Source organism: uncultured Nostoc sp., from assembly GCF_964245445.1.
Classification (GTDB): domain Bacteria; phylum Cyanobacteriota; class Cyanobacteriia; order Cyanobacteriales; family Nostocaceae; genus Nostoc.
The window spans coordinates 1-57,671 of record NZ_CAXTNE010000007.1; the positions used below are offsets into that span (position 1 = coordinate 1).

46 protein-coding genes and 4 pseudogenes (1 of these 50 running past the window's edge) are annotated in these 57,671 nt (G+C 41.6%); 27 read left to right on the plus strand and 23 right to left on the minus strand.

Annotated features, from left to right (window positions below; all coding sequences use genetic code 11):
• Positions 1-186: 186 nt before the first annotated feature.
• The 6 genes and pseudogenes from treZ to ACFE90_RS02225 all read left to right on the plus strand — a co-directional run bounded on the left by treZ (position 187) and on the right by ACFE90_RS02225 (position 8,211).
• Positions 187-2,034 (plus strand): malto-oligosyltrehalose trehalohydrolase, encoded by a 1,848-nt coding sequence (gene treZ / locus ACFE90_RS02200; RefSeq protein WP_375497401.1) that lies wholly within the window; start codon positions 187-189, stop codon positions 2,032-2,034.
• A gap of 509 nt (positions 2,035-2,543) precedes the next feature.
• Positions 2,544-5,342, plus strand: coding sequence for a malto-oligosyltrehalose synthase (gene treY / locus ACFE90_RS02205; protein ID WP_375497323.1), 2,799 nt, complete (start codon positions 2,544-2,546; stop codon positions 5,340-5,342).
• A gap of 97 nt (positions 5,343-5,439) precedes the next feature.
• A complete protein-coding gene (locus tag ACFE90_RS02210; RefSeq protein ID WP_375497325.1) occupies positions 5,440-6,957 on the plus strand; it encodes a trehalase family glycosidase in 1,518 nt (505 codons plus the stop codon).
• Positions 6,958-7,035: 78 nt separating this feature from the next.
• Entirely contained in the window at positions 7,036-7,320 is a 285-nt protein-coding gene (locus tag ACFE90_RS02215; protein ID WP_375497327.1) for a BrnT family toxin, read from the plus strand.
• Positions 7,295-7,546, plus strand: coding sequence for a BrnA antitoxin family protein (locus tag ACFE90_RS02220; RefSeq protein ID WP_375497329.1), 252 nt, complete (start codon positions 7,295-7,297; stop codon positions 7,544-7,546). The genes ACFE90_RS02215 and ACFE90_RS02220 overlap by 26 nt, the downstream gene beginning before the upstream one ends.
• 44 nt (positions 7,547-7,590) lie before the next feature.
• Positions 7,591-8,211: pseudogene (locus tag ACFE90_RS02225) on the plus strand (Uma2 family endonuclease).
• A 244-nt stretch (positions 8,212-8,455) separates the two neighbouring features.
• Here ACFE90_RS02225 and ACFE90_RS02230 read toward each other — a convergent pair.
• The 3 genes from ACFE90_RS02230 to ACFE90_RS02240 all read right to left on the minus strand — a co-directional run bounded on the left by ACFE90_RS02230 (position 8,456) and on the right by ACFE90_RS02240 (position 11,267).
• Entirely contained in the window at positions 8,456-10,084 is a 1,629-nt protein-coding gene (locus tag ACFE90_RS02230; protein WP_375497331.1) for a Na/Pi cotransporter family protein, read from the minus strand.
• Between the two features lie 203 nt (positions 10,085-10,287).
• Positions 10,288-10,569: a hypothetical protein gene (locus ACFE90_RS02235; protein ID WP_375497333.1), complete on the minus strand. Its 282-nt coding sequence runs from the start codon at positions 10,567-10,569 to the stop codon at positions 10,288-10,290.
• 545 nt (positions 10,570-11,114) lie between these two features.
• A complete protein-coding gene (locus ACFE90_RS02240; RefSeq protein ID WP_375497335.1) occupies positions 11,115-11,267 on the minus strand; it encodes a hypothetical protein in 153 nt (50 codons plus the stop codon).
• 436 nt (positions 11,268-11,703) lie between these two features.
• Here ACFE90_RS02240 and ACFE90_RS02245 point away from each other — a divergent pair, with 436 nt between their 5' ends.
• The 5 genes from ACFE90_RS02245 (at position 11,704) to ACFE90_RS02265 (ending at position 16,513) form a co-directional block, all read left to right on the plus strand.
• Positions 11,704-13,140: a nicotinate phosphoribosyltransferase gene (locus ACFE90_RS02245; RefSeq protein ID WP_375497337.1), complete on the plus strand. Its 1,437-nt coding sequence runs from the start codon at positions 11,704-11,706 to the stop codon at positions 13,138-13,140.
• Positions 13,141-13,144: 4 nt separating this feature from the next.
• Complete coding sequence (locus ACFE90_RS02250) at positions 13,145-13,744, plus strand: nicotinate-nucleotide adenylyltransferase (RefSeq protein ID WP_375497403.1); 600 nt, start codon at positions 13,145-13,147, stop codon at positions 13,742-13,744.
• Entirely contained in the window at positions 13,705-14,451 is a 747-nt protein-coding gene (locus ACFE90_RS02255; protein WP_292730417.1) for an NUDIX domain-containing protein, read from the plus strand. Before ACFE90_RS02250 ends, ACFE90_RS02255 begins: the two co-directional genes overlap by 40 nt.
• Positions 14,452-14,528: 77 nt before the next feature.
• On the plus strand, positions 14,529-16,247 hold the full coding sequence (locus tag ACFE90_RS02260; protein WP_375497405.1) for an NAD+ synthase: 1,719 nt from the start codon (positions 14,529-14,531) through the stop codon (positions 16,245-16,247).
• Between the two features lie 74 nt (positions 16,248-16,321).
• On the plus strand, positions 16,322-16,513 hold the full coding sequence (locus ACFE90_RS02265; RefSeq protein ID WP_375497339.1) for a transferase hexapeptide repeat containing protein: 192 nt from the start codon (positions 16,322-16,324) through the stop codon (positions 16,511-16,513).
• Between the two features lie 374 nt (positions 16,514-16,887).
• Here ACFE90_RS02265 and ACFE90_RS02270 read toward each other — a convergent pair whose 3' ends face one another.
• From ACFE90_RS02270 to psbQ, 5 genes and pseudogenes are all read right to left on the minus strand, one after another.
• Positions 16,888-17,067, minus strand: a complete 180-nt coding sequence (locus ACFE90_RS02270; protein ID WP_375497341.1) for a hypothetical protein — start codon at positions 17,065-17,067, stop codon at positions 16,888-16,890.
• 462 nt (positions 17,068-17,529) lie between these two features.
• Complete coding sequence (gene hemJ, locus ACFE90_RS02275; protein ID WP_375497343.1) at positions 17,530-18,111, minus strand: protoporphyrinogen oxidase HemJ; 582 nt, start codon at positions 18,109-18,111, stop codon at positions 17,530-17,532.
• A 188-nt stretch (positions 18,112-18,299) separates the two neighbouring features.
• Positions 18,300-19,151, minus strand: coding sequence for an alpha/beta fold hydrolase (locus tag ACFE90_RS02280; protein WP_375497345.1), 852 nt, complete (start codon positions 19,149-19,151; stop codon positions 18,300-18,302).
• A gap of 105 nt (positions 19,152-19,256) precedes the next feature.
• Positions 19,257-20,372 carry an NAD(P)/FAD-dependent oxidoreductase gene (locus tag ACFE90_RS02285; RefSeq protein WP_375497347.1) on the minus strand — a complete coding sequence of 372 codons (1,116 nt, stop codon included), beginning with the start codon at positions 20,370-20,372 and terminating at the stop codon, positions 19,257-19,259.
• A 140-nt stretch (positions 20,373-20,512) separates the two neighbouring features.
• Positions 20,513-20,986 (minus strand): annotated as a pseudogene (gene psbQ, locus ACFE90_RS02290) (photosystem II protein PsbQ); the annotation flags it as partial.
• Positions 20,987-21,318: 332 nt separating this feature from the next.
• On the opposite strand from psbQ, the gene ACFE90_RS02295 reads away from it, so the two are divergent.
• Positions 21,319-21,756: a hypothetical protein gene (locus tag ACFE90_RS02295; RefSeq protein ID WP_375497349.1), complete on the plus strand. Its 438-nt coding sequence runs from the start codon at positions 21,319-21,321 to the stop codon at positions 21,754-21,756.
• Between the two features lie 38 nt (positions 21,757-21,794).
• Here ACFE90_RS02295 and ACFE90_RS02300 read toward each other — a convergent pair whose 3' ends face one another.
• The 6 genes from ACFE90_RS02300 to ACFE90_RS02325 all read right to left on the minus strand — a co-directional run bounded on the left by ACFE90_RS02300 (position 21,795) and on the right by ACFE90_RS02325 (position 28,299).
• Entirely contained in the window at positions 21,795-22,271 is a 477-nt protein-coding gene (locus ACFE90_RS02300) for a catalase (protein WP_375497351.1), read from the minus strand.
• Between the two features lie 313 nt (positions 22,272-22,584).
• Entirely contained in the window at positions 22,585-23,961 is a 1,377-nt protein-coding gene (locus ACFE90_RS02305; RefSeq protein WP_375497353.1) for an alkaline phosphatase family protein, read from the minus strand.
• A 14-nt stretch (positions 23,962-23,975) separates the two neighbouring features.
• Positions 23,976-25,202, minus strand: a complete 1,227-nt coding sequence (gene eboE, locus ACFE90_RS02310) for a metabolite traffic protein EboE (protein ID WP_375497355.1) — start codon at positions 25,200-25,202, stop codon at positions 23,976-23,978.
• A 147-nt stretch (positions 25,203-25,349) separates the two neighbouring features.
• Positions 25,350-26,282 carry a UbiA-like protein EboC gene (eboC, locus tag ACFE90_RS02315; protein ID WP_375497357.1) on the minus strand — a complete coding sequence of 311 codons (933 nt, stop codon included), beginning with the start codon at positions 26,280-26,282 and terminating at the stop codon, positions 25,350-25,352.
• Positions 26,283-26,383: 101 nt separating this feature from the next.
• Positions 26,384-27,292, minus strand: a complete 909-nt coding sequence (locus tag ACFE90_RS02320; protein WP_375497359.1) for a TatD family hydrolase — start codon at positions 27,290-27,292, stop codon at positions 26,384-26,386.
• Between the two features lie 125 nt (positions 27,293-27,417).
• The gene (locus ACFE90_RS02325) at positions 27,418-28,299 is read right to left on the minus strand and encodes an EboA family metabolite traffic protein (RefSeq protein WP_375497361.1); all 882 of its coding nucleotides are present in this window, start codon (positions 28,297-28,299) and stop codon (positions 27,418-27,420) included.
• Positions 28,300-28,770: 471 nt separating this feature from the next.
• Between ACFE90_RS02325 and ACFE90_RS02330 the strand changes: the two genes are divergently transcribed.
• Both ACFE90_RS02330 and ACFE90_RS02335 read left to right on the plus strand, forming a co-directional pair.
• Positions 28,771-29,973 (plus strand): 3-dehydroquinate synthase, encoded by a 1,203-nt coding sequence (locus tag ACFE90_RS02330; RefSeq protein WP_375497363.1) that lies wholly within the window; start codon positions 28,771-28,773, stop codon positions 29,971-29,973.
• Positions 29,974-30,004: 31 nt separating this feature from the next.
• Positions 30,005-30,154 (plus strand): annotated as a pseudogene (locus ACFE90_RS02335) (type II toxin-antitoxin system Phd/YefM family antitoxin); the annotation flags it as partial.
• A 121-nt stretch (positions 30,155-30,275) separates the two neighbouring features.
• On the opposite strand, the gene ACFE90_RS02340 reads toward ACFE90_RS02335, so the two are convergent.
• A complete protein-coding gene (locus tag ACFE90_RS02340; RefSeq protein ID WP_375497365.1) occupies positions 30,276-30,974 on the minus strand; it encodes a YdcF family protein in 699 nt (232 codons plus the stop codon).
• Positions 30,975-31,284: 310 nt separating this feature from the next.
• On the opposite strand from ACFE90_RS02340, the gene ctpB reads away from it, so the two are divergent.
• Together ctpB and ACFE90_RS02350 are read left to right on the plus strand one after the other, a co-directional pair.
• Positions 31,285-32,625 (plus strand): carboxyl-terminal processing protease CtpB, encoded by a 1,341-nt coding sequence (ctpB, locus tag ACFE90_RS02345; protein ID WP_375497367.1) that lies wholly within the window; start codon positions 31,285-31,287, stop codon positions 32,623-32,625.
• 142 nt (positions 32,626-32,767) lie between these two features.
• Entirely contained in the window at positions 32,768-33,736 is a 969-nt protein-coding gene (locus tag ACFE90_RS02350; protein WP_375497369.1) for a glycosyltransferase, read from the plus strand.
• A 395-nt stretch (positions 33,737-34,131) separates the two neighbouring features.
• Here ACFE90_RS02350 and ACFE90_RS02355 read toward each other — a convergent pair whose 3' ends face one another.
• The 3 genes from ACFE90_RS02355 to ACFE90_RS02365 form a co-directional block, all read right to left on the minus strand.
• The gene (locus tag ACFE90_RS02355; RefSeq protein ID WP_375497371.1) at positions 34,132-36,765 is read right to left on the minus strand and encodes an EAL domain-containing protein; all 2,634 of its coding nucleotides are present in this window, start codon (positions 36,763-36,765) and stop codon (positions 34,132-34,134) included.
• 516 nt (positions 36,766-37,281) lie between these two features.
• Positions 37,282-39,030: a ShlB/FhaC/HecB family hemolysin secretion/activation protein gene (locus ACFE90_RS02360; protein WP_375497373.1), complete on the minus strand. Its 1,749-nt coding sequence runs from the start codon at positions 39,028-39,030 to the stop codon at positions 37,282-37,284.
• 358 nt (positions 39,031-39,388) lie between these two features.
• The gene (locus tag ACFE90_RS02365) at positions 39,389-41,164 is read right to left on the minus strand and encodes an SWIM zinc finger domain-containing protein (RefSeq protein ID WP_375497375.1); all 1,776 of its coding nucleotides are present in this window, start codon (positions 41,162-41,164) and stop codon (positions 39,389-39,391) included.
• A 559-nt stretch (positions 41,165-41,723) separates the two neighbouring features.
• Here ACFE90_RS02365 and lpdA point away from each other — a divergent pair.
• The 4 genes from lpdA to ACFE90_RS02385 all read left to right on the plus strand — a co-directional run bounded on the left by lpdA (position 41,724) and on the right by ACFE90_RS02385 (position 45,776).
• A complete protein-coding gene (gene lpdA, locus ACFE90_RS02370) occupies positions 41,724-43,148 on the plus strand; it encodes a dihydrolipoyl dehydrogenase (protein WP_375497377.1) in 1,425 nt (474 codons plus the stop codon).
• Between the two features lie 97 nt (positions 43,149-43,245).
• Positions 43,246-44,136, plus strand: a complete 891-nt coding sequence (gene trpC, locus ACFE90_RS02375; protein ID WP_375497379.1) for an indole-3-glycerol phosphate synthase TrpC — start codon at positions 43,246-43,248, stop codon at positions 44,134-44,136.
• 246 nt (positions 44,137-44,382) lie between these two features.
• Positions 44,383-44,634, plus strand: a complete 252-nt coding sequence (locus tag ACFE90_RS02380) for a DUF5340 domain-containing protein (protein ID WP_190914598.1) — start codon at positions 44,383-44,385, stop codon at positions 44,632-44,634.
• Between the two features lie 473 nt (positions 44,635-45,107).
• A complete protein-coding gene (locus ACFE90_RS02385) occupies positions 45,108-45,776 on the plus strand; it encodes a carbonic anhydrase (RefSeq protein WP_375497381.1) in 669 nt (222 codons plus the stop codon).
• Positions 45,777-45,955: 179 nt separating this feature from the next.
• Here ACFE90_RS02385 and ACFE90_RS02390 read toward each other — a convergent pair whose 3' ends face one another.
• Positions 45,956-46,114, minus strand: a complete 159-nt coding sequence (locus ACFE90_RS02390; protein ID WP_099065790.1) for a YqaE/Pmp3 family membrane protein — start codon at positions 46,112-46,114, stop codon at positions 45,956-45,958.
• Between the two features lie 141 nt (positions 46,115-46,255).
• Positions 46,256-46,603 (minus strand): translation initiation factor, encoded by a 348-nt coding sequence (locus ACFE90_RS02395; RefSeq protein WP_109009060.1) that lies wholly within the window; start codon positions 46,601-46,603, stop codon positions 46,256-46,258.
• Between the two features lie 294 nt (positions 46,604-46,897).
• On the opposite strand from ACFE90_RS02395, the gene trpB reads away from it, so the two are divergent.
• The 5 genes from trpB to ACFE90_RS02420 all read left to right on the plus strand — a co-directional run bounded on the left by trpB (position 46,898) and on the right by ACFE90_RS02420 (position 51,707).
• Complete coding sequence (trpB, locus tag ACFE90_RS02400; protein WP_375497383.1) at positions 46,898-48,133, plus strand: tryptophan synthase subunit beta; 1,236 nt, start codon at positions 46,898-46,900, stop codon at positions 48,131-48,133.
• A 21-nt stretch (positions 48,134-48,154) separates the two neighbouring features.
• Complete coding sequence (locus tag ACFE90_RS02405) at positions 48,155-48,367, plus strand: hypothetical protein (RefSeq protein ID WP_375497385.1); 213 nt, start codon at positions 48,155-48,157, stop codon at positions 48,365-48,367.
• Positions 48,368-49,082: 715 nt separating this feature from the next.
• Entirely contained in the window at positions 49,083-50,093 is a 1,011-nt protein-coding gene (locus ACFE90_RS02410; RefSeq protein WP_375497387.1) for a CAP domain-containing protein, read from the plus strand.
• Positions 50,094-50,439: 346 nt separating this feature from the next.
• Positions 50,440-50,988: a CAP domain-containing protein gene (locus tag ACFE90_RS02415; RefSeq protein WP_375497389.1), complete on the plus strand. Its 549-nt coding sequence runs from the start codon at positions 50,440-50,442 to the stop codon at positions 50,986-50,988.
• 89 nt (positions 50,989-51,077) lie between these two features.
• On the plus strand, positions 51,078-51,707 hold the full coding sequence (locus tag ACFE90_RS02420) for a ribonuclease D (RefSeq protein ID WP_375497391.1): 630 nt from the start codon (positions 51,078-51,080) through the stop codon (positions 51,705-51,707).
• A gap of 443 nt (positions 51,708-52,150) precedes the next feature.
• On the opposite strand, the pseudogene ACFE90_RS02425 reads toward ACFE90_RS02420, so the two are convergent.
• Positions 52,151-52,597, minus strand: a pseudogene (locus ACFE90_RS02425) (rhodanese-like domain-containing protein); the annotation flags it as partial.
• A gap of 836 nt (positions 52,598-53,433) precedes the next feature.
• Between ACFE90_RS02425 and ACFE90_RS02430 the strand changes: the two are divergent.
• Positions 53,434-54,153 (plus strand): response regulator transcription factor, encoded by a 720-nt coding sequence (locus ACFE90_RS02430; protein ID WP_375497407.1) that lies wholly within the window; start codon positions 53,434-53,436, stop codon positions 54,151-54,153.
• Between the two features lie 467 nt (positions 54,154-54,620).
• Here the strand turns inward: ACFE90_RS02430 and ACFE90_RS02435 are convergent, their stop codons facing one another.
• Positions 54,621-55,217, minus strand: coding sequence for a hypothetical protein (locus ACFE90_RS02435; RefSeq protein ID WP_334742928.1), 597 nt, complete (start codon positions 55,215-55,217; stop codon positions 54,621-54,623).
• A gap of 202 nt (positions 55,218-55,419) precedes the next feature.
• Positions 55,420-56,772: an OB-fold nucleic acid binding domain-containing protein gene (locus tag ACFE90_RS02440; protein WP_375497393.1), complete on the minus strand. Its 1,353-nt coding sequence runs from the start codon at positions 56,770-56,772 to the stop codon at positions 55,420-55,422.
• Positions 56,773-57,241: 469 nt separating this feature from the next.
• Here ACFE90_RS02440 and ACFE90_RS02445 point away from each other — a divergent pair, with 469 nt between their 5' ends.
• Positions 57,242-57,671, plus strand: the start of a protein-coding gene (locus ACFE90_RS02445; RefSeq protein ID WP_375497395.1) for an SGNH/GDSL hydrolase family protein. 542 nt of this gene lie beyond the right edge of the window; only the first 430 of its 972 coding nucleotides appear in the window; its start codon is at positions 57,242-57,244; the stop codon falls past the right edge of the window.

Here is a 57,671-nt window from a genome sequence, read left to right on the forward strand (position 1 = left end):
GAATTTATTCTGGTCAAAAATCCGCCTACAGGTGCTAGCTAAAAGCCCGGTAGACCAACCATTATGCTATCTGGCGTGTTTGTAAACATTGTGCAATCAATGACATTTGCGATCGCCTATAGCGGGCGGGTACGCCATCGCGCCACGATTTGGCACAACAAACTGGAACTGATGGGAGGATACTGCGTGAAAATTGGTGCTAACTACTTGGGTGACGGAGAGTGTGAATTTACAGTTTGGTCTCCGCTATTAGAGAGCGTCACTGTACAAATTTTGACGCCAGAACAGCAGTTAATTCCGCTCAAGCCTCAGTCTGAGGGATACTGGCAAACGAAAGTCAACGATGTATATCCAGGCACGCTTTATCGGTATGTCTTAAATGGGCAAGACGCTTTTGCCGATCCCGCATCGCAGTACCAACCAGAAGGAGTACATGGGCCGTCTCAAATTGTCGATCAACAGTTTGAGTGGACTGATGAAGGGTGGACTGGGGTTCCTGTGGAATCGATGATTTTCTACGAACTTCACGTTGGGACATTCACGCCTGAAGGAAGTTTCACCGCTATTATTCCCCGCTTACCGGATTTGAAAGAACTGGGAATTAACGCCATTGAAATCATGCCCATCGCCCAGTTTCCGGGAGATACCCATATTGAAGCAACTCTTGCATATCGCAACTGGGGTTATGATGGCGTTTATCCTTTTGCTGTGCAAAATTCCTACGGTAGCCCAGCCGAACTTAAGCAACTGGTAAATGCTTGTCACCAAAATGAGATTGCTGTTGTATTGGATGTGGTGTATAACCACTTTGGGCCAGAAGGCAACTATATGAGTCAGTTCGCGCCCTACTTTACTAAAACCTATAAAACGCCGTGGGGCGATGCGATGAATTTCGACGATGCCTATAGTCAGGGCGTGCGAAACTATTTCATTCAAAATGCGCTGTATTGGTTGGGCGAGTTCCATATTGATGCATTGCGGCTGGATGCCACTCAAGCAATTTACGATTTGGGAGCCAAGCATTTTTTGTGGGAACTGGCGGAAGCAGTTCATCATTTTTCCCAACAAGGGCAAAAATGGAAACGCCATCTAATTGCTGAAAGTGACCTGAATAATCCACAAATGATTCGTCCGGCAGAATTGGGTGGGTACGGACTTGATGCCCAGTGGAGTGATGATTTTCACCATGCATTACACGCACTTTTAACAGGCGATCGCCAAGGATATTATCAAGACTTTGGGCAAACTGCTCAGTTAGCAAAAGCTTATGAAGATACTTTTATCTACGATTGGAAATACGCACCACACCGCAAGCGATTTCATGGCGTATCTTGCCGCGATCGCCCCCTATCACAGTTTTCAGTGTGCATTCAGAATCACGATCAAATCGGCAACCAAATGAAAGGAGAACGCCTCAGCCAGCGAGTCTCTTTTGAGGGATTAAAGTTAGCTGCTGGGGCTGTGCTGCTGTCGCCCTACTTACCCCTGTTGTTCATGGGAGAAGAATACGGCGAAACAGCACCCTTTATTTACTTTGTCAGTCACTCCGATCCTGATTTAATTCAAATGGTTAGAGCCGGACGCAAACAAGAATTTGAAGCATTTCACTATGCAGATGATCCCCCAGATCCAGAATCGGCAGAAACTTTCCTAAAGTCTAAACTCAACTGGGAACTACGCAATGACGGTAAGCACAAAGTTCTGTGGGATTGGTATCGTCAGTTAATTAATTTCCGCAAGACGCATCCAGCACTTTTGAATCAAGAGCGTAACTCCATCAAAGCGACTAATGATCAAGAAAAGGAGTTGGTAATCGTGCGTCGTTGGTGCGAATCAAGTGAACTAATATTTGTGATGAATTTCAATTCGTCTTCAGTGAAAGTGACTCTGCCGTTTGAGCAAAATGCTAATAAATTGTTGGACTCTGCTGATACCTCATGGTCTGGGCATGGTTCTGAAGCTCCTGAACATCTGTCTGTGGGCCAAGAAGTGAAATTGCAACCTACTAGTTTAGTACTGTATGAAAAAGCATGAGAGGGAGAGTTAGAACTTAAAGTTTCAGCTTCATAACCTCAACGTTCGAGCAATAATGCTTAACTTTCAAGCAATAAGGCTTAACGTTCGAGCAATAAGGCTTAACGTTCGAGCAATAAGGCTTAATGTTCGAGTAAAAAGGCTTAATGTTCGAGTAAAAAGGCTTAAGGTTCGAGCAAAAAGGTTCAACATTCAAGCTAAGAGGTTGTTTGAAAAATGGTTGACTGTGATGTTAGGCACTTATTGATCCCCCCTAACCCCCCTTAAAATTTACCCCACCCTAACCCTCCCCGTATGTATTGGGGAGGGAACTAGATTTCCTGTTTCCCCCCTTGATAAGGGGGGATTAAGGGGAGTAATACCCTTTTGCTACCGTGAAGAGGACTTTTCAAACATCCTCTAAAAGGTTCAGCGTTTACCCTCAAAACCTCATCCCCCTCACTCCCCACTTTGTAGAGACGCGATTAATCGCGTTTCTACTAATTTCCCACTCCCCATTCAAAAAAAATATGCGAATTCCTACCGCCACTTATCGAATCCAATTTACACCTCAGTTTGGCTTTGACAACGCCAAAGCGATCGCAGCTTATCTAGCAGATTTAGGTATTTCCGATTTATATGCTTCCCCCATTTTCAAAGCACGATCCGGGAGTACACACGGCTACGATATAGTAGATGCCACTCAACTTAACCCAGAAGTCGGAACTAATGAATCCTTTGATGCATTAGTTAGTGAAATTCAATCCCTTGGTATGGGCTGGTTACAAGATATTGTGCCAAACCACATGGCCTATAGCAGCGAAAACGATTACTTGATGGACGTATTGGAACATGGCCCAGATTCCAGCTATACCGACTACTTCGATCTTTCTTGGAATGCTCCCTTTGGCGATCGCCAACAACGAATCCTAGCGCCGTTACTGGGAGATTTCTATGGTACATCCCTGGAAAACGGACACATTCAGCTGCAATACGAACAAAACGGTTTAACCGTCAACTATTACAGCTTAAAATTGCCACTGCGGTTAGAATCTTACACAAAAGTTATCACTCAGAATTTGGGTAAACTTACCCGGACACTGGGACGCAATCATCCCGATTTTATTAAGTTATTGGGGATTCTCTATATTCTCAAAAATGTACCCTCAGAAGTTGCGGGAAAACAGCGACAAGACCAAATCGCATTTATTAAAGGATTGGTTTGGGAACTCTATAATACAAACGATGCCATCCGCGAGTTCATTGACGAAAATATCGAAACTTTTAACGGAGAACCCGGTAATTCAGAAAGCTTTAACCTCCTAGATGAATTACTGAATGACCAGTTTTACCGTCTCGCCTTCTGGAAGGTTGGGGCGGAAGAAATGAACTACCGCCGTTTCTTTACTGTCAATGAATTGATTTCCGTTAAAGTTGAAGAACTGCGGGTTTTTAATAATACCCACAGCTTTATTCAAAAGCTGGTTGAAGAAGGCAAATTTACAGGTTTACGGATTGACCATATTGATGGACTTTATAACCCAATCCAGTATCTCGAAAGGCTGCGAGAAAAGATGGGAGATGTTTATATCACCGTCGAAAAAATTTTAGAACTCACCGAAGAATTACCGAAAAACTGGGGAATTGAAGGAACGTCTGGCTATGACTTTCTCAACTATGTAAATGGCGTATTTTGTCAAACAGAAAATGAATCCTCCTTCGATAAAATTTACCAAAACTTTATAAGTTCCAGAGTAGATTATGCATCAGTAGTGAAGGATAAAAAACACTTAATTTTGGAAAAGAATTTAGCAGGTGATATTGACAATCTGGCACTTTTGTTAAAGAATGTTTCTAGCAAATATCGCTATGCCAATGATTTTACACTGAATGGCTTAAAAAGAGCGATCGCCGAAGTTTTGACACTGTTCCCGATTTACCGTACCTACATTACACCCGATGGGATTGGAGAAAGCGATCGCGCTACCATTCAAGAAGTAATTGATCAAGCCAAAGAACAAGCGCCCCTGTTGCAGAACGAACTGACCTTTATTGAAAAGTTAATGCTGCTAGAGTTTGATAATTCTTTGACTCAAACAGAACGTGAACAGTGGATATATTTTGTCTTGCGGATGCAGCAATACAGTGGCCCGTTAATGGCAAAAGGCGTAGAAGACACCACATTATATGTTTACAATCGGTTGCTGTCGCTGAATGAAGTCGGGGGAAATCCTGGTCATTTTGGCATCGACTTAGCTAAATTCCATGCCTTTAACAAACAGCATCAAGAAACCTGGCCTCACACAATGAACACCACAGCCACCCACGACACCAAACGCGGCGAAGATGTGCGGGCCAGATTGAATGTCCTCTCAGAAATCCCCGATGAATGGGATCAGCAGGTAAATACCTGGAGTGCCATGAATCGAGGACATCGTAGCCATCGCCACGGGTTCGCTATGCCTGATCGCAACGACGAGTATTTTCTCTATCAAACCCTAGTCGGGGCGTTTCCCTTTGCAGAACACGAACATGCATCCTTCGTGGAACGGGTAAAAGACTATATAATTAAAGCAATTCGAGAAGCGAAAGTGCATACAGCATGGTTGCGACCTGATAGCGAGTATGAAGAAGCTTGTACTTCCTTTATTGAGAAAGTACTCGACCCTTCCCTGTCTGGCGAATTTCTAGAAGCCTTTCGTCCCTTTCAAGGGCGAATTGCCGAGTATGGTATCTTCAATTCCCTTTCTCAAACTCTACTGAAGATTACCGCCCCCGGCGTACCCGATTTATACCAAGGAACAGAACTTTGGGAACTAAGCCTAGTTGATCCAGATAACCGCCGCCCGGTAGATTTTGAACAGCGACGCACCTACTTAAGCGCCATCCGTGAACAAGTAAAAACCGACATTCTAGGTTTGATTCAAGAATTGCTGAGTGATAAAACCGACGGCAGAATCAAACTGTTTTTAACGGCTCAATTACTCCAAGCCAGAACAAACTATGTCTCATTATTCCAGGACGGCGATTATTTACCATTAGAAGTTCAGGGAACCTACGCCAATCACATAATCGCCTTTGCACGGCAAGAAGGGAATCAAACAGCGATCGCGATCGCGCCTCGCTTTTTAACAAACCTGATCCAGCCAGGAGAAAATCCCTTGAGCGAGTCAGTATGGCAAGATACGCACCTACAATTACCCCCTGGAACTCCCCCCACCTGGAAAAACGTCCTTACTCAACAACCCTTACAAATCACACAAACCCTATCTATCGGATCTGCCCTCGCCCATTTCCCAGTCGCCCTATTAGTTAGTAGTGCCGAGTAAAAACATAAATCTATCCTACGCAGAGAAAACCCCTAAAACCTCTGCGTACCTCTGCGATTCCCTTCGCGTCCCTTTGCGTTAAAAAAAATTCTGAATTATGATCACCTCACCAGCACTTACCACCACGCAGATAGACACCGTGCGCCTCCATATTAAAAAAACCTGGAAAACTTTAACGCGATCGCACGAACACTTATTACAATCTGCCAAAGATACCAAACTAGACCACAAACCAGGCACTCCCTGGATCGTCTACATTTCCCCCTTAGAAGATTGTCCCAACATTCAGACTGTGTTAGAGCGATCGCTATCTCTCAAGGATATGCAAGCAATTGAAATTCGCACATTGCCCTCAGAAGTCGAAGCGATTAAACAGCATGGCTTACTATACCTACCAGGGCCTTATGTCGTCCCAGGTGGTCGATTTAACGAAATGTATGGCTGGGACAGCTACTTTATATTACTGGGACTTTTGCACGATGGAGAATTGGAACTAGCGCAAAGCCAGGTAGACCAATTATTGTACCAGGTGCAGCATTACGGCACTATCCTCAATGCCAACCGGACTTATATGCTGTCGCGATCGCAACCCCCCGTCCTCAGCATGATGGTTTTGGCACTATTCCAGCACACCCAGGATGAAGAGTGGTTGAGGTCAGCCGTCCCGCTTTTAGAACAATTTTACTATTACTGGGTAGTACCGCCCCATTTGAATCCTGGAACCGGCTTATCCAGATTTTATGCCTTTGGGGAAGGCCCCGCGCCAGAAGTTGTCTTCTCCGAGCGAGATGAGGAGGGAAAAAGCCACTACGATCGCGTCAAGGAATATTATCAAACCTTTGAGGTTGAAGATTACGACGTTAATCTTTACTACAACCGGGAAAATGACCAACTGACCAATCTATTTTATAAGGGCGATCGCACCATGCGTGAGTCCGGCTTTGATATCACCAACCGATTTGGCCCCTTCAGTGCTGATATCCTCCACTACGCTCCTGTGTGCCTCAACACTTTGCTGTATCAGGTAGAACAAGATATGGCAAGCATTAACGCTATTTTGGGGCGCGAACAACTGGAACAAAAATGGCGCGATCGTGCAGATATCCGCCGCGATCGGATTGATCAATTTCTTTGGAATGAAGAACGAGGACTCTACTTCGACTATCACTTCCAGAGTGGAAAACGCCGCCGCTACGAATTTGCTACCACATTCTATCCCCTATGGCTGGGAATTTCTTCTCCAGTCCAAGCGCAGCGCGTCGTAGAAAATCTCTCTTTGTTTGAAGCCCCAGGCGGAATTCTTACCAGTACTCATATCACTGGGAACCAGTGGGATGCTCCCTTTGGTTGGGCCCCATTAACGTTTATTGCTGTCCAGGGACTTCACCGTTATGGGTATCATACAGAAGGCGATCGCATTGCCAACAAATTCCTGGCGATGGTAATTAAAGAATTCGAGCGTCACAAGACCCTAGTTGAGAAATATGATGTTGAACGCTGTTCTGCCAACGTTTCCGACGAAATCTCATTTGGATATAGTTCTAACGAAGTTGGTTTCGGCTGGACAAATGGAGTCATTCTGGAACTCTTAGCAGGCGGTGGGAAAAAAGTTTAAATAAAAAGGCGTGAGTTTTTTCCTCACGCCTTTTTTTTATTGATTACACTTGACTTTATATGGCTTATGTATACTTGAATGAAATTTGAATGGGACAAAAATAAAAACCAACAAAATATCCAGAAACATGGCATTAGTTTTGAAGAAGCTACAGAAATATTTAACGGTGTTGTTTTCACCTCAATTGATGAACGGTACGACTATGAAGAAATTCGAGAAATTAGTATTGGCTCAATCCAAGGCATTGTAATTATTACTGTTGCCCATACAGACAGAAACGGCAAAATTCGATTAATCTCTGCCCGAAAAGCCACCCCCAAAGAAAGGAGAACCTACTATGAGTATCTCGCCCAATCGACTTAAAGAACTCCAAAATATCCCTGATACAGTGATTGATACTTCAGATATTCCTGAATTAGATCAGCAATTTTGGGAAACAGCCAAAATGGTAAAACCTGTTAGCCAAGACACCACATTAATTCAACTAGATCAAGATATTCTGGATTGGTTTAAAAGTAAAGGAAAAGGCTATCAATCTCTAATTAACTCCGTTCTCCGCTCTTATATTGAGCATAATTCATCGCTATAACGCCTTACCTTACTGGCTCGTATCAAATATGAGGAATAATCACAATGGTTCAATCAGCACCAAAAATTATAACCGTTGATGAATTTATTAGCCACTACGGTGAGTGCGATCGCTATGAATTAATTGATGGTGAATTAATTGAGATGGAACCAACCGGGCCACACGAGCAAGTATTAGCATTGATTGGGCGAAAACTGAATGTAGAAATTGATCGTCAGGATCTAAGCTACTTTATCCCTCATCGCTGTTTAATTAAACTATTAGGAACAGAAACAGCTTTTCGTCCCGATGCGATCGTGTTAGACCAAACTCAATTAATTAATGAACCATTATGGCAACAAGAACCCATAATTACATTAGGAAACTCAATTAAATTGATTGCTGAAGTTGTCAGTACAAACTGGCAGAACGATTATGCCCGCAAAGCTGAAGATTAAGCCCTGTTAGGAGTTCCTGAATATTGGATTGTAGATTATCTAGGTATTGGTGGCAGAGAATATATTGGCAAACCCAAACAGCCAACGGTAACAATTTGTAGCTTAATAGAGGATGAGTATCAAAAACAGTTGTTTCAAAACAACGATCAACTTATTTCCTCAATCTTTCCCAACTTGCAACTAATGGCACAACAAATCTTTAGGGCTGGGCGATCTGTCATTGAGTGAAATGCTATAAGCTGCGATCGCTTTGAGTAATTTGCCATTTACAAACATCTCTAAAGTTCATAAATAGATTATGTTAATATTTTGTCACGGAAAAGTCAATTTAAGAAAATTCGTAAATTTACTTGACTCGATTATTTAATAGGAAAAAACCCTGTAATGATTACCAGTCCATTATTTTAGGCTTGATTGTCTTCAATTTTATCATGATTTAATCCGCTTCAATATCTGCTGAATGTAGGTTAAATTACAACTCTCCTTGAATAGCACGGGCAATACTACTGATATGAGAAAGAATACGGCTCATTGCATTAACCATCTCTAAGAGAATGGAACTGGCATTAAGACTGACAGGATCTCCTGAACTTAGATGCTGGAGATGCCGTAGATAAATTTCCCGCTTAAATTGATTCAGCCACTGCCGCTGGGACAATACTTCATCTGCAATAGTTGAGTCTTGTGCAGCCAGGCCTGTTAGTGTTTGTTGCAACAGTCCTAGTACCTCGCCGTGGTAAGCAACAATGTCGTTCCACTCTAGCTGAGAAAAAGCAATTTGCTTGCGCCGTTTGCGTCGAGCTAATCGCATGAGTTGTCGGTCGATGATGTCGCCAATTGCCTCTAACTCCGTACTGATAGAAAGCAATGTTAACTCCCGTTGCGACTGTTCTGCCGTTAGCAATTCATCATTTATTTGAATCAGATAATGCTTAATAGCAGTTTCCATATCGTCAAGCTGGTTATCAAGTGCCCCAATCTGTTTAGGTAAATCTTTCACCCCGTCTTCAAACGCCTGAATACTAAGCTGCAACATTTCTGCGGACAAATCTGCCATCCGCAGAACTTCACGCATTGCTTGACCAAGTGCAACAGCAGGTAATGTCAATGCATTGGGATCGAGGTAACGTACACTTAGTTTCTTTTCTGTCTCAGGTTCTGGTACAAGTTTGGTGGCTAAGTCTGCAAGTAGACTTGCTAGTGGCACAAAAACGATCGCCAATATTAAGTTAAATCCCAGGTGTGCTAATGCTACTTGTGTGGCAGGATTGGGGATCAAATGAGTCAATAACACTGTCAAGGGATTGAGCAATGCCAACACGAATACTCCCCCAACTAGCCTGGTGCCAACATAGATGAATCCTAGTCGGCGTCCGACAACACTGCCTCGGTTCAATGCAGTGAGTAAGGGCATGAGTGTTGTACCAATATTGGCACCCAATGTTACTGCCAAAGCCGCTTCTAGTGGCAGGGCACCTCCTCCAGCCAACGCCATAACAATTCCGATTGCTGCAATGCTAGAGACAAATGCTGCTGCTAGCAGGATGCCCAGTAATACCAATACTAGAGGCGACTGGGAGAGTGCCTGCATAATTTCATTCGTAATCGGATTATTGGCTATGGGGACACTACTTGCATCAATCATTGCCAAACCTTGCAATACCAAACCAAAACTGAATACACCACGACCCACATCCCGCAGTGCCTTGCGTTGGGTCAACAGGGCAAATGCCGCTGCTAAACCGAGGAACTCTTGTGCATATTCAGTAATGTGGAATGCCAGCAGTTGCACGACCAATGTAGAGCCAACAGCAGCTCCCAGTAGCATGATCACTGCTGCTGCTAAGGGTAGCAACTGGGCACTGACTAGTCCCACCATCACTGAGGCCGTTGCTGTGGAGCTTTGGGTTAGCATCGTTACGATAATCCCTGATATAAAAGCTGCCAAAGGATGTCTCGCCAACCTCATCATCACCAGCCGCAAACGTGAACCTAATACCCGCTCCATTGCATCAGTGACTAGTCTTACTCCGTATAGAAGCAGCGTTGAACCTCCAATTAACAGTATCAAGACTTGTGTGGGATCTTGAGTCTTCAGCATCAGCACACCTAACTTTGCTAACTGACAATAAATACAGTAAGTCGGTAGACGTACTGTATTTAAGGATAGGTTAACTAAAGGTTAAATAAGTATAGTATAAGTTTTTATTAAGTACTAAAAATGCAGGAGTTGAATAAAAACAATATTTTTTGAAAAAAATTAAAACCAATACTCTGAGTTAAAACTAAAGGTGCGATTTGGTATTAGTTCTCAATGCGATAACGTATCACCTGCTTAATCGCTGTTATTGGTAATCCTAAAGCTTGAGCGATCGCGGCATCAACTTGAGCAAATTCAGTCACAGGAAACTCAAATTCCATCTCTTTTAAAAGCGAATCAGCAGTATAAACTTTAACTAACGATGTCAGTGCATCGACTACCGCAACGCTTACAGATGGTGAAAGCAGAAGATTGGCTACAAACTGTTTATGCCGTGGGATATAGATTGCTTGCCCCTGAATCATGCGATCGCTAATTTCTAACATGTTCAGCCGCAGTCAGCGTAACCTAACTCGCTGGTTTACGCTGTTGATGGGGAGTATTCTGGTGATATTTGCAGCAATACTTTACTTTTTAGAAGCCAAAGAGCAATTAGTGATTTATTATTCTTAGCTCAAAATGAGGGACAAGCGTTCGCGTAGCGTCTCGTACAGAAGTCCACCTGTGTGAACTAATGCAACAAGGGCTTGTTAACCCACAAATAAGCTGGGTAAAGTCTCGTTTAGTCGAGACTTTTTGTCACCCAACAAGTAATGAATTAGACTTTATAAACATCCGATGAAATTCATAACTAAATTATGTTGGTTCTTTGTAGCAACATAATTTCTATAGAGGCATTCCATGAAAATGTCTCTATGCACATCAAACTTTCATCAACAATCCTTAAGTAAACCGTATTTGTTGATATCAATTGCAACTAGAAAAATCCAGTTTGATTCATGAAAAAAACTTTAAGCTAAAAGCCTTGCTGGAAAAAGATTTTAGTCTTAATTATGCTTTTATTATCAAGTTGGATTCCTATATTCACCAACTACCAAGCATCATCTGTACGCTTATCGTAAGGCTCACCTGTAAAAGGTTGTACACCAATAGTAGGATAAGCGTCATCCGTAGGGCCAAAAATCCGCATTGCAGCTTCAGAAATATACTGGGTTATGTTCGCAATGATTTGGGAAATAGCCATAATATTGGACTCCTTTTTTCGAGTCGCTTTAATTGTGCTGCCTCTACTCTAATACTGATATTCAAGGCTGGCTCATATTCTCAATATATTGAGAATATATGCAATGTTTATTCAGATAACTTCGCAATACTTTAGCTTGTCAGAAAAACAACCTTTTCCCTTTGATTCTAATTGTAACATAGTTGTTTCTCCAGCCTCAGTTGGGACAAGAGCGAAAACAAACAATATTGTTTCCCTTCATTAACCACCTTCTTTGATTAACATTATTGCTAGCTATTACTATTAAAAAACATTAAGTATTTTATGAAGTTAGTATTAACTTGCCTATAAATTTACTGTTCTACGGCAATCTCAGAAAATATACTTGCTGATAGTTGACATTATTTATGGTAAATATTACCATAATAAGAAAAGCATCTTGTAAGGAAGCTCTTGCATGACAACTTTGCCAGATTTGGAATATGTATATAAACAGCAAAGCCAGCAAAACCAGGAACTAAACCTATCTGCGGATGATTACAGCTTGCTGACCGACCTTTACCAGTTGACGATGGCAGCTTGTTACACAGGCGAAGGTATAGAACAACGACGGGCAAGCTTTGAATTGACTGTCAGACGATTGCCAGAGGGTTTTGGTTATTTAATTGCAATGGGGCTAACGCAGGCATTGGAATATTTAGCCAAATTCCGGTTTAGTTCGGCGCAAATTGCGGCATTACAGGCAACGGGAATTTTTGCTCAAGCAGGCGATCGCTTTTGGTCACTTTTAGCTGAAGGTAAGTTTACGGGTGATGTTTGGGCAGTACCAGAAGGAACAGCCGTCTTTGCCAATCAGCCACTGTTGCGGGTGGAAGCACCACTTTGGCAAGCACAACTAGTAGAAACTTACCTGCTGAATACGATTAATTACCAAACTTTGATTGCTACAAAAGCAGCAAGGTTAAGGGATATAGCGGGAGAATCAGCAACACTTTTAGAATTTGGCACAAGACGAGCATTTAGTCCGCAAGGGTCTTTGTGGGCGGCGCGGGCGGCGTTGGCAGGTGGTTTAGATTCCACTTCTAATGTGTTAGCAGCGCTACAACTGGGACAAAAGCCAAGTGGTACGATGGCACACGCCCTGGTAATGGCATTGTCAGCAATAGAAGGCACTGAAGAACAAGCTTTTAGTGCATTTCATCGATATTTTCCGGGTGCGCCATTGCTGATTGATACTTACGATACCATTGCTGCTGCCGGGCGCTTGGCCGAAAAAGTAAATTCCGGAGAAATGCAATTAACAGGAGTGAGATTGGACTCAGGAGATTTAGTTACCTTATCAAAACAGGTGCGATCGCTCCTTCCCGGTGTGCCGATTTTTGTCAGTGGCGACTTGGACGAGTGGGAAATTGCCAGATTAAAAGCAGCTGGGGCCCAGATTGATGGTTACGGACTGGGAACGCGATTAGTTACAGGTTCGCCTGTAAATGGAGTTTATAAACTTGTAGACATTGATGGTATCCCAGTCATGAAAGAGTCTAGTGGTAAAGTTACTTATCCAGGACGCAAGCAGATTTTTCGCTCGTATACCGGAGGTAAGGTAAAAACAGACAGGTTGGGACTCATAGGTGAAATTGCCTTGGAAGAAGAACCTTTGTTGCAGTTGGTAGTGCAACAAGGTGAACGGATACAGCCGTTAGAGTCGTTAGCAACAATTCGTCAGCGTAGCGCCGCTTCAGTTGCTAGTTTGCCACAACAGACACGGCATTTGGATCATCCGGTGGCTGTAGAAGTGGAGATTTCTGAGGGGTTACGGGTGTTGACGGAGGAGACTAAGAAACGAACCGCCATCGCGGAGCGTCTCGTAGAGAAGGACGCAAAGGACGCAAAGTAAGATGATGAGAGTTGCTTTGTTTGGAACTAGTGCCGATCCACCAACTGCTGGACATCAAGAAATTCTGAGTTGGTTGTCTGAGCGTTATGATTGGGTAGCGGTTTGGGCAGCAGATAATCCATTTAAGTCCCATCAGACACCCTTAGAACATCGGGCGGCAATGCTGCAACTGTTGATTGCGAATATAGACGCGCCACGGCACAATATTGCTTTGGAACAAGAATTGAGTAGCTTCAGAACACTGGAAACAGTGGAAAAAGCAAAGCTTACTTGGGGTGAAGATGCTGAATTAACGTTGATTATTGGTTCAGATTTACTGACTCAGCTACCACGTTGGTATCACATTGAAGATTTGTTACAGGAAGTACAACTACTGATTGTGCCGCGACCGGGATATGCAATAGATGAATCTAGTTCAGAGGTAGTGCAAAAGCTGGGAGGGAAGATTGCGATCGCTAGTCTGACCGGTCTAGATGTTTCCTCAACAGCGTACCGCGAACATGGAGATTCTCAAGCCCTCACAGCCCCTGTAGTTGCCTATATTAATCGAGAGCATTTGTACGAATGCCAGGACGTTCACAAAAAAAGATACCAACTCCGTTAAACCAACAACCTTTGGCCGATTTCAAGGTTGGTGTTGATAATGTAATTTTTTCTGTAGATACTGTACAAAATCGGCTGTTAGTTCTACTAGTAATGCGACAGCAAGAACCATTTTTAAATCATTGGAGTCTTCCCGGTACTTTGGTACGTCCAGGAGAGTCTTTAGAAGATGCCGCCTATCGCATTATGGCGGAGAAAATTAAGGTCAACAATCTCTATTTAGAACAACTGTATACATTTGGCGGCCCGAACCGCGATCCACGGGAAGCAATTGATAGTTATGGTGTGCGTTATCTATCAGTTAGTTACTTTGCCCTAGTGCGATTTGAAGAAGCCGAATTAATTGCCGATCGCATGACTGGTATAGCTTGGTATCCAGTAAAACAAGTGCCGCAATTAGCTTTTGACCATAATGAAATTTTGGCTTATGGACATAGGCGGTTGCGAAATAAATTAGAGTATAGTCCGGTGGCTTTTGAAGTCTTGCCAGAAATGTTCACCTTAAATGATTTATATCAGTTATACGCCACAGTTTTAGGTGACAATTTTTCCGATTATTCTAATTTTAGAGCGCGTCTACTCAAGTTAGGTTTTTTATGCGATACCGGAATTAAGGTATCACGAGGTGCTGGTCGTCCAGCTAGTTTGTATAAGTTTGATGCCGAAGCTTTTGCTCCCTTAAAAGATAAGCCTTTGGTGTTTATTTAACCAATCTCTACCCAAAGTCCAGAGTAACTTATGACTCTTAACAAATGACAAATAACCAATGACTAATGACAAATAATATGAAAATTGTGATCGCTCAAATTAATCCGACAATTGGTGATTTGCTTTTAAATGCCAAAAAAATCCTGGAGGCATCACAACGCGCAGCATCTAGCGGTACGCGTTTGTTGCTGACACCAGAACTTTCTTTGTGTGGCTATCCACCAAGAGATTTATTACTAAATCCTAGTTTTGTGGAAGCGATGGGTATCACTTTACAAAACTTGGCTCAGGATTTACCACCGAATTTAGCTGTGTTGGTAGGAACTGTTGAACAGAATCTCGAAGCGTCTATTACTGGCGGTAAAAGTTTATTTAACAGCATGGCTTTGTTAGAAGATGGCAAGGTTAAGCAAGTTTTTCACAAACGACTTTTGCCTACTTACGATGTATTTGACGAACGTCGCTATTTTGAACCAGGCTTACAAGCTAATTATTTCACCCTAGATGATATCCATATCGGCGTAACTATTTGCGAAGATTTATGGAACGATGAGGAATTCTGGGGTAAACGTAGTTATGCAGTAAATCCGATTGCTGACTTAGCAATTTTGGGTGTAGATTTAATTGTAAATTTGTCTGCTTCCCCCTACACTGCAAGCAAGCAGCAGTTTCGAGAAACAATGCTCAGGCATAGTGCAATACGTTTTCAAGAACCGATGATTTATGTTAATCAGGTTGGGGGAAATGATGATCTAATTTTTGATGGGCGGAGTTTTGCCTTGAATCGTCAAGGTGAAGTTATGTGTCGTGCCCGTGGCTTTGATACCGATTTAGTAGTAGTTGAATTTAATGAAGCGCAACGGGATTTTCAATTAGGTACTGTAGCACCTGTCTATGAATCGGAAGATGAAGAAATTTGGCAAGCTTTGGTTTTGGGAGTGCGAGATTACGCTCGTAAGTGTCGCTTTTCTAAAGTAGTGTTGGGTTTAAGTGGCGGGATTGACTCTGCAATCGTAGCTGCGATCGCAACTGCTGCACTTGGTAAAGAAAATGTCCTTGGTGTTCTCATGCCTTCCCCTTACAGTTCCGAGCATTCCATTAGCGATGCTGTGGCATTAGCCGAAAATTTGGGGATTAAGACTCATCTTTTAGCAATTGGCGAGTTAATGCAAGGCTTTGATCAAACTTTAGGTGATTTATTTGCGGGTACGGAGTTTGGGCTGGCAGAAGAGAATATCCAATCTCGGATTCGCGGTAATTTATTAATGGCGATCGCTAATAAATTTGGCTATCTTCTCCTATCTACTGGTAACAAATCAGAGATGGCTGTTGGTTACTGTACTCTCTACGGCGATATGAATGGCGGGTTAGCGGTGATTGCAGATGTTCCTAAAACCCGTGTGTATTCACTTTGCCAATGGTTAAATCGCAATAATGAAATCATCCCGCAAAACGTCTTGACTAAACCACCTAGCGCCGAACTTAAACCAGGTCAAGTTGATCAAGACTCTCTACCGCCTTACGAAATTTTGGACGATATTTTGCAACGCCTGATTCATAATCACCAATCAGCAGCGCAAATAGTTGCAGCCGGTCACGATCCGGTAATTGTAGACAGAGTAATTCAAATGGTAGCGCGGGCTGAATTTAAACGGCGACAAGCACCCCCCGGTTTAAAAATTACCGATCGCGCTTTTGGAACTGGTTGGCGAATGCCAATTGCTAGTAACTCGGTTGGTGTCAAAAACGCCTACCAGACTAAAACCACAGCTACACCTAACCTTAGTTTGTTGTGATGGACAAAATGCTCATCCGCGTTGTCTAGGCGCGGATAAGCATTACCATTGAAACTAAATTATCAAAGAAAATTATGTTAGATGAAGCAAATTTTGAACAACGTTTAGCGACTCTTGAACAAACAGTTGTAGATATCAAACATCGAGTCATTGATGCGCCTATCTCTAATAATTGGCTGGAAAAGGTTATTGGCTCAATCTCTGATGAATCAGCATTTTTGAAAGCTTTAGAGTATGGTCGGTCATTACGCCACGCTGACATATAGCCAAAGATTTACTTTCTACCTTCACCATTCCATCTCTGAACTCGAAGATTGCACCTTTTAACACCAATTGTCGAGTTAAAAGAGCGATCGGTTGACCTTTAATCCTCGAAGTTGCGCCTTTAATCCTCGAAGTTGCACCTTTAATCCTCAAAGTTGCACCTTTTATTCTCGAAGTTACGCCTTTTAGCCTCGAAATTGCGTCTTTTAGCCTCGAAATTGCGTCTTTTATCCTCGAAGTTGCGCCTTTAACCTTCATTATTCTACTTTTGAACTTAAAGCTTGCACCTCAGAACACAAATTGTCGAGTTAAAAGGGCGTAAGTCTAGCTTGTCGGAGACATTGCTCAACCTCTGAGCTTAATCAATAGGTTATTTTTACTCATCTAAACGCTGTGCGATCGCGTTCACCAATCTCTCAAATTCTGATTCGCTGTGAATATCTTCAGTCTGAGTATTCATGTCTCTCAGCAGGTCGGTAAGTTTGGCGATCGTGCTACGTATCTCTCTGTATTTGACAGCTTGTTCAATAATTTGCAGCAGTTCTTCGTTAGTCATTTGGGGTTTTACAGAGGCGATGCCTGACGACGAGTTGCTGCTTGGACGCGCAGCAGAGAAATTGAGCTAATTAATAATCTAGCCTGTATCAAGGATTAAATTCAGGCAATGTGCGTGCGTTCGCAGACTCCAGATAACATCATATTTGAGGTTGTAGTATAGTTTTAGACAACATCAATTTTGAAAATGATGTTTATACTTAGAAATCAGTAAATAAAAGCAGGTGCATAATGAAACTACAAGATTTCTTGGGAAAAGATGAGAAATGGTCATTTGATGCGATCGCAGAAGATGCAGATTTGGCTCGTTATGTTGCTAATCGCAAATATACTTTTTACACTACCTGATTCCTGGGGATGATTTACTGTAAACCTTTTCAGGATGAGGTAATGGTTAATTGATAGATTTATTCTTGTGATGCAATATTTAGTAAGGTAGCATAGCTGTGCTACCTTACTTTGTCTAACTTTGTTCTTGTGGTTCGCCTATCTGTGCTGTCAATTTCTCTTTATCTTGCCTGCGTTTCTTGGCGTAAAGTTGAATAGTGACTGCCATCAAAATAATCATGGCGAAAATAGCCCAAGCAGCGATATCTGTAGGTAGATTATTCTTAAACACAGCCAGCAACACGATCGCTACTAACATAACTGTGGGTGCTTCATTTAAAGCACGTAATTGCTGACTATTCCAGCCACATTCATCTACTGCTAACTTTTTCATCAGCCGAGCGCAGTAATGATGATAGCCAATTAAAATGGCAACAAACAGCAGTTTTATATGCAACCAACCCTCTTTTAAAACGTCCGGTTCAGTGGTTAATAAACCGATAGCCATTGCGATCGTCACAAACATTCCTGGGTTAGTGATGATATAGTAGAGACGCTTTTCCATAATTTGATACTGATTTTTCAGTATCGTTCGCGCTGGTTCAGGTTCAAGGTTTGCTTCAACATGATAGATAAAAAGACGAACTAAGTAGAACAAACCAGCGAACCAAACTACAAATCCGACAATATGAAAGGCTTTAAACCATGAATAAGCCATGAAGATTAATCTCCTTTACTTGTGGTTGTGATTCATTTTTAATGGTAATAAAAAATTCACAATTGCAGGCTGGAATAATATTATAAGTCTGGCAAAAATCCAGAATTAATTTTTTTACTACAGATAAATTATCAGTGTTTATCTGTGGTTTCATTTTTATAATATCGATTTTTGCCAAAAGTATATTGTCAATGAGCATCTTTACGACGCACAAAGGGTAAAAGGTCTTCTAAAATCGCTTCATGGTAATGTTCTTGAGGATAATGTCCAACGTTATTAAGTTTTATTAATTCGGTATTTGGTACGGATTTGTCAAAATTTTCGGCAATGTCTACGGGTAACCAAGGGTCAATCATACCCCATTGAATCAGAATTGGCTGTTGCCATTCTTTAAAGCCAGATTCGATTTCTTTCATTGCTGAATCAAGCTGTAAATTGCGAATACTTGATAAGAGACTCCGCCCAGATGAAGAACTTTTTAAAAATGGTTTTCGATAAATATCTAATTCCTTATCTCCTATACGATAACGGCTTCCACCTTCTAGCGTCCGGTCAACCAAAAGCGGGTCTTGGGTCATGACTTCACCTGCCAAAGGTAAACCCATTTGTTTAATTTTCCAGGGTAATTTGGCAGCAGTTGAAATTGGTGTATTTAAAATAGCTATATTGGCAATTTGTTCTGGATGACGCAAGGCATATTGTAATCCTACGGAACCTAAAAAACCTTGGACAACTAAAGAAAAATGTTCAAGTTCTAGCGCTTTAACAAATCCTTCTAAAGCTGTGATAAAAGCATCGGGAGTGTAAGCAAAATCTCGTTTTTCTGGTTTTGCAGAAAAGCCGTAACCAATCCAATCTGGAGCGATCGCTCTTGTACCCTGATTCGCCAAAGCAGGTATAATATTACGCCAACTATAACTTTGTGAAACTAAGCCGTGTAGCAACAACACAGGCGCTAAGTCAGTTCTACCGATTGGTAAAGATTCCCGATAAAACCATTCCAATGAATCTACATTGATTTTATGTTCTGTTATTGACACGCTATTTTCCTATATTGGGGATTGGGTACTGGGTATTGGGGATTGGGGATTGGGTATTGAATACTGATATGAAGAATTCAGTCCCCAGTCCCTAGTCCCCAGTCCCTAGTCCCCAGTCCCCATTCCCTGAGAAATAATCATCTCACGAATTGCATAAGCTGTAGCGGGCGCTAGTAAAACGCCGTTGCGATAGTGTCCGGTAGCTAGGAGGACATTACTAAACCCTGGCAACTTACCAATAACTGGGGCTGGGCGGCCTTCAGGACGGGGACGTAACCCCGACCAAGTGCGGAGAATAGTTGCTGTGGCTAACTCTGGACAAAATGCGATCGCTTGTTCTCTAACAGATTCCAGCAGTTCTTGATTTGGTGGTATTTCATCGCCATTGTTGGGAAATTCCACTGTTGCACCCACCCAATAATCTCCACCACCCACAGGAACAATATGCACATCGTTACCCGTTATCGCTGGCTGGAAGTCTGGATTACCTAACGGATGCCCTACGTGCATTTGCAATGCTTGCCCTAACACGGGGCGGATATCAATTATTTGATTTAATTTTGCTGTCAGTGGTGTTGAACCTAGCCCAGCTGCGACTACAAACCAATCTGCCGCTATTTTTCCTTCTGTAGTCTCAAGTTGATTGCAAAATTGGGGGGAAGAATCAGGTGGTGAGGTTTGGGCATCCAAAACAGCCACACCAAATTTGAAAGTTACACCGTTTTGCTGGGCAGCCTCAACTAAAGCTAATGTGAGAGCAGTTGGATCAAGTTGACGGTCTTGAGGAGAATAGACAGCACCAGTAATTGTTTCGTGATCAACTTGAGGACAGATATTTTTGAGTTTAGCCCTATCCCATATTTCTAAATGCCAGCCTTGAGAGTGGCGAACTTCTACAAGTTTTTCCCATGCTGCTAAATTTTCCTCTTCCAAACCAAGACTGAGAATTCCCTGGCGATTAAAGGGGATTTTACGACCTGTTAAAGCTTCTAGTTCAGGAATCAAAGTTTCATAGCGTTGGATGCTAGTTTGTCGCATCTGCCAAGCTTTGCCCTTAATTTTTTGGCTGATTGCGCCCATTAAAACGCCAAGTGCAGCGCCCGTAGAAGCTTGTGCTGGTGCTTGCCGATCGCAAACTGTGATTTTCAGCCCTTTTACTTGACTCAGTTGGTATGCGATCGCAGCCCCAACCACACCACAACCGATAATAACTACATTCATGACTTGTGCTTTAAATAAGAAGTTAGGAGTTGGAAGTGAGGAGTTAAAAATTTAAAATTCCTAACTCCTGTAGAGACGCGATTAATCGCGTCTCTACCTCCTAACTCTTGTACAGACGCGATTAATCGCGTCTCTAACTTTTAACCCTCTTCTTTGTTAGGAAGCAGATTAAGGAATTTGTCAATATCTGCAAAAGCAGCTTCAGAGCTAGTCAAGGCAGGTTGAGGTTTGCCAGCACTAGTAGCTTTATCAAGTTTAACCAGGTCGTTAAACAAATCTCGCGTTATCTGACGTGCTGCCGGTTGGTCTTTGGGCAGAAGGTTGGAAGTGACATAAGTCAGGTTCAGCCTTGCTTCTGTTATGGGCCCATGTATAAAGTTACGCACATTGATCCAATCACTTCTTTGGATCAGGCTTTTTAACTCTTGTGAGCGATCGCGCACAGCCTGAATTTCAGGAACATAAGCCTGAATTCTTTCAAGTTGCGTTGCTGTGTAAGTTGGAGGTGCTACCGCGACACCAGGGCCGCCACAACTAATGAGGAATGTGGCCAATAATACTAGGAAAAATGAAAAAATCGAGCGTTGACGCGCCATACATTGAACTTGATTACTGTTTTTTTGCCGATTAACAGTGTCATTTTAGATCGCTAGCGTAATTTATCGTTCTTATCAGCCAAGGATTTTGCAGAAAATCTCGATATTTTTTACAAACGGCAGAGTTTCATCTACTTTTTAAGTATAATTACTTAAAAGGTGTTAGCCAGTCTCAACAAGAAGCGATTTTTGGTATCTGTCTAGTAGCCAGGATTGTTAGGGAAATATGATTTAGAGTTGCTAAATCTCAAAGGTCTTGATAAGCTGAAACACCAATATTATAAGCCTTCTGGCGGTTTTTCTGTCTTCACATCCCGGAAGATGCCGACGCAATATAGGAGTATTTTTTAGTGAACGCAGCTGAACAGGCAACGAACCTTGAACTCGCCAGCAACATTGCTACGGTGGTTAATTTGTTCAAATTCGAGTTTCCTGATGCCAAATCTGATCTCAAACCCTGGAAGAATGACCCGGAAACCAGAGAGTTAGTCGATCCAGATTCTATAGATATTGGCTTTCACTTTCCTGGTATCAGCAAATCTTGGCGAAGTCGCAGTATTTTAATTCAAATCCGATTTTATCAAGATCCGATCAATAATTCCCGCCGTGCGATCGGCGTGGAAGTAGCTGGATTTGATCATCGCGGTGAAGCGTGGCGACTTTCTACGGTAGAAAACTGGAGTGTTGTCGGCGCATCTTCGCCTTCTGATGAAATCGAGGATAAGCTCAAACAAATTTGCCGACAGATTTTAGAAGTTTTTAATAAATCAAGTGAGTCAATGAAGTAACACACCATAGGCGCACAGCATTGCACATCTGTGCGCCGCTACGATGGGATCTCAGTCATCACCTGAATACACATCCGCCACTTGGGATAGTCTTTTTTAGCGATCACTTCAAACAGATCGTGAGTCGCATGATCGGGATCTTCTCCTTTGATCTTCGCCGATTCTTCCTCCGTCAAGGTTTGATGTCCTTGCAGAGTCTTAAAGTGAAATTTGCACCAAACGCGTTCACGAAGTGACTCTGAAAGAGTATCGTCCTGAGTATTAATCAAACTAAAGGTGTGGCTACCAAAGCCATCCATGTGTCGATAGGTTTTCAAAATTCCCCAGTCAGAAAACAAGATCGTTACCTGGTGAAGCGATTCTGGACTAAGTGACCAAAAATCCCACTTTGCATTATGGTCTTTGCAATTGGTTTGGGGATTATCTTCGTTCCCCTGCTCTGACTGGGAATGCCTACTAGGGGGGCTGTGACCTTCTTTACTCGCGGCACCGCCATGAGAAGTATTTTTAGACAAAGGCTAGAAATGAGGTTTTAAAGGATATAAGCAGTTACGCATGAAAGCTATAGCACTCCTCGGTTGAGTCCCATATAGACCTAACCCCCAGCCCCTTAAGAGCTAGCGTTGGGGAGTAAGATTCAAAGCCTCTCTTTTTTCTCCTTTTAGGAGAGAGGAATGGAAGTGAGGTCAGATATTGCATTCATAGACGCGTAGCGGCTTGCCGCAGGGTACGAGAACCGCTATATGCGCCCCTACCCATGAATGTGTAGCAGGTATTTATATGGCGCAATCACCGTCACCACAGATAAAAATTCCTTTTCTCCACTCCCTACTCCCTATTCAAATGCTTGAGAATCAACGAGCAAACATCTGTCGCCTCAATGCGATTTTCACCAATTAAGTGAGTTTGATGGGTGATAAATAGAGGCCCTTCATCTGGAGAAGTGCTAATGTGACCGTGAGAACCGCGTACAAGGGAAGCATCCAGGGGAATCACATCCATTAAGTAGCGAAAACCGAGTTGTTTCTTAAGTAATTTGAGAGCAATTTTTCCTTGAGGAAATTTAATTTGCGGATCAAGGAAAAGTTCTACAGGATCGTAACCAGGTTTGCGGTGGATATCTACAGTTCTAGCAAAATCAGGCGCTTTATTATCATCAAGCCAATAATAATAAGTAAACCAAGCGTCAGGCTCGGCGATCGCCACCAACTCTCCCGATCTAGGATGAGCAAGATGGTAGGTTTGTTTACCCTCTTCATCCAGTACCTTGGCTACGCCTTCAGTCGCTTCTAAAAGCGATCGCACTTTTCGGATATATGCTGGATCATTCACATATACATGAGCTATTTGATGATCGGCAACAGCAAAGGCAATGCTAGCACCAAAATCGAGCAATTCTCGCCCCAATTCTTCCCGCACAGCAATTAAACCATTTTCCCGTAGTATGCGGTTGATATCCACAGCTTTAGAAACTGAAGTAATGCCATACTCAGAAAGAATAATTACCTGAGTATTACGTGCTTGATAATATTCAATTAAATCGCCACAAACAGCATCAATTTCTCGCAAATCAGCTTGGATGTGTTTTTCATCATGACCAAATTTTTGCAGACAGTAATCTAAATGTGGCAGATAAACTAGTGATAATGTAGGGCTATAATGTTCCTCAATCCATTTTGCTGAATTGGCAATCCATTGACTAGAACTAATGGTAGTTTTTGGGCCCCAAAAATCGAATAAAGGAAAGTTTCCTAAATCAGATTGAATTTGCGATCGCACATCACTAGGATGGGTATAAATATCAGGTAATTTTCTCCCATCTGCGGGATACATCGGGCGCGGCGTAATGGCATAATCGACTGAAGAATACATGTTGTACCACCAAAAAAGGTTAGCACAAGTGAAATTCGGATCAATTAATTTAGCTATTTCCCAAACTTTGGGAGCCTGCACTAGTTTATTAGACTGCCGCCAAAACTTCACTTCACATTCATCGCGGAAGTACCAACCATTAGCGACAATTCCATGCTCCTCAGGCAATTTTCCTGTTAAATAAGTAGCCTGAACAGAACAAGTTACAGCAGGTAAAACTGTTGCGATCGGGACTACTTGCCCAATAGCCGCCCAAGAAGATAAAAACGGTGTGTTTTTTCCTAGTAAACTGGGCGTTAATCCCACGACATTTAGAACAACAGTTTTCTGCATAAATTAATCTCCTTTTAATTTGCCGCAAATTCTTTTAATACCCACTCATATTCTCGCTGAATAGAAGTCAGCAAATCTATCTTCATTTTTGCTGGTAATACATCCCAAGTGTAAGTCTCAATTTCTAAATGTGAGCAAGTATTGTTTTTTTGAAGTAGATGTAAAACAGTAGCAATGTCATCTTGGGTAGACTGCAAAATTTGATAATCATGAATAAAAATTGGGACATGAAAGTGAGTACGCCATTCTTCAGCTAAAGATTGTTCTAAATGCGGTAATGCAGTTATTAAGTCAGGATAGTGATGGAGTGTACCATCGCTGCGACGTTCTATTACTTGGTGAAGATAAGTAGATTCAGCAAAAGGACGTAAGCGTTCAACTATCAAGCTACGTTTTTCAACATCAGCAGGGATTTTTACTTTAATTGCGGCGCTGATTTGAATTTTGCCAATTTTAATTCCTGCCGATTGGAAACGCGCAAATACAGATTGCGATTCCTCATATTCAACTGAAAAATGGCAAGTGTCATAGCAAACTCGAACATGTTCTAGCAATTTGTTTTCTGCTAAACTCTGTTCAATCTTTAATTTTTGTGATAAGTAATTACCGCCAATTGGTAATAGCCAATTTTGATAGAAATCAATTACTTCTGAGGTATTTTCAATTAATCCATCAGGCTCAGGTTCTAAATCAATATGGAGTATCTTTCCTGTTTCTTCGCAGATGCGAATCATTTCTACAACAACTGATGCTATATTTAAACAACTCTTTTTCAGAACTGTCTCCAAAGTTGCTTGGTCTTCTTGCCACCAAGGTTTATAAGATAATGGCAGCGTAGAAATTCCGCCATCAAGTTTTTCTGGTAATAGAGTAGCTAAAATTTGTACTAAGTTTAATGTATAATCAACCCGTTCTTGTGTAGACCAATCTGGTGCATAAACTTGGTCTTTTACTACCTGTCGATGGAATCCGCCATAAGGGAATCCATTTAAAGTAAAAACGTATAAATCTTCTTGACTAAGCCACGCTTGGAATTGAGCCAAGTTATTATTTTGTAACAGTTCTTTAGCAGCTGCATCTGCTAATCTTAAACCAATACCAAAAGGTGCTGTCGGTGATAAACGTGACTTGAGATTGGGAACATATTTTTCTAAATTGGCGAAAACCTCTAGCCAACTTTCGCCAGTATGAATATTGCTGCAATAAGTTAAATGAAAGTTGCTGTTTTTTGTAATTTTCATTTTCTAGATTTATCCCTTGTATATGTAATCTATTTTCTTTGGCTTATACTATTTCACAACATATCTGTCATATATTCATTGGTATGGGCGCATGGATGTGCGCCCATACAGCCGATTCATAGTATTACTGGGTGTATGCATTCAAATTTAAGTAACAGCAAACATTTTTGCTAACTTCATCGAAAATGGTAGCAAAATTAGAACCAATAAACCGTAATACAAACCAGCAAAACCAGATGCAACAGTTGCATCTAAAACTATTAGAGATAACACGCCTATTTTCACGGCATTTCGGATATTTTCGGCTACTGGTTCACGCGCAGCTTTGATAAAATTAGGCAAAACTCTGATAGCTAATAAAATAGCAAATGGTAATGCTGCGATCGCTGTATACTCTCCTAATAATCCTAAAGCTAAAACTGCCGTCAAAACTATTGCAATCAGCAGTAATGCGAGTACTCCTGTAATTTTCTTACCTCCGTGAACTTCACCTTGACTAATTGCGGTGATAGCAGCAATGTAAATAACAGGAATCAGCGCTAAATACCAACGTTCTCCTATCATTGCTGGTACAGCACTTACGCCTAATAATAAGTTACTGCCACGACACAAACCCATATTTAAAGGGCCAAAAAAAGGATGATGTTTGGCGAGTGAATTATACAGTAGGCATGAAAGAGTGATAAATATAGCGATCGCACCACTTAACAACGATACTTGAAAAGCAGCTATAATTCCGATCGCAAACAATATACTGCCCAATAAAGTAGCATTTTCACGAGATACGCGGCCACTGGGAATTGCTCTCTTTGGCCGTTCTTTTGCGTCTAATTCAGCATCAAAAACATCATTAAAAACTATACCGCCGCCGTATAAACCAGTTGTAGCTAATAACAACCAAGCTAATGGAATTAGTATGGTAAAACTTACTTCTCCATTGATTAATTGAGCAAAAATAATCCCAGAGCCACAAGCAGCAAAACCAACAAGAATATCCGCCCAAGCAGTAACAATATTAGCAGGACGCATCAATTCCAGATAATTCCGCCAGCTTTGAAAATTTAAGCTTGCAACATTCACTTATCTGCCTCCGTACCTAATAATTTATCAAAATAAACCGCATATTACAGATGAATCAAATATATATGCAATTCCTCTTCCCACTCCCCACTCCCAATTTTTTACTCAATCAACACATAATCTGAAACTGATTTGATTCCTGGTTCTTGTCCTCGCAACACAGAATTGCCATTGAACAACTGACGCTGATCAATAGATTGGGGATTGAGCCAGTCTGATGCCTGCATCTGCCCAGTTTGACTGTAAGCAGCTAGGGCGTTTTCATAACAAACTGCTTGTACATGTTTTTCAGGAATGCCCCTATCTAACATCAACTGAGCCGTTTTTGGGACTGCCAAAGGATCGCTAATACCCCAATCAGCGCTACTATCTACAATGATCCGATCGCGTCCATACTTACGGACAACTTCAACCATCCTGGCGTTACCCATCTTCGTCTGTGGATAAATTGTAAAAGCTGCCCAAAAACCCCGTCCTAATACTTCCTCAACGGTTTCCTCGTTGTTGTGGTCAATAATTACTTGTGAAGGATCTAAGCCATATTCAATACAGCGATCCATACTCCGAATAGCACCCGCCTTTTTATTACGATGAGGCGTATGAATTAGCACCAACATATCGAGTTCTTTGGCTAATGCTAACTGTTGACAAAAGTACTTATCTTCTGCTTCTGTCATGTCGTCGTAGCCAATTTCACCAATGGCAACAACTCCTTCTTTACAGGCATAAAGTGGTAGCAGTTCTATAACTTCTGCTGCTAGTGCCTCATTGTTAGCTTCTTTCGGATTGAGACCAATTGTGCAGTAATGTTGGATGCCAAATTGACTAGCACGAAACCGTTCCCAGCCCACAAGACTGCTGAAATAGTCTTTAAATGTGCCAGCGTTTGTTCGTGGCTGTCCTAACCAAAAGGCTGGTTCAATAACAGCGACAATGCCATATTCCCGCATTACTAAGTAATCGTAAGTAGTGCGCGAACACATGTGAATGTGAGGATCGATAAACATCATGGTTGTAATGATTGGGCATTGGGAATTGGGAATTGGGCACAAGACGCAGAGGGGCGGGGTGCAGAGGGGAAAACTCTTCTCCCTTGCTTCTTCCCCACTCCCTTTTATTTGTAAACAAAAAGGCGTTAGCGCAGCTCGCCGCTGGCATCGCAGCTAAAATTATTCCAAGTCAAATTACCTTTTTGAATGGATGACTCTAAATCTGGGTAGCGAGAAAGTAATGCTTGTGCTTGGGGTAAAGCAGACTCAGCACAAGCTAACGCTGCTGCTTCTTGCTCGTGTATATCCCCATTAGCCAGTACTTTTTCCAAATCTGTAATGATTGCACTATCCGCAAACCGTCCTACAGGTCGCCAAAGTTCTGGCGTAACTGAGCGTTTAGCTGCCCAACGTTCATGGGCATAGTCTGCTAACATTCTCGCCAATTCTGGATTAGCACGCCGATCCAGTCCCCAAATTAGATGTAAGGGACTACCAACAAACACAGCCTTTAGCACCATCTGATTCCAAGCAGCATTATCTAAATAATCTGCTGGATAAGGGTTTCGTAGTGCTATGGCTTGGAATACATTACTCATATTGCTGCGAATTCCTTCAGCAGCGCGATGGCAATGTAACTCTGGATGTGGTAATAGCGGCAAACTTTGATAAAGGACAACTAACTCCCCCATATCGGCAGTGGAGAAGAATTTATCAAGCGATCGCACATAGCCCTCAGCATCATCATGGGGCAAAGCTAGAAGCAAGAGTGTACGACCTGCTTGATCTACACTCCAATGACCAGGATACCAACCGGGAATCGCATCCTGGGCTGCTTCCAAGTCCTGGAATGTTAGCTGCAAATCCTCTTTACCTAGATAACGCGGCACACCACTAAAAGCCGTAAAAAATACTCTCTCAGCAGCACCGCTAGCAATCTGTGCCTGCTTCTGTTCCAGCCAAGCAAAAGCTTTCTCTGAAACAGACTTTAACAGCCAGTGATGCAGTAACTTGTTTACTTTACTCATGATGAATTTTAGCAGAAGTTGCCCAACTTTTTTGTGACAACCAAGTATAAAATCTAGCACTAAACTTGATACTTTGTGATTCAAGCAGCTAGTTAATATACTACTGAAATTATAACTTCACTGAATCTATAAAAATCTCCTGACTTTCAATAAGATACTGTAAAGATACCATTTCAATTAGATAAAGAATCAAATTTATTGACGAAATAAAATTAGAATTAAATGTAATAATGATATCCATAAATAATTATAAATATAAAGTTTAAGCAATCAATAAAGTTGTTATATAAATGTGATTTTTAAGTTTATAAATTAAAGTAAACAAACTTCAAAATTACGATATGTTTATTAGTTTAGTTTTGATAGTAAGTTATTTTAAATCTAAAATTTAAAATAACTTAATTTTCCAATTTGCTCTCATTCCAATCTCAAGACTGCATATATTTACACTTATTTAATAAGTAATATCCAATGGTTATTCAACAAAAAACTGCTCTTAATCTGCAACCAATTAACCAATGTGTTCGCGTAACCTTTAATTATGATGTTCACTTTACTAGAGGTCTGTTTCAGTTAGATAATCCTTTACTTGCACAAGCGATCGCCACAGATGGGGAAACAGCCCCAAAACAAGTGCTAGCAGTGGTAGATGCAGGATTTTTACAGTATCAGGATGGGTTGCTAAAAAAATTATCAGTTTACGCTCAGTATTATGAAGATGTACTAACACTGACTGGTGAGCCGATAGTAGTTCCGGGTGGAGAAGCAGTCAAGAACGATTCTAGATTTATAGAACAAATTCATCAGCAGATAAATGCAGCTGGATTGTGCCGTCACTCCTACATCTTAGCAATTGGAGGTGGAGCCGTCCTAGACATGGCAGGATACGCAGCAACAACAGCTCACCGAGGAATTCGGCTGCTACGAGTACCAACAACAGTATTAGGGCAAAACGATTCGGGTGTAGGGGTAAAGAACGGAATTAATGCCTTTGGCAAGAAAAACTTTTTGGGTACATTCATGCCACCTTATGCTGTCTTGAATGACTTTGATTTTCTTACTAGCCTTGACGATCGAGATTGGCGATCGGGTATTGCAGAAGCCGTAAAAGTAGCGCTGATTAAAGATGCAGATTTCTTCGATTTCATTATGTCTAATGCCGATAAATTGGCTAATCGAGATATGGACATAATGGAAAGGTTGATCTATCGCTGTTCTCAGTTGCACTTAGAGCATATTGCTGGTAGCGGCGACCCCTTTGAAATGGGTTCATCGCGTCCTTTAGACTTTGGACACTGGGCTGCTCACAAACTAGAGCATTTAACTAATTACAGCCTACGTCATGGTGAATCTGTAGCGATCGGTATTGCTTTAGATACGACCTATTCATATTTAACAGGGCAACTATTACAATCTCAGTGGCAAAAGGTTCTAAGTACACTCAAGAAACTAGGCTTTACTTTGTATGTATCAGCACTGAGAGAACAATTAGATCAACTAGACCATCCGCATTGTCTATTTCGGGGGCTTACCGAGTTCCGTGAACACTTAGGAGGAAAATTGACAATCACTCTTCTACAAAGAATCGGGCAAGGAATAGAAGTTCATCAGGTGGATTTGTCTTTATATAGAGATGCTATTTTGCTGCTGCAAGATTGGGAAGTTTTGCATTAATTTTTCTCTGGATGCATCGCCCAATTTTCCAGGCGATCGCGGTAATGCGATTTTGCTTGCCCAAAAAGATTGGTCTGCAATTCAGGAGACTCTTTACTTATTATCTATCCCTGGAATGCGAGAATCTATCAAAGAAGGACTAGCAACCCCCCAAGAATGTGATGGGGAGTTGGATTGGTGAGTCAGCCAAGGTCTGAGGAGCCACTTCTAAACCTTGAAGGAGCTAGTTGGAGGTTGATATGAGGTTATCCAATCCGAGCAAGTAGTTAAGATAATTCGCATGTGGACACATTACGAGTAAGTTATCTCCTCAACCCCCCTTGGTGTTCACAATGAAAACCTCGATTCTCCCAAGCTTGCATATCTACTTCGGTAAGTCTTGTTACATTTGAGCATTGCGGTTGAATAATTTGACTTACAATCGCCCAAAATAAGCTGCGTGTTACATCTAATCCAGTTTTGACCCAAGATTCATGATTACCAGGAACACCCAACTCCTGAACGATCTCTGTCTCTACCCAAATACCATGAGCGCCCAAGAGAATCTGTGCCATCCATTTTGCTCTGGGTAAATGACTTGGCGAGGTAATCAACATGACTTTATGCACTCCCCAACGTCGCAAAATTGGAATACCATAATAAAAATTTTCAAAGGTAGAATTCGCGCAGTTTTCTAACCAAACGTTTTGTAACCCTGCTAATTCCGCCTGAAAAATTAACCATATACAGGGGTCTGGGGAACCATGAGAAATTAAAATTGGGGTTTGCGGGTATTGTTTTGATTGTTGGGCAACATAGGTTTCTCGATGAATACTCCCACCAAGCACAAAAAAGGCATCTACTGGCTGCGAAGAAGCAAAAACTAAGGTTATAGTGGTAAAAATCAGCCAAGCGCCCAAAACAAAATACAATCCACTAGTTAGTTTTTGTAACGATTGCCACAGACTAGTAAAAATTTTTTTAATAGAAATTAACGATTTGATGGTAAATTTACGTTTCATGACTTAGGTAAGAAAAGCTGATTTAATGGCAGTCTAACAGTACTGCAATTCAGTGATCAAAGTGCTATCTTATAGAAGTAATGAAAAAGTACAAAAATGACGCTGATTAAAGTGTCACATGTTCAGTATAGCCTTCCGGAGAAAGCTAACAAACTGAGAAATGGTTGTTAAGAATGCAGTATTTTCGGCATCATTCAACGATATAAATGATGAAGGGAGCAGAGCTTAGTTTGGGGTATAAAAACTTAAAAATCTGTTGAAAGCCTGATTGCTAAACTTGTCAATAACACAATTATTTCAGCTAATATACATGAACCAATCTGCGAAAAGTTACTCGCCGCTCCAAGTAGCCTTGATTGGTGGAGCGATCGCCACTACTGCTACTATGTCTTTGTTCGGCACCGCTTGGACTCGTGGTGTCCGGGCCGCTCTAGCTCTACAAGACAGCCCGAAAGTGATAGTTGACCAAGTATGGCAACTGGTGAATCATGAATATGTTGATGGCAAATTTAATCAACAAGATTGGCAAGCAACCAGACAAAGCCTGTTGAGCAAAGACTATTCTTCTCGGGAAGAAGCATACACTGCCATCCGCGAAGCTTTACAAAAGTTGGGAGATCCTTATACTCGATTCATGGATCCCAAACAGTTTGAAGCCCTGACTAGCCAAACATCTGGGGAAGTCTCTGGTATTGGCATTCGGATGGAAGTAAACGAAAAAACTCAGCGCCTCACTGTTGTCGAAGCCATAGAAAATTCTCCGGCGTTAAAAGCTGGGATCAAAGCAGGCGATGAAATTTTGGCAATTGATGGCAAACCCACTCTCAAAATGAAAGTGGATGATGCTTCTAAGCTAATTCGTGGCAAAGCGGGTACTCCCATCAAGCTAAAGCTGGGACGGGCGGGGCAAAATGCCTTTGATTTGAAGCTGACAAGAGCAAGCATTGAAGTGCCAACGGTACGTTATACCCTCAAGCAAGAAGGGAATCGCCGCGTTGGCTATATCCGTTTGCGAGAATTTAGCGCTCACGCCGCAGACCAAATGCAACGAGCCATCCGCGATTTGAACACTAAGAAAGTTGATTCTTATGTCTTGGATTTGCGGGGAAATCCTGGCGGGTTGTTACAGGCGAGCATTGAAATTGCGCGAATGTGGTACGATAACGGCGGCATTGTCAAGACAGTAGACCGTGTGGGCGGCACTGAAGAAACTAAAGCCAATCGCACTGCTCTAACAAATCGTCCTTTGGCGGTCTTAGTGGATGGTAATTCAGCTAGTGCTAGCGAAATCCTCACAGGGGCACTTAAGGATAATAAGCGGGCGGTAGTCGTAGGTGGTCAAACCTTTGGTAAAGCCTTAGTGCAGTCAGTTCATGAACTCGCAGACGGTTCCGGCTTGGCAGTTACTATAGCCCATTACTATACCCCGGCGGGAACGGATATTAACCATAAAGGGATTGCCCCAGATATCAAGCTAGACTTGACAGAGGCACAAGAGCGGCAGTTAGCTTCTAATCCAGATTTAATCGGAACTAAGAGTGATCCACAATATGCCCGTGCGATCGCAATTTTATCAAATAACAACTTTGCCCAACCGCCAGCAAATCAGCCCACTCGACCCCTGAGCCGCGCCGATAAACTAAAATTTTAGGTGAGTGATTTGTTTCCAGGTGTTTATATAGTAGTATTCCCAAATCCAGATTTTTGGAGTTATGAAAACTGCTTGATATACCTTTCTAGGATTTTGGATTGGGAATACTAGCTAGTAATCTCATCTCTAAAATCTCAGATTTATGAATCATCAGCCAGTTGATGCAACCACCGCCACCAGTTTTTTACCAATGGTGTCGGTGGTTGTTCCTATTTATAACGGTGAGGCAGATTTACCAGAGTTAATCAATTGTCTGTTGTCTCAAACTTACCCGAAAGACCGGGTAGAGTACTTGTTGGTAGACAATAATAGTAGCGATCGCACTCTCCCCATCCTCAAAACATCTGCCGAAAATTGCCCCATCACAATCCGCCCATTGAGCGAAAACCAAATTCAAAGCTCTTATGCTGCTCGTAATACTGGGATTCGCGCCGCTACAGGTGAAATTATCGTTTTTACTGATGCAGATTGTCGTCCACAACCGCAATGGTTAGATACATTAATTAAGCCTTTTGTCAACAAAGAAGTGGTAATTGTCGCTGGTGAAATTTTGGCACTACCAGGTACAACTCTGCTAGAACAGCACGCAGATCGTCAAGAAACTTTGTCGCAAAAGCATACCCTAAACCATTCCTTTCGTCCCTATGGTCAAACCGCTAATTTAGCGATTCGACGCATTGCATTAGAAAAAGCAGGTTTATTTCGTCCCTATCTTACCACTGGTGGCGATGCCGATATTTGCTGGCGGATTTTGACTCAAAACATCGGGCGTTTGGAATTTGCGCCGAATGCGATCGTTCAGCACCGCCACCGCGCCACACTTCAAGAACTGCGAAGTCAATGGCGGCGCTATGGACGCTCAAATCGCTATCTGCACGAACTGTACGGCGTAGATTTGATGCGAGATATTACACTCAAAGAATGCGGCTATCGTTTGGCACGTTGGTTAGTCAAGGAAATACCAAGGGATATGAAAAAAGCGATTGCGGGTAAAGCCACCCTTGTAGATTTATTAAATACTCCCATTGGTTTGTTCACTGTTAGGGCGCGTGCTGCTGGGCAACGAGACGCCAAGTTGCCAGAAAATGCCAAGATAATTGATCGACTTTGACAATATTAGAGCGCTGGAATATGAGCAGTCAGTTCTGTAGGGAGTAGAAAATGCCCTCAGATTGTTAGTTGCTGGCTCACAAACTCCCGTTCGACCGTCGCAACTCTTGGAGACGCTGCACGTAGCTTGCTTCGACCTACTAGGAGTACGCTCCAATTAAAAATTGTGTAATAGGACTTACGCAAGCTCTACGATTCTTCTCTACGAGACGCTACGCGTTGGCGGAAGCCTCTCGTAGAGATGGCGGTTCGATAAATTAAGCTTTCTAGCACTTTTTGCCTAAGTCCTATGTAAAATTAAAAATTGAGAAAAATTCTTAAATCAATTCTTAATTTTTAATTCCCCGAACGCGAACAGCGTCTCCAAGAGTTGGGGTTGACTTCCGCCTTGCGGTACTAGAGCGTTGGTCGTTTACTTTCGAGGATTTCTGTTGCTTTCTGGACAGAAAGTGGCCGGTAGAATAAGTAGCCCTGTACATCCTCACAATTAATAGTTCTCAAGAACTCCAGTTCCTCTTCTTTTTCTACCCCTTCGGCTATCAACTTCAACCCCAAGCTGTGTCCCAAGGTAACTATCGCCTTGATAATATGAGCTACTTTAACATCCTGCGTCAAATATTGAATAAAAGATTTATCTATTTTCAAATTGTGGAGTGGCAAAAGCTGTAGACGCGAGAGCGAAGAATGACCCGTACCAAAGTCATCAATGGAGATGCAAACACCCATTTGCTGTAGATCCTTTAACACCGTTTTGGTAAAATCTAAATCCTCAATGGCTGTGGTTTCCATAATTTCTAATTCTAAAAAGTGCGGCTCTAGACCCGTTTGTTCTAAAACTGTAGCTATAGTCTCTACCAATTTGGGTTGGCGGAACTGCTTAAGAGAAAGATTAACAGCCATCGTTATGGGTGGCAATCCTGCATCTTGCCAGATTTTATTTTGAATACAGGCTGTCCGCAGCACCCATTCGCCGATGGGGACAATTAATCCACTTTCTTCGACCAGGGGAATGAAAACACTAGGTGCGACCAATCCCATCTCTGGGTGCTGCCAGCGCAATAAAGCCTCCATACCAGTAATTTCTTTTGTAGCAATGTTGACACGGGGCTGATAGTGTAGCGTAAATTCATTGCGTTCTAGGGCATAGCGCAAGCTCTTTTCTAAAGTCAGGAGTTCAGGATTTTTAGCACTGAGAGAAACACTATAGAATTGGTAGTTATTCCGCCCTTTGTCCTTGGCGTAGTACAAAGCGGCATCTGCGTGCTGGATTAGTGTTTCGGCGTCAGGACTGTTGTTATCAAGCAACGCAATACCGAGGCTGGCAGTCACATAAAGTTCATGGTCTTGGAGATAGAAAGCATTCTCCAATGCCTGTAATATTCTATACGCCACTAGTGTTACCTCTTCAATATCATTGACTCGCGGGAGTAAGATAGTGAACTCATCACCTCCCCAACGGGCTATAGTGTCTCCGCTTCTGAGTGAGCCTTGTAATCTTTGAGCGACGCTTTGTAACAATTGGTCTCCCAGAGTGTGCCCTAAAGTGTCATTAATCACCTTGAAGCGATCCAGGTCGAGGAAGATCACAGCTAAACTTTCACCATTCCGAGTGGCGTTGGGAAGAGTTTTATTAAGCAGCTCATTAAATAGTAGGCGATTGGGCAACCCTGTCAGCATGTCATGTAGGGCTTGATAGCGAATCTTTTTTTCTACTTGCTGACGTTGCCGCGCACCAATGATACTGGCGGCCATCGTCAAAAGGGTAGATTCTTCGTGCTTTGACCAATGACGCTCAAAGGTGCAGTCTGCCAAGCCAAGGTAACCCCACAACTCATTCTCCAAGCAAAGAGGTACCAGGAGAAGGGATTGAATGCCATCTCGAATCAGGAATTCTTGTTCGGCGGCAGGAAATTGTTGGGTCAGTCCGCTAATCGACTTGCCGCTAGAGAGAACAGCGTACCAACGAGCTAATCCAGAACCTTGATAAGGCTGATTCTGCCAATATTCGTAAGTAGATTCAGTAGAAGGATGTGTCCATTCAAACCGCAGGCTGACTACTATTTCTCCTGTAGCAGGATGGGGATGGTTCTGAAAGAGATAGGCACGATCTGCTTTGGCAGCTTCACCCAATACAGCTAGAGCTAGATCAATACCAGCTTCATAATTCATTTCCCCAAGCAAATAATTGGCAGCTTCTGCAACTGCCTGTAGCAAGCGATCGCGCTGACGTAGTTCGGCTGTGGCTTGTTTTTGCTCTGTAATATCCCTAATAATAAAAGTTCTAATTAAATCACTTTCAGGCAAGTAAAGAACGGATTGTTCAAAAACTTCTGTACCTACTTCCACCTCTCGCACAAAAGAATTATTTTTTCCAGTATTTGTACCTAGAAGTCCTGTTAAAATCGGGTGTTTTGTTCCAATTTCCCTTAACTTGGGAAACTTGAGAGCTGCGGCTGGATTAAGATAAGTGACTCTTCCCTCCAAATCCATTTCAATGATTGGATTGGGGATGAGTTCAGGGAAGGATGCTAGGCGAGCTAGAGCAGACTCACTAGCTACTTCAAAGCTGGGATCGAGAGCTAAGGTTTGAAAAGGATTGGCAGGACTACCTTGCTCTGATAGGAAACCAGATAAGTCTTCAACATCAAAAGATTCAGAAAATGCTCGTTCTGAAATGTTAGAAATAGCATAATATTTAGCTTGAGCTTGATTACTGCCAAAGGCAATGACATCTCCACTTCTAAGATTATGGGAAAAGCATTTAGTGCCATTGACAAATAAGCCATTAGTACTCCCCTTTCCCTTATAGTTACCATCAATAATCTGAAAGCCATATTGATCAGTCTCTGGAACAGTTACTCGCAATAAAATTGCATGTTGCATTGATACTGACCGGGAAGACAAGATAATAGTGTTTGCGGGATGCCGCCCCAGAGAATAAGTAGTCTCTTGCAAGGGGACAGTTCGCCGACCTTGCAGGTCTTGAATGACCAACAGATGGCGTATTTTTTCCCGCTCGTTTCCTAGCATGGTTGTTCCTCAATTTTTCATGTCTTAGTCTGAATAATCCTACTCCCACAAGTTCCAATACCGTTAGGTTAAAGCTAACCTTTCTTAAAAAGCAGGGGATTCAGTTTTGCGATAGAAGTTCTAGCTGTTTTCTCTATTCATACATAATTTATAAATTTTCCCCCTTTGTCCATATCATCTAAGCTTGTCTTTCTTAGGATACCCAGAATAAAATCAAACGCTGAATAGAACACTTAGTATATTTGCGGATCTTTATTCTGAGTGTGGGAAAACTCTAAATTAAATAAATAACGGTCTGATTTTTATTTTTTAATCAGTCAAATAGTCCTGTTTTACAGAATTAATTTTGCAAAATAGATTAGAGCAAGGCAGGAATTAAATAAATTGGGGGCATCCCAGTAGGGAAAAATATCTGAGGATTTGAAATCGCGCGCCAGTTCCTTTAATGGAGCAAGAATTCCAATTGGCGCAGCCTATGTTAGAGAAGGCAAGGGAAGGAGAATGAACCCTTAAATTTTAAAAAGGATTATAGAATAAACTAAAATACAGTCCGTTTTCTTGTAATGTTCTATCATTCGAGTTAACAGATACTAAAGGAATGCCCCAGTCAAGACGAACGGTAAAGCGATCGCCTTGTGACCAACGCAACCCCAGACCAACAGCAGCTAGAGTATTAGGGTCGGGGTTCTCTCTACCAGAACTGTTCCAGCCAACACCAAAATCTACAAACGGGACAACCTGTAACGTGCTATTTATCTGGGGTAAGCGCAGAATCGGTACTTGAACTTCCGCAGAAACAAAAGTGCCATTATCTGTGAGCAAATAATCTTGACGGTAACCCCGAACGCTATCCTGCCCACCTAAGCCAATTTGTTCTATAGGTAAGAGTGTTCTTGATGCTAGTTGGGTATTTAAACGAAGTAAAAGTAAAGTTTCAGGAGCTAAGAGGCGTGCCCACTGCGCTTGCCCTTGCCAAGCAAAAAAACGGCTATCAGGAGGATCTTGATTAACCGTGGCATTCAACACATCTATACCCAAACTGAATTGAGAGCGTAGGGCGATGACTTCACGGCTATTACGATTCGTCCATTCTTGAAAAAATCGCAATGCAGATACTCTGGTACGTCCCTGTTCATCAGATCCAGGTGAAAGTACAGAGGGGGGAACTGGTGGGTTCTCTCTCTGTAGTATCCACGAGATATCACTTTCGCGTCGAGAAGCTGTTAAGCCAAGAGCGAATTCTTGTGTGGGAGTTTGAACTATGGGCTGGCGAAATGTCAATTCGTAGTAGCGAGATGCCGATTCGATATCTAAAGATTTAAAAGCAGGTTCAATGACATTACTCGATGTAGTGCCATAGTTGAAGGTAAGTGTCCCGTTGCGGGGATTGAGAGGCAGTATGTAACTAGCGTCAAAGGAGTTGCTACCATCAGTGTTGGTGTATCCTAAACTCAGACTATCTCCAAATCCAAGTAAGTTGGCTTCATTCAATCGTAATCCACGTCGGAAACTGCCAACACTAGGCGATCGCCCATTATCAAGAATTATTGGGCTACTAAAGGTTTTTGCCTCGCTGATTTTGACTTCTAAGAGACTCGAACCAGTCCGCGATCCTGCGGTGAGTTCAGCAGAGACGTTTTGAATCAAAGGATTAAGTTGCAAAAGTTGCAGTGCCTCTAGTAGACGTTGCCGATTCAGAGGTGCTGATGTAGCTATTGCTAGTCGGCTACGGACATAATTCGGATTCAACCGCCGAGTTCCAGTTACCTGGATATCTTCTAATTTACCTTCGACCACCTGAATTTTTACAACACCGGATTGGATTGTTTGGGGCGGGATATAAGCACCAGAAGTAATGTAACCATTTTGGACGTATAAATCAGTAATTTTAGAACGTGCTTGATACACTTGGGTCAGTGAGATCGGTCGTTTGGTAAATTCAGCAGTGGCGAGGGCTAACTCTTCGGGACTGAAGACTGTGCTACCAACAACTTCAAACCGTTCAACAACAATAGTTTGAGGAAAGTTGCCAGGGAGTGGTTCATCAGGTGTGGGAGTTGGGGTAGAGGGTGGAAATAGTTCTGCTGGCGGGGGGAGTGGTTGTGGTGGTTCAGGTGATGGAACTGGCGAAGGTGAGGGTGGTTGGACATCCTGTGGCGGTGGAAGTTGTTGTGGCAGGATGAAATTACCAGTTGGTAATTGTGTAGTATCAACAGCTTGAGCTTTCACTGGACTAGAAATTATGCTGCTGAGTAATAGAAGCATACTCAGTGGTAAGCAGGACACTATAAGATTTTGAGGATATTTATCAATCATCGCACCGGGCTATTTTTTGTTAGAAACTATAGGATTATTCAAAGACTGTTTCAGATGTGAATCTTACTTCATCTTTTGTCACTAAAGTTGATATCTTGGTCAAATTTCAATTTAAAAGCTAAATCAACTGGTTATTGCAGACTTAAAACATTGATAGTGTTTGAGCTGCATAAGCAAGCAGATATATTGGAATTATCTGTTGCTGCGGGAGTACGGTGTAAATCTACCTACTATCTCAACTAACAATACTTGGGGCAAAATCCCCTTGTTAAAAGTAGGCAAACTTGCGTTTTGTTATGGTTTAGGGTTACTGCATATCCCTTTGCTGAAACATTCCCATCAATTTACGTTTACGAGCGTGGGTTTGCATCAAGTTTTGACGATAGCTTAACCACTCAGCTTTATTTCCAGATTCCAAGTAGGCATTACGTGCCTTTTTCAACCATTCAACTGCGTAGTAGTAGTATTCGGCTTTACCTGCATCCATAATCTTTTCGGCACGGAAACGAGCATTAGCAATTACCCAACTAGGATTGTGAGGGATAGCAGCAGCCATGACTCGATGAATCAATTCTGAATTATAAGAACTGAGTTCACTAGCGATCGCAATTGCATCATCAATTAGCCCCTCATGCAAGAATATATCCACCTTGGCTGATTCTGTTCCCCCACCACTGACAGTACGAATAATTCTCAGCAGGTCTGTTTTGACACTTTCCCAATTTTCTCCAGCCAATTCTGCCATCTTCTGGTAGTCAAAAAAGGAGGGCTTCACTTGAAAAGCCACCTTGATTGCTAATAAAGCAGCTTCACTATCACCCAACTCAATAGCCAAATCACTTGTCCAAATCCCCAATTCATACTGACACTTACCCGGTAAATTTAATCCACTCTGGGCTATATTTAGTGCTTGCTGTAATGCCCCTTGAACGCTGAGTGTTTTCGCTAGGGCAAAAGCCTCTTCGATTGAGTTCATCTGGGTTTGAGCAGCATCAATTGCTTCTTCTATCCTGCCTAAACGCCCTAGCATTGTCAGATACTGCTGGGTTTGCCCTTCCGCTTCTGCTAAATATAAGTATTCTTGGTAACGTTCCTGACGTTCGAGGATTTTTAGGCGAATTAGTGCCAAATCATCCGCGTAGTCTGGCACGTCTTCTTCCCAAGCTCCCCTTTCAGTAATATTACCTTGGAGAACTTGCACCAGTGGTGGATAATCCCAACCTTGGCGTAAAACCTCCATAATCATGCCAAAATCAGCATTCCACTCATCTTGCCAAGCTTCTAAATTTATTTGAATATCAACTTTTTCTTCTGGGGTGAGTTCAGCACTGAGAATTGCTTTACACCAAGCATTATTTAATTCCCCGACAAGTTCATCATTTTCAGCACCGTATTCTGCAACATCATCCCAATTTTCCACACAGGTAGAGGTAATCGCTTCTAAAATGGCGATCGCATTTTCACCCTCTCCCCGTTCACTAAAATCTACAGCAGTTTGCACTACACTCAGCAATTCTTCACCAATTGGGTCTTCTTCGCACCCTTCCTCAAAGTAGCGCACGGTATCTTTGAGAATCTGCCGTACTTGCCGCCGAAAGGGAGCCGGATCAATAGTAATGCGAAGCACAGGCTTTGTGTTTTTTTGCTGAGTAGGAGGATTAGTCATCCAAGCTACATGCCGATCAATCACCTCAATTAGTGGTGGGTATTCTGTTACCAACTCTTGCAGCAGCCTTTGAGTTTGGATATGATCCAGGTGATTAAGTAATTGTTCTAGGGTGGGGCGCTGCTCAATGTTTTCTGGGTGACGCGCACAAACAAGCATTGTCGCTACAATGTGTTTGCACCACCCGTCAAAGTTGTAGGCACAGGTGCAGTTTACTGAGGTTAACCCACTGCGATCGAAACTCAGGTTGACATGATAAGGTTTAGCTTCAGTGCCTACAACATCTGCCTGAAGCAGATCACCACGTTGGGTAACTGTATTGACAGCACCAGCCTCATAGTATGCCTCGCCCCGTTGGAAAGATTTGGCGTTGGCATGACGGCGGATAGTAAATTCACTAATTTGGGGAATAGACATCGAGCGATCGCCTGCGTAAATCTTCTGGATGAATCCTAAATCCAGCTTAGTGTTAGGCTAACGCGCTGTAAAGAAATTCAAAGTTATGGATATGGAGCAAAACAGTGCTGAGTGCTGAGTTAGGAGTTAGGAGTATCGATAACGCTTGTAGAGACGTTGCAATGTAACGTCTCTACACACCATAACATCCCACCAATAACCTTAACCGAACCGTATTGACCATATCACCTTGACTTTTGACTTTCCCGAACGCGAACAGCGTCTCCCCAAGAGTTGGGGCTGACAGGGCTATCCTCAGTCCTTTTGTAGTATCAAAAAAATAAGTATATAGATTTGACTATAATTACTGAAAACATCCATATTTTCGTCAGAAGCGAGTGAATCATAATTGTGAAGCAACACCCGAACCTGAAATTAGTAAACAGTCAGCAGTGAACAGTTCTGATGGTCTATGGTGAGGGATTTAGAGTCAAGTAATAAAACTGATAACTGTTAAAGGGGTTGCGCTGATTGTCGGTCAAGTTGAGAATAAATAGGCGAAGCACACGGGGAAACTAACGTGAGTCAAGGATTTGATTACGATTTAGTAATTATCGGCGCTGGTGTAGGCGGACATGGCGCAGCCTTACACGCTGTAAGTTGTGGTCTGAAAACAGCGATTATTGAAGCTGCTGATATGGGAGGAACCTGTGTTAATCGGGGCTGTATTCCTTCTAAAGCGCTACTGGCAGCATCTGGACGTGTGCGGGAGTTACGTAATGCCCACCACCTGAAGTCATTGGGAATTCAAATTGGTAGCGTAGAATTTGATCGCCAAGCGATCGCTAATCATGCTAATAATCTCGTCTCAAAAATTCAAGGCGACTTAACCAACAGCCTCAAACGTTTAAAAGTCGATATTATCAATGGTTGGGGAAAAATCGCTGGGGCGCAAAAAGTCTCTGTTACCGGAGACGGCGGTGAAAAAACCATCACAGCCAAAGACATCATCCTTTCCCCTGGTTCAATTCCTTTTGTGCCTCCAGGAATTGAAGTAGACGGCAAAACTGTCTTTACCAGCGATCAAGGCGTTAAGTTGGAGTCTCTACCAGACTGGCTAGCAATTATTGGCAGTGGTTACATCGGCTTAGAATTTTCTGATATTTACTCAGCTTTGGGTTGCGAAATCACCTTGATTGAAGCCCTAGATCAGTTAATGCCAGGATTTGACCGAGACATTGCCAAACTTGCCGAACGGGTACTGATTACTCCCCGTGATATTGAAACCAAAGTGGGGATATACGCTAAAAAAGTCATCCCCGGTTCACCAGTGGTGATTGAATTAGCAGATTTCAAAAGTAAAGAAGATGTAGATGTCATCGAAGTAGATGCTTGCTTGGTGGCTACAGGACGCATCCCAGCGACCAAAAATCTTGGTTTGGAATCTGTGGGTGTAGAACTGGATCGGCGGAATTTTATCCCAGTTGACGATCGCATGGCAGTACTATCAGCTGGTGAAGTAGTACCGCATTTGTGGGCAATTGGCGATGCTAATGGGAAGATGATGTTGGCACATGCGGCTTCTGCTCAAGGCATCATCGCTGTAGAAAATATAGTTGGGAGGGAAAGAATAGTAGACTATCGCAGCATCCCGGCGGCGGCGTTTACCCACCCAGAAGTTAGCTATGTGGGCTTAACAGAAACCGCAGCTAAGGAGTTAGGACAAACCGAAGGTTTTGAAATCGCCACAAGTCGGAGTTACTACAAAGGGAATTCCAAAGCATTGGCAGAAAATGAAGCCGATGGGATTGCCAAGGTGATATATCGCAAAGACACCGGAGAAGTTTTGGGCGTCCACATTTTTGGACTACACGCCTCAGACTTAATTCATGAAGCCTCAGCTGCGATCGCAAACCGTCAATCTGTCCAAAGTCTCGCACATCTAGTTCACGCGCACCCGACACTTTCGGAAGTGCTGGACGAAGCTTATAAACGAGCCATTTAGTTATTTGTCCTCTGTCATTTGTCCTTTGTCAATAAACAAGGACAAATGACCACTGACCAATGACCAATGACAAATGACCACTGACAAATGACAAATTATGCAAATCCGTCGCCGTTCACCTAACCCAGCTATTGATGTATCGATATTGCGTTATCAGGCTGTCGTACCTGATGCCGCGCCAAACAACATCTTGGAGGAAATTGTCTGGCAGAAAGAAATAGAATATGACCAAATGCGAGAAAAAGTTCCTTTGCAACAATTGCTGAAACAGGTACTGACTGCGCCGCCAACCCGTGATTTTGTCGCCGCCTTACGGCAAGGTAAGACTAAGCCAGCATTGATTGCCGAAGTTAAAAAAGCTTCACCAAGCAAAGGCGTTTTACGAGAAGATTTTGATCCAGTAGCGATCGCCCTGTCTTATCAGCAAGGTGGTGCTAGTTGTCTTTCTGTGCTGACAGATGTCAAGTTCTTTCAAGGTAGTTTTGAAAACTTAGCCAAGGTTCGGGCTGCTGTAGATTTGCCCTTACTGTGCAAAGAGTTTGTCGTTTATGCTTACCAGATATACTTGGCACGGGTTCAGGGTGCAGATGCTATTTTATTGATTGCGGCTATTTTGAGCGATCAAGATTTGAAATACTTCCTTAAAATTGCTAACAACCTGAAAATGGCAACCTTGGTTGAAGTCCATAGTTTGGCAGAACTTGACCGTGTATTAGCCTTAGATGGGGTCTCCTTAGTAGGAATCAATAATCGCAATTTGGAAGATTTCTCTGTTGACTTGCAAACTACTTGCCAACTTTTAGCTGCAAGGGGTAGCCAATTGCAGGAGAAAAACATCCTTGTTGTCAGCGAGTCAGGACTACACAACCCAGATGATCTGAGTCTGGTACTGACAGCAGGTGCATCGGCTGTACTCATTGGAGAATCTTTGGTAAAACAACCAGATCCCGGCGCTGCCATCGCCCATATATTGCCGAGGAATTTCTGAAATAAACATCTCCCCTACGCCCCTTAGCATAGGGCAACTAACTGCATACAATAGTTGGTCAATTGGGTACACTATGCGTGGACACGCAGCACATTGCCATCAAATATCATCATATCTTTGTCAAATCTTCATTGCTAATCAAATCAAAGCCATAAGCAACTAGTTATTTCTTATGTAACAATTTATTGAGAAAAGCTAGACTCTGACTAATACAAAATCTTAAATATGAAATCAAAAGTTAACTTCATGGAGCAAATTCCTCTACCTTCTCCTATTCACTACGAACTTATACTTCAACTTTTAGAAAGACAAACCATGTTAGCTGTAAATGATAATCCAGATTTACGGCATCAGGTCAATCAACTAATTATTACTCTGCGTAAAGCTGCCGTACAGCAAAAACGCCTAGAAGAAATTTGCGAGTTTTCCTCTATGACTGTTGATCACCGTTGGTCAATCAACCATCATCAGGATAATAAAGTTGTTGCTCCCGATTGAAGCTGATAACTTAATATTTCAACCTCAGATTTGGCATCTTTGTTAAGTTAGTTTACCATCTTCAGAAAGTGTCTCTGTGTATTGAAGGAGCCAGTATTCAAAACTTCCGCCGCACTTGCTTGACTCAAATGCACAGTTTGAGGTGTGATTTAAAATGATTCTACTTACAGAATCTCTATGTAAAAATATCTATAAATGCTAGATGAAGATTTTAAATCAGTAATCGGTCTGAATGCTTAGATTATATTTGATAAAAAGGTTACTTGATTAGCTAATTTTATAAATTTATACATAGTTATTTATTCTCTAAACTTTAATTCAATTGCTTACAATTTATACAATAATTCTCTTAATGCCGTGGAAAAAATCTCATCTTTATAAAAATTTTAGCTATGAAAAAGTTCATATAGATTTATAGGAAACTGTAAATCAGCTAAAATATTTATGAGATTCTCTCTCGAATTCGACGAAAGATGAAATATAACAGCATTCACGAAATTCTCAGAAATAATCAGACTTGGGTTGCCGAAAAACTAGCTATAGATCCAACTTACTTTCAAGAATTATCTAGTGGACAAACACCACCTTTTCTATACATAGGATGTTCTGATAGTCGTCTGGCATTAACAAAGTTTACCCGTACAGAACCAGGAGAATTATTTGTACATCGTAATATTGCCAATCAAGTTTCTCTAACGGATATTAACTTTTTAGCCGTTTTAGAATATGCGATTTTACATCTTGGGGTAGAACATATTATCGTTTGTGGTCACTACGATTGCGGAGGAATTAAGGCGGCTTTAGAAGGAAGAACCATCGGTATTCTTGATAACTGGGTAAATCCGATTCGGGAACTGTATTTACAGAAACAAGAAGAAATTGATGCCTTGCCAACAAGAGAAGAACGTCTAAATCGTTTGGCAGAAATCAATGTTGTGGCGCAAGTGAAAAATCTTTACCAAATTCCCATCATGCGTCAGGTACTCTATGAGCGAAAAGCGCCTATGGTTCATGGCTGGGTACTAAATATAGGTACTGGGTTGATTAAAGATTTGAACGTTTCAACTGTGCAATGGCAATTGCACATTTGCCCTTTGCTTCTAGAGTTTAGACTCTATGCTATGTTAAAAAATGACAGCTAAATCGGTATTAATTAACACACAAAAGCCCATATCTTTAGATTCCAAAGCTTTACCCAAGGTAGTCACCTTGCAGGTAATTTATTTTTCTCGTTTTCATACTCTGCATAGAAATGTATTTATTGAGGCTGTGACTCAATTTATCACTGTATGCAGAGCCTCAAACCTACCCCTACAAAGAATTATTTCTTAGCAATTATCCATACTGCGTGAATAATCCCAGGAATGTAACCAAAAAGTGTCAAAACTATATTAATCCAAAAATCTATACCAAAACCTACTTGCAAAAAAACTCCCAGAGGCGGTAAGAAAATGGCACACAAAATCCGAACTAAATCCATTTAAACCTCCTATTAATATCACAAAAACTAGCTTGTTGGCAAAGTGATTTACCAATGCTCAAGCATATTTGTACCTTTCAAAGATAACATTCCCTCTCTTAATCTAGATCACGGTTGAGATGCGGTAAACCGCACTCAAGATTAGCCACCGCTAATTTTAGCTTTGTAACCTAGTTTGCTCAAAATCTCGACAATTTTTTGCTTGTGTTCGCCCTGAATTTCAATTTCGTTATCTTTAACTGTCCCACCTGTGCCGCACTGGGTTTTCAACTGCTTCACCAAATCAGCCAAGGTTTCTGGTTTGGCTTGAAAACCGCTAATCACTGTAACGGTTTTGCCTTTGCGTCCTTTGCGGGAAGCTTGTACTTTAAGATTTTGTTGTTGTGCGGGGAGTTCTGGAATTGGTCTTTCTGTGGCGGCGGAGTTGTCGTTGCCAAATTCGCGGTAGACAAAGCTTTTGTCAGAAGATTTGGGATTTGAAGAAGACATAAAATGAATATCTAAGAAAAATTTCAAAAGCAGTGGAAACTTCTACGCAACCATTCTGCTGGGATATCAATTTCTAGGCTAACATCACAAATCCATTGCGAGGAATTCAAAGTAATTGGGCATGGGGGATTGGGCACTTGTACTGAGCGACTCGTGCCGAGCAAAGCCGAGGTAAGCCGAAGTATTGAGCATTGGGTATTGAGGAAGAATTTAGCTTCCAGTCTCCAGATATAACCTAGATATGCCCTAGACTTTCTATAATAATTAAGTCATTCCCGTCATTAAAAACAGCCCGTGACTACTACTCCCCTATCTCCAAATTCAACTGCTCAGGTTCCAGATACGTTAGGTCGCTTTGGACGCTTCGGCGGTAAGTATGTACCTGAAACGTTGATGCCTGCTCTTACTGAACTAGAAACAGCTTATCAGCAATACCGCAATGACCCTGATTTTCAAGCAGAACTACAGCAGTTGTTACGGGACTATGTAGGACGTGCCACACCATTATATTTTGCTGAACGCCTGACTGCTCATTATGCCCGACCCGATCGCACGGGGCCGCAAATTTACTTAAAACGCGAGGATTTAAATCATACTGGCTCTCACAAAATAAATAATGCCCTTGGTCAGATATTGTTGGCAAAGCGCATGGGCAAGCAACGGATTATTGCCGAAACAGGTGCTGGACAACACGGAGTTGCCACAGCTACAGTTTGCGCTCGTTTTGGGCTGGAATGCGTAATTTACATGGGTGTTCATGACATGGAACGCCAAGCTTTGAATGTGTTCAGAATGCGGCTGATGGGGGCAGAAGTGCGTCCGGTGGAGGCAGGGACGGGAACCCTTAAGGATGCCACTTCTGAAGCAATCCGCGATTGGGTGACAAATGTGGAAACAACTCACTACATCCTGGGTTCGGTAGCAGGGCCTCATCCTTACCCGATGATGGTACGTGATTTTCATGCAATAATCGGTCAAGAAACTCGCGCCCAAGCAATCCAAAAGTGGGGTGTATTGCCTGATATTCTCTTGGCTTGCGTGGGTGGTGGTTCCAATGCTATGGGACTATTCTATGAGTTTATAAATGAGCCTTCTATACGGTTCATTGGGATTGAAGCAGCAGGAGAAGGTGTCAATACCGAAAAACACGCAGCAACCTTGACAAAAGGACGAGTTGGTGTACTGCACGGAGCAATGAGCTATCTTCTGCAAGATGAGGATGGGCAAATTATTGAGGCACACTCAATTAGTGCAGGTTTAGATTATCCCGGTGTGGGGCCAGAACACAGTTATTTGAAGGATAGTGGTCGCGCTGAATACTATAGTGTGACGGATGCAGAAGCTTTAGCGGCATTTCAGCGATTGTCAAAATTGGAAGGGATTATCCCAGCGTTAGAAACAGCCCATGCGATCGCCTACCTCGAAACCCTGTGTCCCCAACTAACCGACAGTCCCCGGATTGTAATTAACTGCTCTGGGCGTGGCGATAAGGATGTACATACAGTAGCCAAGTTATTAAATGATGCGTAAATATACTTAAAAGTAATCGTCATGGCTTTGACTGGTGAGGTGTCTGTGCTGCATGAGCGGCTAGACACCATTGAACGGTTGCTAGAGGTTAAAGGTATTTTATCAGCTACTGAGATTGAAGCTTACGAGCCGGATGCCAAAGTAACTAAGGAACGGGAACAGTGGCGTGCAGAATATATTGCGCGGGTGTTGCGCGTAGTACAGGAAGAGTTAGAAACCCTCAAGAAAAGCTAGTACAGCACGGCAAAAGTAAACTACCTATCCCAAATCAATGAAACCCTTGCGATATAGAAATTACGAATTACGTAGCTTGCTTCTTGCTAAGGCGAGTATTAGGAATTCCAGGCAAGAGGTTTTAGTGGATAAATTTATGCCATTTATCGCTTGTGTTTTAGGGTTTAAAACCCCATCCCCAATGCAAAAGCTTGTTTTGTGTTGGGGTCTAAATCCCCAGACGCTTGATGACTCGCTAACGCTTCGCTATCACAAAACATAATTGCGAACTTGTATTGAGCGTAGCCGAAGTGTTGCGAATTGCGAATTGTTTAAATCCCATCTTCACCACTTATAACAGTATTAATACTGAATAATGTAATATATTGATATTCAATTATAATTCATAGTAATTTTAACTTTCTAAGTGTTAATACTGGTTAATTTTTTGAATACGTTATTGTCTTTTTACCACTAATAACCAAATACTGAAAATCATCGTATATTACAAAATGAAATTTTAAAAGTGGTTAAATAAAATAATCATACTAATGGTAGAGGAAAATTTTTTATAAATAGCAAAAGTTTTTCATAATTTTATGAATTTTAAAGTTAACTGGTAGTTTTTGAACAAAAAACGCCATAAACAGAGGTATATAGACCTATAATCAAGTTGTCAGATTGATACTAGCTTGGTTAAGCTTTCTGGAGCTAGAGTTCCAGTTAGTTTCAGCAAATGATTAAAACAACAATCTACAGCGTTGCTTTGGGCACTATTATTCTCAGTAGTGGAGCGATCACTACTCCTGTAACAAATTCAACTTTTACGTCAACATCTTTAAATGTATCAAATAGCACTTTTAAACTTGCAGCATCTAGCGTTAACACTGCTGCTTTAGAAGAGGCGGTTTTCAAACAAATTAATGACTACAGAGTTTCCCAAGGATTAAAAAAGCTGACTCGTAATTCTGCCATTGATAATCAAGCCAGGATTCACAGTCAGGATATGGCTCAAGGTAAAGTTCCCTTTGGACATACGGGATTTTCAGAACGTGTTAAAGCAGTCGGTATTCCCTACAGTTCAGCTGGTGAAAATGTCGCTTCCAACTATGGATATAGTGACCCTGTGACGACAGCTGTTCAAGGCTGGCTCAAAAGTCCAGGGCATCTTGCTAATATCAGAGGTAATTTTGAAAAAACTGGGATTGGTGTCGTTAGCAACAACAGTACAGGCGAAATCTTCTTCACACAAATTTTCTTTACTCCTGTAACAACTCCTGTAACAACTCCTGTAACAACTCCAACTTTTACACCGACATCTCCTAACGTATCAAATAATACTAATAAACTTGCAGCATCTAGCGTTAACATTGCTGCTTTAGAAGAGGCGGTTTTCAAACAAATTAATGACTACAGAGTTTCCCAAGGATTAAAAAAGCTGACTCGTAATTCTGCCATTGATAATCAAGCCAGGATTCACAGTCAGGATATGGCTCAAGGTAAAGTTCCCTTTGGACATACGGGATTTTCAGAACGTGTTAAAGCAGTCGGTATTCCCTACAGTTCAGCTGGTGAAAATGTCGCTTCCAACTATGGATATAGTGACCCTGTGACGACAGCTGTTCAAGGCTGGCTCAAAAGTCCAGGGCATCTTGCCAATATCAGAGGTAGTTATGAGAAAACCGGGATTGGTGTCGCTAGCAACGGTAGAGGCGAAATCTACTTCACACAACTTTTCTTTCGCTGATAGATTTGGTAAAATTTAGGTTTTTTCTCAAATTCCCAGACTTCAGGCTGCTAGCAAAGCTTTTGCTAGATATAGAATAATGTAGTTTCAATGACATTTGTCTATTGAATACTACATTATTTTTTTAGTAATTCATGAAAATTCTAAATTATCAGCAAAAATAACCGTGATTTTACGATGCTGACCTATTAAAGTATTGACAATAGAAACAATTTTTTATACTTCCTATACAAGGATGTAGCCAGATTGCAAAAATTCATCAATCCTTAATAGTATCGTGGTATATATCGTCGGAACAATAGGGTAGAGTATAAGTCTTATATCTCTACATATTACGTAATTCTCCATGTTCCGACAAACTGCTTTTGGCATCGCTTTAAGTGCGCTTGTCCTTGCTAGTGGGTTAACGACTGTTCCGATACCAAATAATCCTTCTACGAATACATCCACCCGTAATAAGCTGTTGTCGCTTTTTTCCAGTCAGGTTGCAATATCGACTCCTACTTTTAAGACTACGGAGCTAGAAAAATCCGTTTTTGAAGAAATTAATCGATATAGGGCTTCTAAAGGACTGCCAAAGTTGACCCTAAATGCAAATATCACTCGACAGGCAAGAATTCATAGTCAGAATATGGCTAAAGGTAAAACACCATTTAGTCATCAGGGATTTGAACGGCGAGTCAATGCTATCCCTATTCGCTACAGCAGTGCGGCGGAAAATGTAGCTTTCAATCGGGGATATAGTAACCCTGTGGATGAAGCTGTTACTGGTTGGATCAAGAGTCCTGGACATCTAAAAAACCTTAAAGGAAATTACAACCTCACTGGAATTGGCGTTGCTACTAATAATCAAGGCGAAGTCTACCTTACACAGCTTTTCTTTCGCACTAGGTAGATTTAATTTATGATTGTTTTGCACAATAATAATGTAGTGTTTGACAAGACTTTTATTTGCTGGACACTGCTATTATCTTTGAACAATTCATGACATTACAAGATTTTCAGGTGAGCGATCGCGATCTGGGCGACGCAGCTCTAGTAGAATATTTAGAATCTACAGCGATCGCAGTTGATACAGAAACGATGGGATTACTGCCACAGCGCGATAGGTTGTGTCTTGTCCAGTTGTGCAATGAATTCGGAAAAGTGACTGCAATCCGCATAGCCAAAGGACAAGCTGATGCGCCAAACTTAAAAAAACTCTTGTCAGCGACGAATGTCGTAAAAGTGTTTCACTTTGCTCGCTTTGACCTTGCCACTTTGCGAGCTAATCTGGGGATTCAGGTTAGACCTGTTTTTTGTACCAAAATTGCTAGTAAATTAGCCCGTACTTACACAAATCGCCACGGGCTTAAAGATGTGGTGCAAGAGTTAGAACAAGTAGAACTGGATAAAAGCTCTCAAAGTTCTGATTGGGGTAACGCTGCTAGTTTGTCTGAAGCTCAACTGAGTTATGCTGCCAATGATGTGCGCTATTTACTTAGTGTGCAGCATAAGCTAACAGAAATGCTCAAACGAGAAGAACGTTGGGAAATTGCTCAAGAATGTTTTGAATTTCTGCCAACAATAGTTTCGTTGGATTTGTTGCAGTTTAAAGATTTGTTTGAACATTGAGCCAATAATAAACCTCTTGCAAAAGTTTTTGCTGTGGAGTACAAGCATTACAAGAGGAAATATTCCATCTTTTGATTTGTGAATTGTGATTTCTCTGACTATGATAAATCAAGATTAGACCTCTTGAAAAATTCTTTAACATCCCTAACCTGTCCCCGCAACCAAAGAGATGAGACTTTAATGTAAGCCAAAGATAGAGTGGGATTCTTATAATTAATTTATGCAAGAGGTCTATTGCTAATTTTCTAAGTTATTTTTTGTCTAAGATCCAATATTTATTGGAATCATTAGTGTTCTTTAGGAGTATCAGATTCATTAATGGTTTCTTTGACATTACTGGCTCCCTCTTGAATGTTTTCCTTGAGGTTACTGGCTCCCTCTTGAATGTTTTCCTTGAGGTTACTAGCTCCTTGTTTAATGGCTTCTGTCGCGCTAGGGCCTCCCTTTGGCAGATTTTCTTGGTGATTTTTTAGCCGATCTACAACATTGTACTCATCTGCACCTGAGGAAGTTGTTGATTCAATAATGCCTTCTGTTGGGCCACCGATAGCCTTCCATGCAGCAAGACCACCTTTGAGTTGGGAGACATGCTCAAATCCATTAGAACGCAGTTGTTGCGCGGCTTGGGCAGATTCTTCTTCATTAGCACCGTAAACGTAAATATCACGGCTTTTATCTAAAGAAGCTACTGCACGCTGTACCAATTCATCTATTGGCGTTGGTATAGCTCCTAAAATGTGACCTTCGTTGAAGGTGTTGCGATCGCGCACATCCAGTATGGTAAAAGCTGGTTCGCCCCATTCTAGACGAGACTTCAATGTATGAACATCAGACTGTCCTTCTACTGGTGGCTGTGGGGGAATTATGCCGCCGACTAAATTGTTAACCATAAGTATCCCTGACTTGACGATATTGATAGCAATTTAACGGACTAAATATATTTAATTACTCTTTCTATGGGCTGAATTTACTTAAAATCTCTCCTGAGATAGAGTACCTAATTAAAATATTTTCTACCATTTAATGCATTGCAAATTAAGTCATATTAGACTATTAAAAGTTGTTTTTATATTAATTGTATTAATTAAATATATTTAAAGTTATGTTTTTGATATTTAATTATTAAAACAAATTGTGAACATGTAAATAATTTAAAATATTCAGCTATTAGTACAGGAATTACTTACATTTTCAATATCTGCGATCGCTAACAATAACGCCTTATAGCTTTTCATAATCAAATGAGTTACATCAGAGCAAGCTCCTCGTTTGCTCTTAAAAGATGTTTTAAAAGTCCTCAAGCCATTATTCTTTAACCTCTTCTCTCTGTGTTGCGCCAGTTGCTTCAAGTCGGGGAACCCGCCCAACGCACTGGCTTCTCTGTGCCTCTGCTGTTAAATAAAAGACTTTTTAACCGCATAGACGCTGAGGGCGCAGAGAGACAAAAGAGATTTTACAAGTCATCTTCAAAGGGCTTTAAGTATTAAAATTTACAATCCTACAACAAAAATCCAAAATTATACAAACTTCATACAATCAATACTTATAAAATTTATTAGCATTACAATGGCTAAAGTTTTGATAAACTTCATGGAAGATTAATTGTAAACAGGTACTACAGTAGCGATCGTACTCAGCAGAGACGCGCTTGAATACACTATTAACAGAAACACGTAAAGCAAAACTGGTGCAAGAGCGAATCGCCCAATCTACAATAGGCAGCATTATGATTATGGTTCCCGCTACTACTCCCAAAATTATGATCGTCGATGACGACTTTGGTGTGCGAAATCTGGTCTATCGTTTTTTAAGTCGGAAATATCAAATAGAGTCCGCAGCAGATGGTAAGACTGCCTTATCGTTGTTTGAGCAATTCAACCCGGCCTTAGTGATTCTGGATTGGAATTTGCCGGATCTTAATGGTTATAGCCTTTGCCAAGAAATGCAGAGCCGTACTAATGTTTTAGTGCTGATACTGACTAGTAGGACTGACGAGGCTGATAAAATTAAAATCTTAAGCGCAGGTGCTGATGATTTTATGACTAAACCGTTTAGCCTTGCAGAAGTTGAAGTTAGAGTGGAAGCTCTTTTAAGACGGATACGCTACATCAACCCCTCCCCAACACAACGGATCATTTTTAAGCAGTTAGCAATTAACCCAGAGGGACGGGAGGTAACACTTAACGAGAAACCTCTTGCTTTAACAGCACTGGAATTTAATATCTTACATTTTTTGGCAAGTCATCCTAATCAGGCTTGGAGTCGCCCACAACTAATCCAAAAAATTTGGGGTTGCGACTACGTGGGAGATGGCCGAGTGGTTGATGTGCATATTGGTCAGCTTCGCAAGAAGATGGAAATCGATGCTAGCATACCGGAGTTTATTAAAACTGTGCGGGGCTATGGTTACAAGTTTGAAGCGCCCGACGAAAATACTCATTCCTGAGCTTGCTGATTTCAGAAGTAGTTCATAAAAAGAATTACTCAGATGAGTCAACATTAGTATTATTGCTGATTTAAGCAGTTTCACTGACGATTAACGGTATAACTTGCGCTAATTTGGGGCGTTGAGCCAAATTGATTTGCAGAAAGGCTTTATCTAGTACTAAAACCAAAAGTGCAAATACCGCCGATTTAAAATAGGTGATTTTGCCTTGTCACTTGAGTACGTGAAAGATTTTCCTTACTTTGAAATTTATAAATCCACAAAAAACTACTAGAGTGAATTTAACGGATTTAATCGATAACCCACCCAATGTAAGGCAAACCAATTAGCTTACTATTCGATCCCGTCAAATAGGTGGCTTTAGACTCTGACTTGTGTAGGCTAGCAAAAACCGCCAGACATCGCTCCACAAATTCTACAAGGTTACCGGGGGCAAATCACCGAAAAAAGTATACTTGGGTCTTGGCTCAACCTTTCAAATTAAGCTTCCCCTCAAGCTTTGACCCATCTTGATGAGATAAAAATTTTTCACTACTGTGATAGCTTCTTCGCCATTTTTCTAGATGCTCTATAGATATTGATTTAGAAATGACGTTCACGCCATTTCCTCGCCAAGCAACTTCTGCATCTGTTGTGAAAACCCCGCATTCTAATTGATCTAGCCTTATATTCCAATATTCACTAAACCGGCCTTTCAAAGTAATAACTTGCTCAAATACCTTGTTTCTGTGTTTATTTCTTCTTTTTCTTTCAGTAGCTCCTGTTGCTTCTGTATCAATAAACTTGGTTTCTATTAAAAACAGGCTTCCTTTAAAGGTCTGATAGACAAAATCACACTTTCCTAAATCTGTATAATCTGAAATTGGAGATTTTTCAAATAACAGTAATTCAGCACACGAGGGAAATAAGTCTTTAATATTCAGAAATAAATAAGCTTGCAATAGAAGTTCCTTATCATAAGGAAATAAGATAACTCCTTCAAAAAATTTTTTAATGTCCTCCTGAGTTTGGGGTTGAATGATTTTACAGTATGAAACAAATTTATGTAGCTCGTTCACGATCATCAAGTTATAACTCCTTCCCCCGGTCGCAGCCTTAAGGTTCTTAGCATAAAAATATACTATTTACTCAAGGAAATCATCATCCGCATAAGTAACTAAAAAAACTATTATAAGCCTGAATACTTAAGGCAATTTACTGTTGACGGTTCAGTAAAACTGATTATTAAGCTGCTTTTCAGTATTGGTGGACTTTTCACTTTTGGCTTCAGATACCAGTCAGTGATTTGATATGAGCAGGAAAACTGGCATTTTGCAAAGCTTGAACGGTTATTCTAGAATCTTGTACGCAAAATTGCCAACCCAAGCGAACAAGTTTCCGAGAATTTTCAGTTTGTATAATTCCGATCACTGGCATTTTTGCCTTTTCTTTGTCCCCTGAGTGTTCTTGCAAAATTATTTTCAAGCGATGTAGTTCATCGATATTACCTGCTTGCTGGGGATTTAATTCCACCATTACCATTTGTACTGTTTCCACTGGCTCTGCATCTTCAAGAATAAATTGAGTTTGCTCATCGCGTCGATCTACTTTTCCCCAAATAATCAATCTAGTGTCAACTTGGAGTATAGAACTAATGCGTTCATAGGTTTTGGGAAAGACTACAGCTTCTGATTGTGTAGTGAGGTCTTCTATTTGCAAAATTGCCATTTGATCGCCTTTTTTAGTAACCACTTTTTTGACGTTATTCAACATGACAACTGCACAAAGCCTTGTCTCTTCCCTTTGCTCTCCAAGTTGCGAAAGGTTAATTGGAGTCAAAAGTGGTGTTATTTGCCGTAAGGATTTCAGTGGATGATCTGATACATAAAATCCTAATAATTCTTTCTCCATTTGCAACTTTTTCTGTGGTGGCAAGTCCATCACAGGTTTAGATTTGGGAGCAGTTTCAAAGGCATTATTTGCTCTTTTGGTGGGAGTAGAAGATAATCCGTCACCTAATAAATCTAAGAGATTTCCTTGACCACTAGCTCTGTCTTTAGCGCGAGATTGTGCCCAATCATACACTAATTCTAAGTCGTTAATTAACTGTTGACGGTTGGGTTCAATTTTGTCAAATGCTCCACAGTAAATGAGCGATTCCATAGTGCGGCGGTTAACAGCACGTAAATCCACGCGATCGCAAAAATCAGCGAGGGATTTAAACTCTCCTGTCTCATTTCTCGCTTCCAAAATACAAGCGATCGCACTCTGTCCCACGTTCCGCACCGCCGAAAATCCAAACAGAATCTTTCCCAATGTCGGCGTAAAATCAACACCAGAACGATTAATATCTGGCGGATCTATGGAAATACCCATATTTGTACAGTTAGTAATATATCTCTGTACCTTATCGGTATCGCCACTGTTAGCCGTTAACAGCGCCGCCATATATTCCAATGGGTAATTAGCTTTTAAATATGCTGTTTGATAAGTTACATAACCATAGGCAGTCGAATGGGATTTATTGAAACAATTGGAAGCTATTAACCCATTTTTGATTGCAAAATTATGGTCATGCTCAACCCCTATGTCATAGACATTTTGTTTTCCTAAATATTTGCGTGTGACTATTTTAATCATCCTAGCCTACCCCCGAAAAAATTTTGCTAACTTGATAAAATGATGACAATTGTAATTCTTGTAATACTATAATAAAAAATTATATCACTATAAAACACTGCTATACTCTTACACAAAATAGCCTAAATATATCAAACTTTTGGTAAACCATTAGATAGACAGTTAACAGCCATGCAATTGCTGTTTTAAAGCTTATTGAACACGTTCCAATACATATTAATCCGCTTAATCAGATGCCTGGGAAGTTGGAAGAAGCATGGGATCTCTTCGCTGGGGAGAAAAGTTTTACAAGAGAAGGCAGTTCTTGCTGGAGGAAAAAAGTATTAATGAAAATTTTAGTTGTGGGTATAAAGCCTACTAGTATAAAAAGATTTATGTCGAGCGTCTCCTGCCTCCATGCCTCTATCCAATGCCCAATGCGTCAGTTACTATCGTTGAAAAGCAATTCAGTATAAGAGGGTGTAAGTAGGTGAAAGTCGCGTTGATCGTATTTTTGGTAGTGGTTGTGGGATTGTTTGTGGTAGTCGAGATCGGACTGCGATCGCTTTTTGGCTTCGGTAATCCCCTGATTTACATTGGCGATGAGCAGATTGGTTATTTATTGGCTCCTAACCAGCGTACCTGTCGTTTTGGTAATCGCATTGAAATTAATGAGTATTCTATGCGAGGTAGTCCACTTGAGAAGACACATGCACCTTCTGGGTTGCGAATTTTACTGTTAGGGGATTCTATTGCTAATGGTGGCTGGTGGACAGATCAGACTAATACAATATCCACAATGATGATGCGTTCTCTGGCATCATCCACTAATCGTAATTATCAGGAAATAGAAGTGCTGAATGCTTCAGCTAACTCTTGGGGGCCAAGGAACGAGTTAGCTTATTTACAGAAGTTTAGCA

Excerpts from the sequence above, each read along its gene's own strand:
- eboE (WP_375497355.1), bottom strand. The coding sequence starts at position 25,202 with ATGAAAATTACAAAAAACAGCAACTTTCATTTAACTTATTGCAGCAAT.
- ctpB (WP_375497367.1), top strand. The coding sequence starts at position 31,285 with ATGAACCAATCTGCGAAAAGTTACTCGCCGCTCCAAGTAGCCTTGATT.
- ACFE90_RS02415 (WP_375497389.1), top strand. The coding sequence starts at position 50,440 with ATGTTCCGACAAACTGCTTTTGGCATCGCTTTAAGTGCGCTTGTCCTT.
- ACFE90_RS02220 (WP_375497329.1), top strand. The coding sequence starts at position 7,295 with ATGAGTATCTCGCCCAATCGACTTAAAGAACTCCAAAATATCCCTGAT.
- ACFE90_RS02325 (WP_375497361.1), bottom strand. The coding sequence starts at position 28,299 with ATGAGTAAAGTAAACAAGTTACTGCATCACTGGCTGTTAAAGTCTGTT.
- ACFE90_RS02265 (WP_375497339.1), top strand. The coding sequence starts at position 16,322 with ATGTTAGATGAAGCAAATTTTGAACAACGTTTAGCGACTCTTGAACAA.
- ACFE90_RS02305 (WP_375497353.1), bottom strand. The coding sequence starts at position 23,961 with ATGCAGAAAACTGTTGTTCTAAATGTCGTGGGATTAACGCCCAGTTTA.
- ACFE90_RS02285 (WP_375497347.1), bottom strand. The coding sequence starts at position 20,372 with ATGAATGTAGTTATTATCGGTTGTGGTGTGGTTGGGGCTGCGATCGCA.
- ACFE90_RS02405 (WP_375497385.1), top strand. The coding sequence starts at position 48,155 with ATGGCTTTGACTGGTGAGGTGTCTGTGCTGCATGAGCGGCTAGACACC.
- ACFE90_RS02210 (WP_375497325.1), top strand. The coding sequence starts at position 5,440 with ATGATCACCTCACCAGCACTTACCACCACGCAGATAGACACCGTGCGC.
- ACFE90_RS02430 (WP_375497407.1), top strand. The coding sequence starts at position 53,434 with ATGATTATGGTTCCCGCTACTACTCCCAAAATTATGATCGTCGATGAC.
- ACFE90_RS02245 (WP_375497337.1), top strand. The coding sequence starts at position 11,704 with ATGACAACTTTGCCAGATTTGGAATATGTATATAAACAGCAAAGCCAG.
- ACFE90_RS02340 (WP_375497365.1), bottom strand. The coding sequence starts at position 30,974 with ATGAAACGTAAATTTACCATCAAATCGTTAATTTCTATTAAAAAAATT.
- ACFE90_RS02215 (WP_375497327.1), top strand. The coding sequence starts at position 7,036 with ATGAAATTTGAATGGGACAAAAATAAAAACCAACAAAATATCCAGAAA.
- ACFE90_RS02395 (WP_109009060.1), bottom strand. The coding sequence starts at position 46,603 with ATGTCTTCTTCAAATCCCAAATCTTCTGACAAAAGCTTTGTCTACCGC.
- ACFE90_RS02270 (WP_375497341.1), bottom strand. The coding sequence starts at position 17,067 with ATGACTAACGAAGAACTGCTGCAAATTATTGAACAAGCTGTCAAATAC.
- ACFE90_RS02420 (WP_375497391.1), top strand. The coding sequence starts at position 51,078 with ATGACATTACAAGATTTTCAGGTGAGCGATCGCGATCTGGGCGACGCA.
- ACFE90_RS02260 (WP_375497405.1), top strand. The coding sequence starts at position 14,529 with ATGAAAATTGTGATCGCTCAAATTAATCCGACAATTGGTGATTTGCTT.
- ACFE90_RS02235 (WP_375497333.1), bottom strand. The coding sequence starts at position 10,569 with ATGTTAGAAATTAGCGATCGCATGATTCAGGGGCAAGCAATCTATATC.
- ACFE90_RS02385 (WP_375497381.1), top strand. The coding sequence starts at position 45,108 with ATGAAATATAACAGCATTCACGAAATTCTCAGAAATAATCAGACTTGG.
- ACFE90_RS02410 (WP_375497387.1), top strand. The coding sequence starts at position 49,083 with ATGATTAAAACAACAATCTACAGCGTTGCTTTGGGCACTATTATTCTC.
- ACFE90_RS02320 (WP_375497359.1), bottom strand. The coding sequence starts at position 27,292 with ATGATGTTTATCGATCCTCACATTCACATGTGTTCGCGCACTACTTAC.
- ACFE90_RS02365 (WP_375497375.1), bottom strand. The coding sequence starts at position 41,164 with ATGTCTATTCCCCAAATTAGTGAATTTACTATCCGCCGTCATGCCAAC.
- hemJ (WP_375497343.1), bottom strand. The coding sequence starts at position 18,111 with ATGGCTTATTCATGGTTTAAAGCCTTTCATATTGTCGGATTTGTAGTT.
- ACFE90_RS02240 (WP_375497335.1), bottom strand. The coding sequence starts at position 11,267 with ATGGCTATTTCCCAAATCATTGCGAACATAACCCAGTATATTTCTGAA.
- ACFE90_RS02355 (WP_375497371.1), bottom strand. The coding sequence starts at position 36,765 with ATGCTAGGAAACGAGCGGGAAAAAATACGCCATCTGTTGGTCATTCAA.
- ACFE90_RS02350 (WP_375497369.1), top strand. The coding sequence starts at position 32,768 with ATGAATCATCAGCCAGTTGATGCAACCACCGCCACCAGTTTTTTACCA.
- ACFE90_RS02230 (WP_375497331.1), bottom strand. The coding sequence starts at position 10,084 with ATGCTGAAGACTCAAGATCCCACACAAGTCTTGATACTGTTAATTGGA.
- ACFE90_RS02250 (WP_375497403.1), top strand. The coding sequence starts at position 13,145 with ATGAGAGTTGCTTTGTTTGGAACTAGTGCCGATCCACCAACTGCTGGA.
- ACFE90_RS02435 (WP_334742928.1), bottom strand. The coding sequence starts at position 55,217 with ATGATCGTGAACGAGCTACATAAATTTGTTTCATACTGTAAAATCATT.
- trpC (WP_375497379.1), top strand. The coding sequence starts at position 43,246 with ATGCAAATCCGTCGCCGTTCACCTAACCCAGCTATTGATGTATCGATA.
- ACFE90_RS02360 (WP_375497373.1), bottom strand. The coding sequence starts at position 39,030 with ATGCTTCTATTACTCAGCAGCATAATTTCTAGTCCAGTGAAAGCTCAA.
- ACFE90_RS02390 (WP_099065790.1), bottom strand. The coding sequence starts at position 46,114 with ATGGATTTAGTTCGGATTTTGTGTGCCATTTTCTTACCGCCTCTGGGA.
- ACFE90_RS02330 (WP_375497363.1), top strand. The coding sequence starts at position 28,771 with ATGGTTATTCAACAAAAAACTGCTCTTAATCTGCAACCAATTAACCAA.
- treY (WP_375497323.1), top strand. The coding sequence starts at position 2,544 with ATGCGAATTCCTACCGCCACTTATCGAATCCAATTTACACCTCAGTTT.
- ACFE90_RS02255 (WP_292730417.1), top strand. The coding sequence starts at position 13,705 with ATGCCAGGACGTTCACAAAAAAAGATACCAACTCCGTTAAACCAACAA.
- ACFE90_RS02380 (WP_190914598.1), top strand. The coding sequence starts at position 44,383 with ATGGAGCAAATTCCTCTACCTTCTCCTATTCACTACGAACTTATACTT.
- ACFE90_RS02440 (WP_375497393.1), bottom strand. The coding sequence starts at position 56,772 with ATGATTAAAATAGTCACACGCAAATATTTAGGAAAACAAAATGTCTAT.